Source organism: Glaesserella parasuis (genome assembly GCF_017352235.1).
GTDB classification, from domain to species: Bacteria; Pseudomonadota; Gammaproteobacteria; order Enterobacterales; family Pasteurellaceae; genus Glaesserella; species Glaesserella parasuis.
In genome coordinates, this window is record NZ_CP071487.1 from 2,135,687 (window position 1) to 2,193,357 (window position 57,671).

The 57,671-nt window shown below is 40.6% G+C and carries 53 protein-coding genes and 11 pseudogenes (2 of these 64 running past the window's edge); 30 read left to right on the top strand and 34 right to left on the bottom strand.

Features of this window, described 5'->3' with window-relative positions; translation table 11 throughout:
* From J1G47_RS10745 to J1G47_RS10760, 4 genes and pseudogenes are all read left to right on the top strand, one after another.
* Positions 1 to 592 carry the 3' end of a sugar ABC transporter ATP-binding protein gene (locus J1G47_RS10745; protein WP_075592348.1) on the top strand. The gene continues 944 nt to the left of window position 1, outside the view, so the window shows 592 of its 1,536 coding nt (coding positions 945-1,536); its start codon lies off the left edge, out of view; it ends in the stop codon at positions 590 to 592.
* Positions 593 to 603: 11 nt separating this feature from the next.
* The gene (locus J1G47_RS10750) at positions 604 to 1,602 is read left to right on the top strand and encodes an ABC transporter permease (protein WP_010786549.1); all 999 of its coding nucleotides are present in this window, start codon (positions 604 to 606) and stop codon (positions 1,600 to 1,602) included.
* Between the two features lie 20 nt (positions 1,603 to 1,622).
* Positions 1,623 to 2,570 (top strand): ABC transporter substrate-binding protein, encoded by a 948-nt coding sequence (locus J1G47_RS10755; protein WP_207326632.1) that lies wholly within the window; start codon positions 1,623 to 1,625, stop codon positions 2,568 to 2,570.
* 182 nt (positions 2,571 to 2,752) lie between these two features.
* Positions 2,753 to 3,420 (top strand): annotated as a pseudogene (locus J1G47_RS10760) (iron-containing alcohol dehydrogenase); the annotation flags it as partial.
* Between the two features lie 36 nt (positions 3,421 to 3,456).
* On the opposite strand, the gene J1G47_RS10765 reads toward J1G47_RS10760, so the two are convergent.
* Entirely contained in the window at positions 3,457 to 3,708 is a 252-nt protein-coding gene (locus tag J1G47_RS10765; RefSeq protein ID WP_005714101.1) for a hypothetical protein, read from the bottom strand.
* Positions 3,709 to 3,852: 144 nt separating this feature from the next.
* Here J1G47_RS10765 and J1G47_RS10770 point away from each other — a divergent pair, with 144 nt between their 5' ends.
* Entirely contained in the window at positions 3,853 to 4,218 is a 366-nt protein-coding gene (locus tag J1G47_RS10770) for a winged helix-turn-helix transcriptional regulator (RefSeq protein WP_010786547.1), read from the top strand.
* A 241-nt stretch (positions 4,219 to 4,459) separates the two neighbouring features.
* Here J1G47_RS10770 and J1G47_RS11950 read toward each other — a convergent pair.
* Positions 4,460 to 4,729: pseudogene (locus tag J1G47_RS11950) on the bottom strand (macro domain-containing protein); the annotation flags it as partial.
* 29 nt (positions 4,730 to 4,758) lie between these two features.
* On the opposite strand from J1G47_RS11950, the gene J1G47_RS10780 reads away from it, so the two are divergent.
* The 6 genes from J1G47_RS10780 to J1G47_RS10805 all read left to right on the top strand — a co-directional run bounded on the left by J1G47_RS10780 (position 4,759) and on the right by J1G47_RS10805 (position 12,771).
* Entirely contained in the window at positions 4,759 to 4,974 is a 216-nt protein-coding gene (locus J1G47_RS10780) for a hypothetical protein (RefSeq protein ID WP_021110233.1), read from the top strand.
* Between the two features lie 309 nt (positions 4,975 to 5,283).
* On the top strand, positions 5,284 to 8,385 hold the full coding sequence (locus J1G47_RS10785) for a type I restriction endonuclease subunit R (RefSeq protein WP_234924160.1): 3,102 nt from the start codon (positions 5,284 to 5,286) through the stop codon (positions 8,383 to 8,385).
* Positions 8,386 to 8,405: 20 nt separating this feature from the next.
* The gene (locus tag J1G47_RS10790) at positions 8,406 to 8,843 is read left to right on the top strand and encodes a DUF6978 family protein (protein ID WP_207326633.1); all 438 of its coding nucleotides are present in this window, start codon (positions 8,406 to 8,408) and stop codon (positions 8,841 to 8,843) included.
* Positions 8,840 to 9,604, top strand: a complete 765-nt coding sequence (locus J1G47_RS10795; RefSeq protein ID WP_044009361.1) for a DUF1829 domain-containing protein — start codon at positions 8,840 to 8,842, stop codon at positions 9,602 to 9,604. Before J1G47_RS10790 ends, J1G47_RS10795 begins: the two co-directional genes overlap by 4 nt.
* Positions 9,605 to 9,633: 29 nt before the next feature.
* Complete coding sequence (locus J1G47_RS10800) at positions 9,634 to 10,899, top strand: restriction endonuclease subunit S (RefSeq protein ID WP_207326634.1); 1,266 nt, start codon at positions 9,634 to 9,636, stop codon at positions 10,897 to 10,899.
* Between the two features lie 258 nt (positions 10,900 to 11,157).
* Positions 11,158 to 12,771 carry a type I restriction-modification system subunit M gene (locus J1G47_RS10805; protein ID WP_160416288.1) on the top strand — a complete coding sequence of 538 codons (1,614 nt, stop codon included), beginning with the start codon at positions 11,158 to 11,160 and terminating at the stop codon, positions 12,769 to 12,771.
* Between the two features lie 965 nt (positions 12,772 to 13,736).
* Here the strand turns inward: J1G47_RS10805 and J1G47_RS10810 are convergent.
* A pseudogene (locus J1G47_RS10810) lies at positions 13,737 to 13,993 on the bottom strand (spermidine/putrescine ABC transporter substrate-binding protein); the annotation flags it as partial.
* 289 nt (positions 13,994 to 14,282) lie between these two features.
* On the opposite strand from J1G47_RS10810, the gene J1G47_RS11955 reads away from it, so the two are divergent.
* Positions 14,283 to 14,552, top strand: coding sequence for an Abi family protein (locus J1G47_RS11955; protein WP_234924161.1), 270 nt, complete (start codon positions 14,283 to 14,285; stop codon positions 14,550 to 14,552).
* A 715-nt stretch (positions 14,553 to 15,267) separates the two neighbouring features.
* Here the strand turns inward: J1G47_RS11955 and J1G47_RS10820 are convergent.
* Positions 15,268 to 15,684 (bottom strand): DoxX family protein, encoded by a 417-nt coding sequence (locus J1G47_RS10820; RefSeq protein ID WP_160403224.1) that lies wholly within the window; start codon positions 15,682 to 15,684, stop codon positions 15,268 to 15,270.
* Between the two features lie 142 nt (positions 15,685 to 15,826).
* Between J1G47_RS10820 and J1G47_RS10825 the strand changes: the two are divergent.
* Positions 15,827 to 16,718: pseudogene (locus J1G47_RS10825) on the top strand (LysR family transcriptional regulator).
* 62 nt (positions 16,719 to 16,780) lie between these two features.
* On the opposite strand, the gene rplA reads toward J1G47_RS10825, so the two are convergent.
* The 5 genes and pseudogenes from rplA to nfo all read right to left on the bottom strand — a co-directional run bounded on the left by rplA (position 16,781) and on the right by nfo (position 19,691).
* Complete coding sequence (gene rplA / locus J1G47_RS10830; RefSeq protein WP_160435299.1) at positions 16,781 to 17,470, bottom strand: 50S ribosomal protein L1; 690 nt, start codon at positions 17,468 to 17,470, stop codon at positions 16,781 to 16,783.
* Between the two features lie 4 nt (positions 17,471 to 17,474).
* Complete coding sequence (gene rplK / locus J1G47_RS10835; protein ID WP_005714356.1) at positions 17,475 to 17,903, bottom strand: 50S ribosomal protein L11; 429 nt, start codon at positions 17,901 to 17,903, stop codon at positions 17,475 to 17,477.
* A gap of 295 nt (positions 17,904 to 18,198) precedes the next feature.
* Positions 18,199 to 18,543: pseudogene (locus J1G47_RS10840) on the bottom strand (NlpC/P60 family protein); the annotation flags it as partial.
* A gap of 5 nt (positions 18,544 to 18,548) precedes the next feature.
* Positions 18,549 to 18,728: a hypothetical protein gene (locus J1G47_RS12245; RefSeq protein ID WP_407926566.1), complete on the bottom strand. Its 180-nt coding sequence runs from the start codon at positions 18,726 to 18,728 to the stop codon at positions 18,549 to 18,551.
* Positions 18,729 to 18,845: 117 nt separating this feature from the next.
* Positions 18,846 to 19,691 carry a deoxyribonuclease IV gene (gene nfo / locus J1G47_RS10845; protein ID WP_015939885.1) on the bottom strand — a complete coding sequence of 282 codons (846 nt, stop codon included), beginning with the start codon at positions 19,689 to 19,691 and terminating at the stop codon, positions 18,846 to 18,848.
* A 59-nt stretch (positions 19,692 to 19,750) separates the two neighbouring features.
* Between nfo and J1G47_RS10850 the strand changes: the two genes are divergently transcribed.
* Together J1G47_RS10850 and J1G47_RS10855 are read left to right on the top strand one after the other, a co-directional pair.
* On the top strand, positions 19,751 to 20,311 hold the full coding sequence (locus J1G47_RS10850; protein ID WP_112063167.1) for a TorD/DmsD family molecular chaperone: 561 nt from the start codon (positions 19,751 to 19,753) through the stop codon (positions 20,309 to 20,311).
* Between the two features lie 93 nt (positions 20,312 to 20,404).
* Positions 20,405 to 20,707, top strand: coding sequence for a hypothetical protein (locus J1G47_RS10855; RefSeq protein ID WP_234885608.1), 303 nt, complete (start codon positions 20,405 to 20,407; stop codon positions 20,705 to 20,707).
* Between the two features lie 161 nt (positions 20,708 to 20,868).
* On the opposite strand, the pseudogene J1G47_RS10860 reads toward J1G47_RS10855, so the two are convergent.
* From J1G47_RS10860 to J1G47_RS11975, 4 genes and pseudogenes are all read right to left on the bottom strand, one after another.
* Positions 20,869 to 21,569: pseudogene (locus J1G47_RS10860) on the bottom strand (Gfo/Idh/MocA family oxidoreductase).
* 59 nt (positions 21,570 to 21,628) lie between these two features.
* A complete protein-coding gene (locus J1G47_RS10865; protein ID WP_234799232.1) occupies positions 21,629 to 22,189 on the bottom strand; it encodes a carbohydrate ABC transporter permease in 561 nt (186 codons plus the stop codon).
* Positions 22,190 to 22,463: 274 nt separating this feature from the next.
* Positions 22,464 to 22,943, bottom strand: a complete 480-nt coding sequence (locus tag J1G47_RS11970) for a carbohydrate ABC transporter permease (protein WP_234885610.1) — start codon at positions 22,941 to 22,943, stop codon at positions 22,464 to 22,466.
* 39 nt (positions 22,944 to 22,982) lie between these two features.
* Positions 22,983 to 23,318 carry a carbohydrate ABC transporter permease gene (locus J1G47_RS11975; RefSeq protein WP_234924162.1) on the bottom strand — a complete coding sequence of 112 codons (336 nt, stop codon included), beginning with the start codon at positions 23,316 to 23,318 and terminating at the stop codon, positions 22,983 to 22,985.
* Positions 23,319 to 23,434: 116 nt separating this feature from the next.
* Between J1G47_RS11975 and J1G47_RS10875 the strand changes: the two are divergent.
* Both J1G47_RS10875 and J1G47_RS10880 read left to right on the top strand, forming a co-directional pair.
* A pseudogene (locus J1G47_RS10875) lies at positions 23,435 to 23,581 on the top strand (IS256 family transposase); the annotation flags it as partial.
* Between the two features lie 2 nt (positions 23,582 to 23,583).
* Positions 23,584 to 24,054, top strand: a pseudogene (locus J1G47_RS10880) (IS256 family transposase); the annotation flags it as partial.
* Positions 24,055 to 24,270: 216 nt separating this feature from the next.
* Here the strand turns inward: J1G47_RS10880 and aspS are convergent.
* Positions 24,271 to 26,043 (bottom strand): aspartate--tRNA ligase, encoded by a 1,773-nt coding sequence (aspS, locus tag J1G47_RS10885; protein ID WP_075592456.1) that lies wholly within the window; start codon positions 26,041 to 26,043, stop codon positions 24,271 to 24,273.
* 179 nt (positions 26,044 to 26,222) lie between these two features.
* On the opposite strand from aspS, the gene grpE reads away from it, so the two are divergent.
* The 5 genes from grpE to tyrS all read left to right on the top strand — a co-directional run bounded on the left by grpE (position 26,223) and on the right by tyrS (position 33,087).
* On the top strand, positions 26,223 to 26,822 hold the full coding sequence (grpE, locus tag J1G47_RS10890) for a nucleotide exchange factor GrpE (protein ID WP_005712850.1): 600 nt from the start codon (positions 26,223 to 26,225) through the stop codon (positions 26,820 to 26,822).
* A gap of 95 nt (positions 26,823 to 26,917) precedes the next feature.
* Positions 26,918 to 27,220 carry a CCDC90 family protein gene (locus J1G47_RS10895; protein WP_010786493.1) on the top strand — a complete coding sequence of 101 codons (303 nt, stop codon included), beginning with the start codon at positions 26,918 to 26,920 and terminating at the stop codon, positions 27,218 to 27,220.
* A 63-nt stretch (positions 27,221 to 27,283) separates the two neighbouring features.
* Positions 27,284 to 27,736, top strand: a complete 453-nt coding sequence (locus J1G47_RS10900) for a DUF441 domain-containing protein (protein WP_005712846.1) — start codon at positions 27,284 to 27,286, stop codon at positions 27,734 to 27,736.
* Between the two features lie 14 nt (positions 27,737 to 27,750).
* A complete protein-coding gene (gene hrpA, locus J1G47_RS10905; RefSeq protein WP_207326635.1) occupies positions 27,751 to 31,689 on the top strand; it encodes an ATP-dependent RNA helicase HrpA in 3,939 nt (1,312 codons plus the stop codon).
* Between the two features lie 207 nt (positions 31,690 to 31,896).
* Positions 31,897 to 33,087 carry a tyrosine--tRNA ligase gene (gene tyrS, locus J1G47_RS10910; protein ID WP_207326636.1) on the top strand — a complete coding sequence of 397 codons (1,191 nt, stop codon included), beginning with the start codon at positions 31,897 to 31,899 and terminating at the stop codon, positions 33,085 to 33,087.
* An 89-nt stretch (positions 33,088 to 33,176) separates the two neighbouring features.
* On the opposite strand, the gene alr is transcribed toward tyrS, so the two are convergent.
* Positions 33,177 to 34,313 carry an alanine racemase gene (alr, locus tag J1G47_RS10915; protein WP_015939873.1) on the bottom strand — a complete coding sequence of 379 codons (1,137 nt, stop codon included), beginning with the start codon at positions 34,311 to 34,313 and terminating at the stop codon, positions 33,177 to 33,179.
* Between the two features lie 123 nt (positions 34,314 to 34,436).
* Between alr and J1G47_RS10920 the strand changes: the two genes are divergently transcribed.
* Positions 34,437 to 35,351 (top strand): SPFH domain-containing protein, encoded by a 915-nt coding sequence (locus tag J1G47_RS10920; protein WP_149351314.1) that lies wholly within the window; start codon positions 34,437 to 34,439, stop codon positions 35,349 to 35,351.
* A gap of 9 nt (positions 35,352 to 35,360) precedes the next feature.
* A complete protein-coding gene (locus J1G47_RS10925; RefSeq protein ID WP_160416321.1) occupies positions 35,361 to 35,801 on the top strand; it encodes an NfeD family protein in 441 nt (146 codons plus the stop codon).
* A gap of 74 nt (positions 35,802 to 35,875) precedes the next feature.
* Here the strand turns inward: J1G47_RS10925 and J1G47_RS10930 are convergent, their stop codons facing one another.
* The 3 genes and pseudogenes from J1G47_RS10930 to J1G47_RS10940 form a co-directional block, all read right to left on the bottom strand.
* Entirely contained in the window at positions 35,876 to 37,102 is a 1,227-nt protein-coding gene (locus J1G47_RS10930) for a uracil-xanthine permease family protein (RefSeq protein WP_021110364.1), read from the bottom strand.
* Between the two features lie 194 nt (positions 37,103 to 37,296).
* The gene (locus J1G47_RS10935) at positions 37,297 to 38,592 is read right to left on the bottom strand and encodes an NCS2 family permease (protein ID WP_021114391.1); all 1,296 of its coding nucleotides are present in this window, start codon (positions 38,590 to 38,592) and stop codon (positions 37,297 to 37,299) included.
* A gap of 186 nt (positions 38,593 to 38,778) precedes the next feature.
* A pseudogene (locus tag J1G47_RS10940) lies at positions 38,779 to 38,943 on the bottom strand (glutathionylspermidine synthase family protein); the annotation flags it as partial.
* A gap of 53 nt (positions 38,944 to 38,996) precedes the next feature.
* Here J1G47_RS10940 and J1G47_RS10945 point away from each other — a divergent pair.
* Positions 38,997 to 39,307: pseudogene (locus tag J1G47_RS10945) on the top strand (IS1595 family transposase); the annotation flags it as partial.
* 24 nt (positions 39,308 to 39,331) lie between these two features.
* Here the strand turns inward: J1G47_RS10945 and J1G47_RS10950 are convergent.
* Together J1G47_RS10950 and can are read right to left on the bottom strand one after the other, a co-directional pair.
* Positions 39,332 to 40,081, bottom strand: a complete 750-nt coding sequence (locus J1G47_RS10950; protein ID WP_010786500.1) for an SDR family oxidoreductase — start codon at positions 40,079 to 40,081, stop codon at positions 39,332 to 39,334.
* Positions 40,082 to 40,134: 53 nt separating this feature from the next.
* A complete protein-coding gene (gene can / locus J1G47_RS10955; protein WP_005712827.1) occupies positions 40,135 to 40,797 on the bottom strand; it encodes a carbonate dehydratase in 663 nt (220 codons plus the stop codon).
* 356 nt (positions 40,798 to 41,153) lie between these two features.
* On the opposite strand from can, the gene lolD reads away from it, so the two are divergent.
* Together lolD and lolE are read left to right on the top strand one after the other, a co-directional pair.
* Positions 41,154 to 41,840, top strand: coding sequence for a lipoprotein-releasing ABC transporter ATP-binding protein LolD (gene lolD, locus J1G47_RS10960; protein WP_021114396.1), 687 nt, complete (start codon positions 41,154 to 41,156; stop codon positions 41,838 to 41,840).
* A complete protein-coding gene (gene lolE / locus J1G47_RS10965; RefSeq protein ID WP_160403275.1) occupies positions 41,840 to 43,090 on the top strand; it encodes a lipoprotein-releasing ABC transporter permease subunit LolE in 1,251 nt (416 codons plus the stop codon). The genes lolD and lolE overlap by 1 nt, the downstream gene beginning before the upstream one ends.
* A gap of 33 nt (positions 43,091 to 43,123) precedes the next feature.
* Here lolE and J1G47_RS10970 read toward each other — a convergent pair whose 3' ends face one another.
* From J1G47_RS10970 to rsxA, 14 genes are all read right to left on the bottom strand, one after another.
* Complete coding sequence (locus J1G47_RS10970) at positions 43,124 to 44,110, bottom strand: amidohydrolase family protein (protein ID WP_010786502.1); 987 nt, start codon at positions 44,108 to 44,110, stop codon at positions 43,124 to 43,126.
* A 241-nt stretch (positions 44,111 to 44,351) separates the two neighbouring features.
* Positions 44,352 to 45,125 carry a tRNA cyclic N6-threonylcarbamoyladenosine(37) synthase TcdA gene (tcdA, locus tag J1G47_RS10975; RefSeq protein WP_160416322.1) on the bottom strand — a complete coding sequence of 258 codons (774 nt, stop codon included), beginning with the start codon at positions 45,123 to 45,125 and terminating at the stop codon, positions 44,352 to 44,354.
* A gap of 45 nt (positions 45,126 to 45,170) precedes the next feature.
* Positions 45,171 to 46,454, bottom strand: a complete 1,284-nt coding sequence (locus tag J1G47_RS10980) for an NAD(P)/FAD-dependent oxidoreductase (protein ID WP_160416754.1) — start codon at positions 46,452 to 46,454, stop codon at positions 45,171 to 45,173.
* 338 nt (positions 46,455 to 46,792) lie between these two features.
* Complete coding sequence (locus J1G47_RS10985) at positions 46,793 to 47,542, bottom strand: class I SAM-dependent methyltransferase (protein WP_026916397.1); 750 nt, start codon at positions 47,540 to 47,542, stop codon at positions 46,793 to 46,795.
* Between the two features lie 20 nt (positions 47,543 to 47,562).
* On the bottom strand, positions 47,563 to 48,513 hold the full coding sequence (gene lpxM, locus J1G47_RS10990; RefSeq protein ID WP_010786506.1) for a lauroyl-Kdo(2)-lipid IV(A) myristoyltransferase: 951 nt from the start codon (positions 48,511 to 48,513) through the stop codon (positions 47,563 to 47,565).
* 9 nt (positions 48,514 to 48,522) lie between these two features.
* Complete coding sequence (locus J1G47_RS10995; RefSeq protein WP_010786507.1) at positions 48,523 to 49,215, bottom strand: electron transport complex subunit E; 693 nt, start codon at positions 49,213 to 49,215, stop codon at positions 48,523 to 48,525.
* Positions 49,216 to 49,219: 4 nt separating this feature from the next.
* Positions 49,220 to 49,819: a sugar O-acetyltransferase gene (locus J1G47_RS11000; RefSeq protein ID WP_010786508.1), complete on the bottom strand. Its 600-nt coding sequence runs from the start codon at positions 49,817 to 49,819 to the stop codon at positions 49,220 to 49,222.
* The gene (rsxG, locus tag J1G47_RS11005; RefSeq protein WP_207326637.1) at positions 49,819 to 50,451 is read right to left on the bottom strand and encodes an electron transport complex subunit RsxG; all 633 of its coding nucleotides are present in this window, start codon (positions 50,449 to 50,451) and stop codon (positions 49,819 to 49,821) included. Before rsxG ends, J1G47_RS11000 begins: the two co-directional genes overlap by 1 nt.
* Positions 50,448 to 51,515 (bottom strand): electron transport complex subunit RsxD, encoded by a 1,068-nt coding sequence (gene rsxD, locus J1G47_RS11010; RefSeq protein ID WP_207326638.1) that lies wholly within the window; start codon positions 51,513 to 51,515, stop codon positions 50,448 to 50,450. Before rsxD ends, rsxG begins: the two co-directional genes overlap by 4 nt.
* 30 nt (positions 51,516 to 51,545) lie before the next feature.
* On the bottom strand, positions 51,546 to 52,178 hold the full coding sequence (locus J1G47_RS11015; protein WP_005712807.1) for a trimeric intracellular cation channel family protein: 633 nt from the start codon (positions 52,176 to 52,178) through the stop codon (positions 51,546 to 51,548).
* 89 nt (positions 52,179 to 52,267) lie between these two features.
* Positions 52,268 to 53,239, bottom strand: coding sequence for an IS110 family transposase (locus J1G47_RS11020; protein ID WP_012621529.1), 972 nt, complete (start codon positions 53,237 to 53,239; stop codon positions 52,268 to 52,270).
* 240 nt (positions 53,240 to 53,479) lie between these two features.
* Positions 53,480 to 55,369, bottom strand: coding sequence for an electron transport complex subunit RsxC (rsxC, locus tag J1G47_RS11025; RefSeq protein ID WP_160429066.1), 1,890 nt, complete (start codon positions 55,367 to 55,369; stop codon positions 53,480 to 53,482).
* On the bottom strand, positions 55,369 to 55,968 hold the full coding sequence (rsxB, locus tag J1G47_RS11030; protein ID WP_160429065.1) for an electron transport complex subunit RsxB: 600 nt from the start codon (positions 55,966 to 55,968) through the stop codon (positions 55,369 to 55,371). The genes rsxC and rsxB overlap by 1 nt, the downstream gene beginning before the upstream one ends.
* Positions 55,968 to 56,549, bottom strand: coding sequence for an electron transport complex subunit RsxA (gene rsxA / locus J1G47_RS11035; protein ID WP_207326639.1), 582 nt, complete (start codon positions 56,547 to 56,549; stop codon positions 55,968 to 55,970). Before rsxA ends, rsxB begins: the two co-directional genes overlap by 1 nt.
* 35 nt (positions 56,550 to 56,584) lie before the next feature.
* Between rsxA and J1G47_RS11040 the strand changes: the two genes are divergently transcribed.
* From J1G47_RS11040 to pdxY, 3 genes and pseudogenes are all read left to right on the top strand, one after another.
* Positions 56,585 to 56,737 carry a hypothetical protein gene (locus J1G47_RS11040; protein WP_015939880.1) on the top strand — a complete coding sequence of 51 codons (153 nt, stop codon included), beginning with the start codon at positions 56,585 to 56,587 and terminating at the stop codon, positions 56,735 to 56,737.
* Between the two features lie 15 nt (positions 56,738 to 56,752).
* A pseudogene (locus J1G47_RS11045) lies at positions 56,753 to 57,061 on the top strand (acetyl-CoA carboxylase carboxyl transferase subunit alpha); the annotation flags it as partial.
* A gap of 110 nt (positions 57,062 to 57,171) precedes the next feature.
* Positions 57,172 to 57,671, top strand: the 5' portion of a protein-coding gene (gene pdxY, locus J1G47_RS11050) for a pyridoxal kinase PdxY (protein ID WP_005713507.1). Its footprint extends 361 nt past the window's final position; 500 of the gene's 861 nt are visible here — the first part of the coding sequence; the start codon lies at positions 57,172 to 57,174; its stop codon lies beyond the right edge, outside the window.

Genomic DNA, 57,671 nt, shown 5'->3' on the forward strand with positions numbered 1-57,671 from the left:
AATTTATGTTCGGAATAAGAAAGTGGTTATTCGTGACCCAAGCGACTCAATTAAAGCAGGTATTGCTTATCTGTCGGAAGACCGCAAGCTAAATGGGGTGGCAGTGAGAATGTCTATTCGTGAGAACATCACAATGGCTTCAATGGATAAAGTATGCGATCAGTTAGGCATTATTTCACATAATGAGGAGCTGAAAGCGAGCGATACCTTTATTAAGAAAATGGAAATTAAAACGCCAACACCAGAGCAGTTAGTGAATAATCTAAGTGGTGGTAACCAGCAAAAAGTGGTTATCGGCAAATGGTTATTCCGTGATGCGAATGTGATGATTTTCGATGAACCTACTCGAGGCATTGACGTTGGGGCGAAATATGCGATTTATCAGTTAATTGATGAACTTGCCGCCAATGGTGTCGGTGTGATTGTGATTTCTTCTGAATTACCTGAGATTTTAGGGATTACCGACCGTGTTATCGTAATGCGTGAGGGCAGAATGACAGGTATGTTGGAAACCAAGAAAACCAACCAAGAAGAGATTATGCAATATGCCACTGACGTGAGAAATATGTTCAAAAACGAATATAAAAACTAAGGAGCTTTAAAATGAGTGATAAATATAAAGATCTGCTTCGCAAAATGGCGGCATTGGCAGGGTTAATCCTCTTAGTCATTTTCTTTAGTGTAACCAACGACTATTTCTTTACCTCTAACAACATTATGACTGTTGGTCTGCAAACATCGACCATTGCATTAATCGGTATCGGTGCAACTTGCGTTATCTTAACGGGCGGTATCGACTTAAGTACAGGGTCTGTGGTTGCCCTTTCAGGGGTTGCTGCTGCAATGATTGTAAACGCAGGCGTACCGGTGCCGTTAGGTATGGTGTTGGGTATCTTAGTTGGCGGTATCTGTGGTTTAGTCAATGGTATTTTAGTCACCCAAATGAAATTACCGCCATTTATCGCCACACTCGGTATGATGATGGTTGCTCGTGGTTTAGCACTCTATGTCACTAACGCTGCACCGGTTTCAGGTATGCCGGAAAGTTTTGCAGTCTTAGGTAACGGCGCCTTATTCAAAATCGTGGAAGAAGGTCCAAATGGTTTACCGAAAGTCGTGTTTGCCGGCATTCCATACCCAGTGATTATTATGCTCTTCATTACTGTTCTCTTTACCTTCGCTTTAACGAAATTGAAAGTTGGTCGCTACATCTATGCTATCGGTTCAAATGAAGAAGCAGCTCGCTTATCTGGTATCAAAACCAATGTTGTCAAAATTTATGCCTATGTTGCCAGTGGCTTACTCTCTGGCTTAACAGGCGTAATCCTTGCTTCTCGCTTAGTAACAGCACAGCCAAACGGCGGTGTGGCTTACGAGCTAGACGCAATTGCAAGTGCAGTAGTCGGGGGAACATCGTTGATGGGCGGTGTCGGTACCATCCCTGGCACATTAATCGGGTCATTCATTATCGGTGTACTCCGTAATGGTTTGAATATGAATGGCGTATCATCGTTTGTGCAAATGATTGTTATCGGTTTGGTGATTATCGTAGCCGTGTCTTTAGACCAGCTCCGTCAATCTAAAAAACTTGGTAAGAAATAAACTCTAGAGGAGATTTAACTATGAAAAAATTAGCAATCGTAACCACAACTGTATTAGGTTTATCTACCCTTTTTGCAGGCTCAGCGTGGGCAAAATCAGACGAAATTGCAGTCATCGTAAAATCCGCTAACTCAACTTTCTGGCAAAACGTGCGTAAAGGTGCGGAAACTGCAGGCACAGATTTAGGTGGAAAATATAAAGTGACCTTCCAAGGCCCTGAATCAGAAACTGCGATTGACGCACAAGTCAATATGGTGGATAACGCTGTAAACCGTGGTGCTGCAGGTATCGTGCTTGCGGCTTCTGACCCAGTGGCTCTTGTGCCAGCAGTGAGAAAAGCCTATGAAAGCGGTATTCCAGTGGTATTAATCGACTCAGGCTTAAACAGCGATGGTAAATACTATCAATCATTCCTTGCAACCGATAACCGTGCAGCTGGTAAATTAGCCGCTGAAAAATTATTAGCTAAAGTGAAAGGCGGTAAAGTGGCAGTGATGTCATTCACTCAAGGTGCAGCTTCTGCGATTGAACGTACAGGCGGCTTCATTGATGAAGTGAAATCTAAAGCAGATTACAAAATTGTCGGTCCATACTACTCAAATTCAGAAATGGTTACCGCATTGAACCAAACTGAAGACGTGTTAGGTTCTAACCCTGATATTGCGGCGATCTTCGGCGCAAACGAACCGACCGCAGTCGGTATGGCTCGTGCGGTGAAACAAAAAGGCTTCGCAGGTAAAATCGTTGCCGTTGGTTTTGATGGTAACTCAGACCTCCAAAACTTCGTCCGTGATGGAACTTTAGACGGTATCGTGGTGCAATCTTCATACCAAATGGGTTACAAAGGTGTTGATACTATCGGCAAACTCATTAAAGGTGAAAAAGTCGAAAAAGTTATTGATACTGGTGTAGTTTATGTAACGAAAGAAAACATCGACTCTCCAGAAGCGAAAGCGGTACTTTACTAATAAAAATCTCCCCCTAACCCCCTCTTTTTCAAAGAGGGGGAATATCAAACTTCCCCCTTTGGAAAAGGGGGAATGAGGGGGATTTCGAGAGGGATCAAGCGGTCTGTTTTCTTCTGAATTTTACGCTTACGCCCTCTCCCTTGTGCGTATTTGAACTTGTAAATTTTAAGAGGAAAAACATTATGGCAAATCGTCTTATCCTTAACGAAACCAGCTATCACGGCAAAGGTGCAATTCGACACATTATTCACGAAGTAAAAAGCCGTAGTTTTACCAAAGCTTTAATCGTCGCCGACAAAGATCTTGTGCGTTATCAAGTCGTAGCAAAAGTGACTAACTTACTTGACGAAGCAGGCTTACCTTATGAAATTTTTGAAGAAGTGAAAGCAAACCCAGCTGTTTGTGTCATCAAAAAAGGGGTAGAAAAATTCAAAGCCTCTGGTGCTGACTATATGATTGCAATCGGTGGTGGTTCACCTATCGACAGTGCAAAAGGTATCGGTATCATCATCAACAACCCAGAATTTAGCGATGTCCTTTCCCTTGAAGGCGTTGCACCAACCCACCAAAATGCGTGCCAATCATTGCCGTACCAACCACCGCAGGTACAGCAGCAGAAGTGACAATCAACTATGTAATTACCGACGAAGAGAAAAAACGTAAATTCGTCTGCGTAGATGTTCACGATGTGCCAGCCGTTGCCGTTGTCGATCCGGATATGATGTCATCAATGCCGAAAGGATTAACGGCAGCAACAGGTATGGACGCATTGACCCACGCTATCGAAGGCTACATTACCAAAGCGGCTTGGGAATTAACCGACGCACTTCACCTAAAAGCGATTGCATTGTGATACCCTGTTTGCCCATTGCCTCAAGTGCAGCGGTTAAGCCTGATACGCCGTCTGCGATTTGGCTATTGTGTTGAATGTAGTTTGGTGCAAGCAAGCTGCAAGCTTTGGCACTGTCGCCCGATACAAAATATTGATTAACGCTTGTGCATTGCGGATATTGTTTGTTTGAACTTGGGCTGTCATTGTCGTGTTTCCTTTTGTTGATACAGTTGATTGTGGATTTTGGGCATAAGCTGCGGTTGCCATTGCTAATGCTGAAACGAAAAGTGCGGTTGATTTTTTCATTGCTTTTTCCTTTGTTAAGTTAATGCGATTTGCCAAACTGGCTGATGTGGCGTATTATAGATTAAAACTTACTTTTGAGAAGTACTTACAAAAATGTAAGAAATGAAGATATTTTGTAATCTATTGAAATATAAGGAAATAAAAATGGAAAAATTTTCAAATTCAATCGAACGGGGTTATGTATTATCCGCTCAATGCCCTTCTCGTGAGATTTTGCAACATCTGACTAACCGTTGGGGCGTGTTGGTGATGATTGTGTTGATGAAAGGCACAAAACGGTTTAGCGAAATCCGCCGTGAGATTGACGACGTGAGCGAACGTATGCTGACCCAAACGCTACAACAGTTGGAACAAGATGGTATGCTCAATCGTAAATCCTACAACACCGTTCCGCCACACGTTGAATATTCGCTGACGGATTTTGGCTTACAGGCTGGCAGTCGCCTTGTGGATTTGGTGGACTGGTTGGAAGAGAATTTGAATGGGATTTTGAAAAGCCAAAAGAAATAGCTAAGCAAGCGGTGGGATTTCTTATGGATTTTGCAATTGTAAAAATTTGTGGAAATTTGACCGCACTTTTTATCAACTCCCCCAACAACCCCCGATAAATCTCCCAATCCACATCTTTAAACACATTAAACACCACCTTCATTTGTGAGTTATCGGCTAAAAAGTCTTTGACAGTTTGCACGGCGATTTCTGCTGCCTCTTGATTAGGGAAACGAAATTCGCCCGTGCTGATGCAACAAAAGGCGACACTCTCAATACTGTGTTGCTTGGCGAGTTCTAGGCAAGAGCGGTAGCAACTGGCGAGCAGTTCGCAATCTTTTGCCGATAACGCACCACTGATAATCGGCCCCACAGTGTGCAAAACGTAGGCAGACGGCAAGTTAAATGCTGGGGTGATTTTTGCTTGCCCTGTGGGTTCCAAATGCCCTTGTTTTTCCATCAATTCAGCACAAGCAAGGCGAAGTTGCACGCCTGCTTGCGAGTGAATGGCGTTGTCGATACAGGCGTGCAAAGGGTGAAAGCAGCCGAGCAGTTGGCTGTTTGCCCCTGTACATTAAACCTGCCACCGCACCAGTTTCATCGTGCAGTCGTCAAACCGCAGCACCACCGAATAAAAATCAAAAAAATCGTACTCCGTTTCCTGCACCTTGCCATAATTTTGCAAGGCTGGAGCAAGCTGAAAATAACCGTGAATGGCTTGCTGCCGATTGTCAAACGCCACTTCTTCAAGATAAAAACGGTGTTGATTATGGGTAATCGTTTTGGCAAAACGGAATGTACCGAAATGCAGTAAGCGTGTTTTTTTTGCGAATAGCGAAAATAAAAATTAAGCTAAAAATAAATAATAAGATAAACAGCATTTTTACTTCCTAAAAGTAAGTAAATTGAGGGCAGTATAGATGTTTAACTTATTTTATGGAAGTACTTACAAAAATGTAAGATTTTGGATTTATATTTAACTTATTGATTTAAAAGAAGTTAAATTTTAGATTTTTTAGGAAATAGGTAAGGATAGATAAAATAAGCAGTGGCGTTTGGTGTCGATTTTCCATAATTCCAGTAAATATGACAACCTTACAATACACTATACGCATTAACAGAAATAACACCCGAAAACCGTTGCTAAGGAAACACTCAAATGGATTTAATAGATTTACTGTTTGTGTTAAGATTCTCAAAATTTCGCTTGAACTGATAGAGCTTATGATGAACTATGCTGAATCCATTATCGAAAATAAACTAATAAAGAAATTACAAGATTTAAAGTATATTTTTCGAGAAGATATTTGTGACAGACAATCACTGGAGGAAAATTTTCGTGAGAAATTTGAACAGTTAAACCGCGTTCGTTTAACCGATAGCGAATTTGAGCGCTTAAAGCTTGAAATTATCACACCGGATGTCTTTGCCGCTGCTAAGAGACTGCGTGAAACTAGCACCTTTATCCGCGAAGATGACACACCGCTCAATTATACGCTGGTAAATATCAAAGATTGGTGCAAAAACGACTACGAAGTGATCAGCCAGTTGCGTATCAACACGGAAAACAGCCATCACCGCTACGATGTGATTTTATTGATTAACGGTATACCTGTTGTTCAAATTGAGCTGAAAACCCTGCAAATTCCACCCCAAAAAGCCATTGAGCAAATCATCGATTATAAAAATGACACAGGCAACGGCTACGGCAACAGTTTACTGTGTTTTATGCAATTGTTTATTGTGAGCAATGAGAGTAGTACCTATTACTTTGCCAACAATCAAAACAAACATTTCGCTTTTCATGCAGACGAACGTTTTTTACCGGTATACCGTCTTGCCGATGAAGCAAACAATAAAATTAATTACTTGTATGATTTTGCCGATAAATTTTTGGAAAAATGCACGTTAGGCAAAATGATCAGCCATTATATGGTGTTGGTAGCAAGCGAACAAAAGCTTTTGATGATGAGACCGTATCAGATCTATGCCGTCAAAGCGATTGTGGACTGTATTCACCAAAACCGAGGTAACGGCTATATTTGGCATACCACAGGTTCAGGCAAAACACTCACTTCATTCAAAGCCTCCACATTGCTCAAAAATAATCCCGATATTGATAAATGCTTGTTTGTAGTAGATAGAAAAGACCTAGACCGTCAAACACGTGAAGAATTTAACCGCTTTCAAGAAGGTTCAGTAGAAGAAAATACCAATACTTCTACTTTAGTCAACCGCCTGCTTTCAGATGATTACGCCGATAAAGTTATCGTAACTACCATTCAAAAGCTGGGGTTGGTACTCAAAGAAAATAGTACCCACCATAGACAATTAAGCGCGCTCAAAGGTAAACGTATGGTTTTTATTTTTGACGAATGCCATCGCTCCCAATTTGGAGAAAATCATCAGGCAATCAAGAAATTTTTCCCAAAAGCACAATTATTTGGTTTTACCGGTACGCCGATTTTTGAAGAAAATGCTAGTTACAAACGCATTGACGGCACGGACGCATCTTATCAAACCACAGAAGATATTTTTGAACAGCAATTACACGCTTACACCATTACCAATGCCATTGACGACGGTAATGTATTGAAATTCCATATTGATTATTACAAGGCGGATGGAGGTAAGCCCGTATCTGCCAATCATCCCGTTACCAAGCAGGCGATTGTTGATTCCATTTTAAACAAGCACGATGCCGCCACTTCCGAGCGTCGTTTCAATGCTATTTTTGCTACTGCATCCATTAATGATGCGATTGACTATTATCATATTTTTAAAGATGCACAAGCCAAGTTACAGGCAGATAATCCCGACTTCGCACCGCTTAATATCGCCTGCGTGTTTTCCCCACCCGCCGAAGGCAATCAAGACATTGCCCAAATCCAAGCCGATTTGCCTCAGGAGGAACAAGACAATAAAGATGATCCAAACGGCAAAAAAGTCGCCTTAAAAGCTATTATTGATGACTACAATGTGCAGTACCACACCAATTATAGTATCAATGAATTTGATCTATATTACCAAGATGTGCAAAAACGAATTAAAGACCACCAATACTCCGATAAAGATTATCCACACAGCAACAAAATTGATATCACTATTGTTGTCGATATGTTACTTACGGGATTTGACAGCAAATATTTAAATACCCTTTATGTAGACAAAAATCTGAAATATCACGGGTTAATTCAAGCTTTTTCCCGCACCAACCGCGTATTAAATTCTGCCAAACCCTACGGCAATATTTTGGATTTTCGTGGACAGCAGACTCAAGTAGATGAAGCCATCAAGCGTTTTTCAGGTCAAGATCAAGACCGAGCCAAAGAAATCTGGATTGTTGACCCAGCGGAAATCGTCATAACCAAACTGCAAAACGCCATGACGCAACTGGAAGATTTCATGTCATCGCAGGGATTGACCTGTACGCCGTCTGAAGCACATAACCTGAAAGGAGACAACGCCCGAGCCGGATTTATCAATCTATTTAAAGAAGTGCAGCGTTACAAAACCCAGTTGGGGCAATATACCGATTTAAGCGAAGAGCAAAAGCAGGCAATTGAAAATATTTTGCCAAGCGATACCCAGCGCGCTTTTAAGGGCGTGTATCTGGATATGGCGCAACAAATCAAAGAACAAGCGTTATATGGAAAAACGCCACCATCGCCGGAGCTTGAGCAATTAGACTTTGAATTTGTGTTGTTTTCATCCGTAACCATTGATTACGACTACATCATGAAACTAATTGCTGAAAACTCATCCAAACCGAAAAAACAGCAGATGAGCCGCACGCAATTAGTAGAGCTAGTTGCCGCCAGCAGCGATTTGATGGATGAAAAAGATGATATCATTGCCTATATAGACAGCCTAAAAGCCGGTGAAGCACTCAACGAGCAAGAAGTTAAAGCCGGCTATCAGGCATTCAGAAACGCAAAAACAAACGCAAAACTGACCGCTCTTGCACAAAAACACGGTATTACAACCGATACTTTGAGAGGCTTTATCGAAGAAATCCTAAACCGTATGATTTTTGACGGTGAAAAGCTCACCGACTTACTCGAACCTTTGGAATTAAGCTGGAAAGAACGCCGCATTAAAGAATTAGCCTTAATGGAAGACCTCGTTCCCTTGCTGAAAAATATGGCAAAAGGAAAAGAAATTTCAGGCTTGAAGGCGTATGAATAAACGATCTAAGGATAAATAACATGCTGGCACAGCAAGAGGCAAATGCATTATTGACATTGGAAAAATATGATTTCAGCAATGGAGAATACAAATTTCCCTATATGGGCGGTTCATTACGCTTATCGTTACAGTCAATGGATAAAAAAGAAACTTTTAACTTGGATGTAACCAGAGGATATATCGCATTGGAAAAAATCACCTTCCAAACCAGAGCCAGAAAAGCCGTTGTATTGGTTCGCCTGGATATTGAAGGCCCGCCGCACCGCAATCCTGATGGTGAAGAAATTACTTGCCCGCATATTCACCTCTACAGGGAAGGCTACGGCGACAAATGGGCTTATCCGCTGCCTGATGAACTCAAATTAGTGTTAGACAGCCCTTATGATCTACTGGATAGATTTATGGATTATTGTCATATTATCGGCAAGCCCATGATTCAAAGAGAATTATTTATATGATTGACGAAATACAAAGCCTGATGGAGCAATACCTCCAATGGCTGAAAGACAAAACGGCTTTAAAACAAATCGATAAAGATTGGGTGCAGGTTACCACTCCGCATTTGGATCGTCATAACGACTGTTTGCAATTTTATATCCGCAAAGAAGCCAACGGTTTTTTGCTCAGTGATGATGGCTATATCATTCACGATTTAATCAGCTCCGGCTGTTCTTTGGATAGCGAAAAACGCAAAGCATTATTGAAAATGACTTTGGCAGGATTCGGTGTCCAGCTCGACGGCGAAACCTTGATACTCAAAGCCAGCGCCGAAAATTTCGCCTTGAAAAAACATAATTTCCTGCAAGCTATGCTGGCGGTTAACGACCTGTTTTATTTGGCTTCGCCCTACGTTGCCAACCTGTTTTATGAAGATGTGGTGCAATGGCTGGATCACTCGGATATACGCTATACCCCCAATATCAAATTTACCGGCAAAAGCGGCTTTGACCATATGTTTGACTTTGTCATCCCCAAATCGCGCAAACAACCCGAACGTATCTTGCAAACGCTCGGCAACCCGAAAAAAAATGCCATCGAAGCAACGGTTTTCAAATGGACGGATAGTCGTGAAAACCGTGCGGCCAATTCCGAATTATTTGTTTTGCTCAATAACGAAACGGAAGTCGCGGCTTCGGCGATTGACGCACTTAAAAATTACGATATCGAACCGATTTTATGGACAGAACGCAGCCAAGTTGTAGAACGGCTGGTTGCCTAAGCAATATACAAATCTAAGAGTATAAAAAAATGAATGCTTCAGAACAGAATAAGCCAAACCAGCAAGAAAGAGTGATCCCAAAACTTCGTTTTCCTGAGTTTCAGACGGCATTGGGGTGGAGTTGGAAAACTTTAGATCAAGTTTGTACCATTACGAATGGTAAATCGAATGCCCAAGACCATATTGAAAATGGCAAATATCCCTTATTTGACCGTTCTGAAATTATAAAAGCGTCAAATGACTACTTATTTGATTGTGAGGTTGTGATTATTCCAGGAGAAGGAATGAAATTTATTCCTAAATACTACAAAGGAAAATTCAATCTTCACCAAAGAGCATACGCATTAAAAGATTTTATTATTAATGGAAAATTTGTTTATTACTCTATGCTCAATAATACTACTCTCTTATCCAAGAAGGCTGTTCAATCAACAGTACTCTCTCTTAGGCTGCCAATTTTAAAAAATTTTCCAATAATTAAACCTGAAACTGAAGAACAACAAAAAATTGCCGATTGTCTTTCTTCGCTTGATGAATTAATCGAGTTGCAGGAACAAAAACTTGTCGCTTTAAAACAACATAAAAAAGGCTTGATGCAGCAATTATTCCCAAGCCATAATGATTTGCAAGCAAGCAAGCAAGCAAGCAAGCAAGCAAGCAAGCAAGCAAGCAAGATAGTTTATCCGAAACTTAGATTTCCGCAATTTAAAAATTGTGAGGGGTGGGAGGTTGTTGAATTAAAAGTGTTAGCTAATAGAGTTACGGTTAAAAATAAAGATAACGCTATTATTCGTGTTCTAACTAATTCTGCAAATGATGGTGTAATTGATCAAGGGGATTATTTTGATAGAGATATAGCCAATAAGAATAATCTCGATGGGTATTACATTATTGAATTTGGAGATTATGTTTATAATCCAAGGATTTCAAATTTAGCTCCTGTGGGTCCTATTTCTAAAAATAAAGTTGGTATTGGTGTAATGTCACCACTTTATACAGTTTTTAGATTTAAAAATGAACAAAACGATTTTTATGAGTATTTTTTTAAAACCAATACTTGGCACAAGTATTTACAGCAAAATTCAAATAGTGGGGCTAGATACGATCGTATGAATATTACAAATAATGATTTCATGTCTATGCCTTTACCAATGCTAATACCTAAAGAACAACAAGCCATCGCAGATTGCCTGTCTTCACTGGATAATCTAATTAACGAACAAAACGAACGGATAGGCCGTCTGAAAACCCATAAGAAAGGCTTGATGCAGCAGTTATTTCCAACGATACAGTAAATAAGTAATCCGTTATTTCTACCGTATTACAAAGCGATGAGAACAGTGAGAGCAACAATAATAGAGAAACCAAATATGCCTCGAAATAATCAACAAAATAATGATTCATTTGAAAATTTAACTGACCTACAGGATCTGGCAAGGCGGCTGCGAACACAAAACAGCAAATGCCAGTTAATTTTTGCCCATAACGGTACGGGGAAAAACCTATCCATTTCACGCAGATTTATACCCTGATTCATTTAAAGAGACACAACCATGACCCAAGAGCAACTCAACCAACTGGGCAAAACCTTATGGGGTATTGCCGACCAATTACGCGGGGCGATGAATGCCGACGATTTTCGTGATTACATGCTATCGTTCTTGTTTTTACGCTATTTATCAGATAATTACGAACTCGCTGCACAAAAAGAGCTGGGTAGGGATTATCCGCAATTAAGCAATGATGATAAGCGCACGCCTTTGGCGGTATGGTATCAAGAAAATGCTGACTTTACCGCCGATTTTGAAAAGCAAATGCGACGCAAAGTGCATTATGTGATTAAGCCTGAATATTTGTGGGGCAGTATTGCCGAATTGGCAAGAGTGCAGAGCACTGAGTTGTTAAGCATCTTACAACAGGGTTTTAAATATATCGAAAACGAATCTTTTGAGAGCACGTTTGGCGGGCTGTTTTCCGAAATCAATCTGAATTCGGAAAAGTTGGGAAAAAGCTATACGGAGCGCAACAACAAATTGGCTGAAATTGTCAAACGTATTGCTGAAGGTATCAGTGAATTTTCTGCCGACAGCGATGCTTTGGGTGATGCCTATGAATATCTGATTGCCCAATTTGCTTCTGGTTCAGGTAAAAAAGCAGGCGAATTTTATACGCCGCAACAAGTTTCCACTATTTTATCGCAAATCGTAACGCTGGATAGCCAAAACCCCGCCAGCGGTAAGAAGAAAAAACTGGATAGCGTGCTGGATTTTGCCTGCGGTTCTGGTTCATTGCTGCTCAATGTGCGTCATCAAATGGCGGAAAACGGCGGACATATCGGCAAAATCTACGGGCAGGAAAAAAATATCACCACTTACAACTTGGCTAGAATGAATATGCTGTTACACGGGGTGAAGGATACGGAATTTGCCATTCATCATGGTGATTCTTTAATCAATGATTGGGATATTCTGAATGAAATGAATCCTGCAAAAAAACTGGAATTCGATGCCGTTGTCGCCAATCCGCCGTTCAGCTACCGCTGGGATCCCAAAGAAGATTTGGCCAATGATTTCCGCTTCAACGGCTATGGGCTTGCTCCCAAATCAGCTGCAGATTTTGCCTTTTTATTGCACGGATTCCACTTTTTAAGTGATAACGGCACAATGGCTATTATTTTGCCGCATGGTGTATTGTTCCGTGGAGGGGCGGAGGAAAAAATCCGTAAGAAATTGCTGAACGATGGAAATATAGACGCGGTTATCGGATTGCCGGCCAATTTGTTTTATTCTACAGGGATTCCCGTCTGTATTTTGGTGTTGAAAAAATGCAAAAAAGAAGACGATATTTTATTTATCAACGCAGCTGATGCCTTTGAAAAAGGCAAACGTCAAAACCGTTTGACTGACGAGCATATCGCAAAAATTATCGAACATTATCAATATCGCAAAGAAACACAAGGCTATGCCAAACGCATTTCCGTGCAGGAAATTGAAGATAACGACTACAACCTAAACATCGCCCGCTATGTTAATAATACCGCTGTTGAAGAAGAAATTGATTTAGCCGCCAATCATCAGGTATTGATGGATTTGGATGCAAAAATCAAAGTTGCAACAGCTAAACATAATGTATTTTTGAAAGAATTGGGGCTAGCGTTGTTACCTTAAATTCATTTTAATACATCTCCACACGAATTTAGGTGCTGATGTAAGTTAGCCCTAAATTTCAGGCATAGCGACCATTTTTACTATGTCAGTTTTAATGCATATGCTATCTCATATAGTTGCGATTGATGCTTTTTTCTTAATTTTCGCATCATAATCTCCACCATATGAAATTGACACATCTGTGCTGGCGTATTAAATAAATCTTTCATCAAACCACTCCAACCATCGAAGGTAATTGATTGAATTATATAGCCTTTTTCTCTTACTCAATTTTTCCGGGCTTTAGCAAAATGGACAATTTTTCATTCACATATCAAAAAGGAGACCTAAATCCTTGTGCTATAAGGCTTCAAATCACTTTTTAGCAACTATTTTGTCTACTATACCGATTAAATTTAACTTGCAAAGTTTTTATAGAAATAAAGCGCTTGTGATACATTAATCCCATATCTTAGATATTTTATTCTGGTTATTCATATAATTCACCTTAAATACCTTTAATAGCAGAGTACCAAAATAAACCGCATTCATCAGCATAAAAAACTCTCGAATACCGTTAAATACTTTCACATAAATATCATCCTGAATTGGCATAATTTCTTTATAAATACAAAACAAAAGAAAAATAAGAAAGCAGAATATGGTGATCTTTTCTCGATGTTTATGCGAAAGAAATCTTGATAAAGAATAGCTATAGGTTAATGCAGCTCCCATTAATAACCATGATAAAAAAGAAATTATAGCGTCAAAAAACCAAAACAAGGAAATATTGTTTATTGCCAGAAAAAGATAAAAAATCCAAATCATTAATGAAGCACTTAAATAAGTATAAATAAAATAAAGTTTATTCATCTTTGAAAGTTTATTAAACTTGATCTTCTCCTAATAATTTATGAAATAACATTACCTATTTAAAGTATAAAAAGTGGCATAAATTTTCATTTATGCCATCCGTTCAATTAATGAGCCATTTTTGAAACGAAATAACTTGTAGGTGCAATCACATCATACCCATTGTTTTTAGCTTAGCATACATTGTTTCGATTGATTCAAGGCTAGAAACGATCACCTTAAGCCCTGTTTGCTTGGTAAAATCATCAAGCAAACCTTCAGGTACGTATTCAGACCAAGTATAGAGATAGGCGGTATCGCCTTTTGCTACTGCTTGATGGCTTGCAAATGCCAATGTGACCGCCGATAAAACCATTGCCCATTTTTTCATATTTTTGTTCTCCAAATATAGAGAGAAATCGTCCTTTTATATAGACCAAAGTCGCATAAAAACTTAGCCATTCAGGCGATGTGGATTGTAGGCTAATTAGGGGGGAATGCAAGAAAATTTAGTGGTAATAAGGATAAATTACAAGCGGTGGGATTTGGGAAAATTTTGCAAAATACACAAGAGGTGGGGAAAAAGATAGTGTAAGTATGGGCATTTGTGCTATCTGGATAAAAGGTTAATTCGTACCATGTTCTTCAAATTTTATCGTTTGTTACATAAAACTAGAGTTGTGAAATCTTTAGTTTGTTCTACCATGCTCAAAAATATATCTGCTATATCTATGAATAAGTTTCTTAGTTACGCACAACCTTGCAGTTTTTTATGCGGAAGATGGAGTATAAATCAATTCAACAAACCTGCAAAATCAAACAGAGAACTTTTACAACAATGGAAAGAAATCCCTGATGAAGCTTGTTCAAAGCGCTATTTAGAACATATCAGCTATTATCATTTTTCAGCTTATACTATTCCTTTCCAACAATTAAATATCCAATTTTAGTTGCTACCCAAGCCTTGCTTTATACCATCAGACTAGATTCAAAAAGAATATATGGATATCCCACAAAATTGGAAATTAGATAGTTTTTGGGATAGAATGCTAAGATAAAAGGCATAGTAGACAAAATGGTTGCTAATGAATATTTTTAATTATTCTTAGCAACTCTTTTTATTTAAAAAATCCTTTATAAACATGATCTTATGTCTTTTCATTAATCCTGTATGATGCGATAATTTTTCCTTTGGTTGCCCAAATAAGTTTTCAAGCCTATTTGTCGTTTTTCGATATTTAAATCGCCATGCTTTTCATAGGTAAATAGATAATCCATATAACGTTTAAAACTATGATAAGCACTTCTTACATTCCGATGTTTATAGGGATGATAGCCCTTTTCATTCGGTTTATCTGACCATTCTTCTAAAAATGCTTTATATTTTAAATGCCAATAATGTAATCGTAAATAGACGTCTTTTTTAGAACTCTGTTTAAGTGTCAATGCAATAATTTTTTAATTCTTTTCCTGCCATAGACTGATGCTTTCTTCTTAATTTTCGCATCACTATCGCTACCATATAAAATTGACACATTTGTACTGGTGTATTAAATAAATCTTTCATCAAGCCACGTCTACCATCACAGGCAATTGATTGAATTTGGGGCTGTCCTAGATAACGACTAAAAGCTCTATTTTAGTCGTTATCTAGGACAGCCCCTATTATTTTCCTAATTTCGCATCAAGAGATAATTTACCTGCACCACTATGCCACAATAATAAGAATGCCATACTAAATAATGCAGCAGCTTCACCTTTGTTACTAATTGGATCCAAAATCGCCCCTGAAGCAGCGTGGAATATAAAATAGGCTACTGCCATTTGTCCTGCTAGAATAAATGCTGTTGCACGGGTAAATAAACCTAAAATCAACAAGATACCGCCAACAATCTCTAATACACCTGCTACACCAAACAGAGAAAAGAGTGGTACCGCACCATTGCCGCCTGTCATTGAAATCGGTAACTCAAAGAATTTTGCGGTGCCATGAAGTAAAAACATATAACCGACTAATACACGAGTGATTAATAGGATATATGGACTGAAAGTTTGTGCTAATTTTTCAAAGAAGTTGTTCATTATGTTTTCCTCTAATAAAGTAAAAATATGTTAATCGTCAAACTGATTAAATTGGATTTGTCATTATATTGAAATAAAACATTAGAAAAATAGCATTTTATGAATTATAGTGTTTCTTATTAAGAAATAAATGGAAACAAATATGGACAAACTCACCGCTATTAAGGTCTTTCTGACCGTTGCCGAAACAGGCAGTTTTACCGCCACTGCAGAACGGTTAGAGATTTCCAAACCGATGATCAGTCGTTATGTTGCTTTAATGGAGGAATGGCTAAATGCCCGACTTTTTTCAGCGTTCCACCCGTAAAGTCGCCCTAACAGATGCAGGCGAACAAGCGGTGCTTTTTTGCCAAAGAATTGCAAACTTAACCGCAGAGATGGAACAAGAAATGATGGCACAGCAGGGTGAATTGCGTGGTGCGTTGCGTGTCACCAGTAGCCAAACTTTCGGGGCGTATCATTTGGTGCAAATGGTCAATCGCTTTTTGCAGTTACACCCGAAGTTGAATATTCAGCTGTTGCTTAACGATCAGACGATGGATTTAATCAGCGAGCGGATCGATCTTGCCATTCGGATTACCAACACGCCCGACCCGAATTTTATCGCCCGAAAACTTGCTGATTGCCATTCATTGTTGGTGGCAACGCCTGAATATTTGACAAAGTTCGGTACGCCAACGCAGCCTGAAGATTTGTATCAACATCACTATTTGTCGCACCATAACATCAACCGCAAAGCGTGGAAATGTACGCAAGGGGAACAGGAAGTGTTGCTCGACCTAAACAGCCGTTTCACCACCAACGACACCCAAGCCCTGCTCAACTCCGTGCTGGACAGCAACGGCATTGCGATGTTACCGAAATATATGCTAGAAACTGAACTGAAAAGGGGCAAACTGCAAGCCGTTTTAACTGACTGGCAACTGCCGACATTCAGCATTTATGCGATGTATCCTTCGAGGGATAAACTACCGCTTGCTGTCAGAAAATTGATTGATTTTTTGGTGGAGGGTTTTGAGGGAAAAGCGTGGTAAGCAAAAATTAAAAGCCGCATAAAGCATGAACTTTAAGCGGCTTTTAATCTATCTATAAGAAATTATAGTGAAGCTTGATCCACAGCTACACCAGCACCCATAGTGGTAGAGATGCTTACTTTCTTAATAAAGATACCTTTCGCTGTTGTCGGTTTAGCTTTCACTAATGCCGCTAATAACGCTTGAAGGTTCTCTTTTAATTGCTCTGGAGAGAAGTCTGCTTTACCGATTGTAGTATGGATAATACCATTTTTGTCGTTACGGTAACGGATCTGACCAGATTTAGCATTTTTAACTGCTTCTGCTACGTTTGGAGTTACTGTACCAACTTTCGGGTTTGGCATTAAGCCGCGTGGACCTAATACTTGACCTAATTGACCTACAACACGCATTGCATCTGGAGAAGCGATAACAACATCAAAGTTCATTTCGCCTTTCTTGATTTGCTCTGCAAGATCTTCCATACCCACTAAGTCTGCACCCGCTGCTTTTGCTGCTTCTGCGTTTGCACCTTGAGTAAATACTGCTACGCGAGCTGTACGACCTGTACCGTGTGGTAATACTGTTGCACCACGCACGTTTTGGTCTGATTTACGAGGGTCGATACCTAAGTTTACCGCAACATCCACGCTCTCAACGAATTTAGCTGTCGCGAATTGTTTTAACACTGCGATTGCTTCGTTGATCTCATAAGCTTTAGTAGAATCTACACCAGCTTTAATTGCTTTCATTTTTTTAGTCAATTTAGCCATTGTATTATTCCTCTACGATTAAGCCCATTGAACGAGCTGTACCAGCGATTGATTTCATTTTGGTTTCGATAGTAGCACCAGTCATATCTGCTGCTTTAGTTTCAGCGATTTGACGTAATTGTGCTTGAGTTACTGTACCCACTTTATCTTTGTTTGGTTTGCTTGAACCAGATTTTAAGCCAAGTGCTTTTTTCAATAACACTGCAGCTGGTGGAGTTTTAGTTACGAAAGTGAATGAACGGTCTGCGTAAACTGTGATAACAACCGGAATTGGTAAACCTTTTTCTAAGCTCTCAGTACGAGCGTTGAATGCTTTACAGAATTCCATAATGTTAACACCTTGTTGACCTAATGCTGGACCAACTGGTGGTGATGGGTTAGCCATACCCGCTGCAACTTGCAGTTTAACGTAGGCTTGGACTTTTTTTGCCATTTTTAAAGTTTCCTCTTGTGTGGGTAATAACGCCGAAAATGGCTCCCCTTGTTTTTAATAAATGAAAGCACTAAATTAGGTTTATACAGCTAACTAAAAAGTGCACCTCCATTATTGAATAAATTTCATTATTTATCAAGTAAATTTATAGTAGACTTTGATTTGTATTGACATACTATACCCATGATGAAATGGACTTGTTACTTTTATTTCAATCTGGTTATTTAAGTGGCCATTGCTCAAAAGGTATACCGATAAGAAATAGCATTTCAGCTAAAAACATACAGGATGGAATCTAAAACACTCGACGAGATTGGGTATAGCTTTTAGCCCAATATCTCTCGGACATAGAACTTGTGGTTACACCTTGGCTTGAACTTGCGTGAACGAATTTTCCATTACCGATATAAACACCAACGTGATTATTTTTACGGAAAAAGACTAAATCACCTGGACGTAATTCTGATTTAGAGATGGATTTCCCCATATATCGCTGTTCTGCCGTTGAACGTGGGAAGTGTTGGTTAAAGGCAGAACCCATAATGGCTTGTACAAAAGCAGAACAATCAATACCTGCTTTGCTTTCACCGCCTAAACGGTAGCGAGTTCCAGCCCATTGACGATAGACATTCATTACTTTCTGTGTCACATCTTGTTTTTTTTTGCTGAGGCAAATTTTGCCGTTGTTTTTGCTTTATTTAACTGCGTTGGGGTTGCAGGTTTGGTACTCAAACTTGCAACAGCGTTTGAACTATACCCAATAGACAACGCGATGGTCAGAGAAAAAAGAACGGTTTTGGTTAAATAAAATAATGATTTTTGCATAATAAATTTGTCTCGCCAGAACTAGAAAAGCGAATTACCTCAACTAAAAATTACAAGAATTTGTATAAAACAAAGGTTTTGTTCTGCACAAAACCTATCACATCAGACCAGTATAACTTAATTTTGTTCCAAAGAACGTAGAAAATTTATCTCTTCAGCCCAAATTTCAGGTTCGATTGTTTCTAAAATGAGCGGAATATTGTCAAAATGAGCATTATTCATAATAAATTTAAAGACATCTGTCCCAATTGTGCCTTCTCTTAACGTGTGATGGCGATCTACTCGGCTTGCAAGCAGTGTTTTGGAGCCATTTAAGTGCATACCTCGCAAAAATTCAAAACCGACCACTTTATCGAAATCAGCAAAAGTTTGTTCACAAGAGGCTAATGAACTGATGTCGTAACCAGCCGAAAATAAGTGGCAAGTGTCTAGGCAAACGCCAACACGCTGTTTATTTTCAACTTGCTCAATGATTTCAGCTAAATGTTCAAACCGCCACCCTAAATTTGAACCTTGCCCAGCCGTATTTTCAATCACTGCCACCACATTAGGCACGCTATCAACTGCAATGTTAATAGATTCGGCAATACGCGCTAAACAATCCTGTTCCGATATTTTATTGAGATGGCTACCTGGGTGGAAATTTAACAAAGTGAGCCCTAATTGGTCGCAACGTCGCATTTCATCAATAAAGGCTTCACGTGATTTTGCCAAATTTTCCGCTTCGGGATTGCCTAAATTAATCAAATAGCTATCGTGCGGAAGAATTTGTGCTGGCGAAAAATGGTGGACTTGGCAAAAACGTTTAAATTTTTCGATGGTATCTTCTTTTAATGGCGGTGCTTGCCATTGACGTTGATTTTTCGTAAACAAAGCAAAGGCATTCGCTCCAATTTCGACTGAGCGTAATACAGCATTTTCAACACCACCGGAAGCACTAACGTGAGCACCAATATATTTCATCTTATTTTCTCCAAATAATTCGTGTAACATACCGCTTTCATTTTACGGAAACTGATCTTATGAACCAAACAACAATCAACGACTTTTCTCTACTATGCCGTTTATTCGGCAATCTCTTTTATCGCAGTCCAACGGATCCTATTTTAGCAGGGACTTTTGCGTGGTTAAAACAGGGTAATCTTCGTCAAACTTGGGTATTGGCAACTGATGAACAGAGTGAACTTGCCCTAACAATCGTAGAAAAAAATGCTAACCCTACGGAACAAGCGGACAGTTATCAAGCTCTTTTTGCGGAAAATGGAGCTATTGCTACAACAATTTCTGCCTATGGATTATCCGTTGCCGACTTTGTAGCCTTCCGCCAACAAAGAGGTATGCCTGAATTAGCCAATCCCGATCACGTTGCATTACTACTGCTAACAGCCTCTTGGATTGAAGATAACCTTAATTCTACCGAGGCTCAACGTGATTTCTTTGAACATTTTGTTTTACCTTGTTTAAGCAAGTTCTTAGGCAAAGTAGAAGCCTTTGATACTGGTTTTTATAAGGCATTAGCCCAACTTACTCGAGATGCATTAAGTGCAATGGCGGATGAGTTGGAAGAGTTAGAGAATATGTAGTTTTGTTGGTATTATCATGTAGCTGCTAGATAGTACAGAAATTACTTTTGCTAACAGCTACATGGTATTAATTTATTCAAGGAATGTCAGTGCTTGCTTGACAACTTCTATTTTAAACGTGCCGAACCCTTGGCTTTCAAACTACCAAGCATACCAACTATTCAATGGGTAGGTATCAATAGCTACGGTTCTTGGGACTGCGCCAGCCCTCGTCAAATTCCTGTTTGGAAAGATAAAGGGCAACGCTATTGTACAGGTGGCGGTTCTGTGGTTGAAGCAAAACCAAGTGTATGGGACGCATTGTCACTAGGCAAAGACACGCCTCAAACCCAACCAAATAAAGCCGACGAAGCAGAAGGGCAAGCTCCGATTGAGGAAGTGGCTCCGGTTGAATAGGAGCGGTGTTTCACTACTCTTTGGAAGTACAAACAAGCTATTCTCCCAAAACACACTAAATAAAAGTGTTCATAAGCAAGTATAATTTTACTGTTATACCACAACTTATGAACACTTTACGACACTATTATTTTTCAAAATGAGATACTAATTCCCACTATTTAATGAATAATTTCACTTAACTCAACCCGACGTTTTTCCCTTACAGAAAGCGTACAGGCGTCTGCGGTTGCAATTGCAGCTCTTGCGGCTTCACCTGTGAGTAGTTTTATAAACTCTTCATTTGGTTGCATACCGTGTAAAATATCATTCAGATATTTCATCTCTTTTTTCATAATGGAACTTAGCCACATTGGGGTGCGTTTTCCTGGTTTACCGTATTGGATTGCACTGTCCATTTCAGTACTGGTATAAATACGCGTTCTATCATCATCTTCTTCTTGGCTTTCGTGGACTAAGAAATAACTCTCTTTGCCATCAAGGCGTAATATGCCTTTGCAATGATACATATCCAGCTTGATTGCCCCTTTGGTGCCTTGAATTAGCACATAATGTTCGCCCCAACGGAAGGCTGATCCCCATTCCAATACAGCAAAGCGGTTATCATCAAATTCCAAATTGACAAATAACATATCGTCTTCATCACCAAACTCAGGGGCGTTGCGACAATGACACAATCTACATCATTACGCATTACCAATTCTTCCAAACTGTTTGCTGCATCACATTTCAATTCTTCTGCGATGGTTTGTCCGTTTTCTGGGTCGTAAACCGCCGTAATTTGTGCATTATCAAATTCATTCATAAAGGGCGCGAGATCTGCACCAAAATAGCCCACGCCAACAACACCATATCTAATCATTTTTTGTCTCCTAAATTAATTAAAATACAGAATTTACCTTTACCGATAGCGATGAAACTTTATTTAACTGAGCCTTCAGATAATCCTCCTGCGATTTTATTTTGAATAAAACAAAAGAATAATACTGATGGAATGGCCACAATAACCGAAGCCGCCATCATATCGCCCCAATCTAGGATCTCTGCACCATTTAGAGATCGTAATGCAACGGCAACTGTCATTTTGCTAGTATCATTGACGAGAATAAGGGCATATAAGAACTCATTCCACGCATTGATAAAGGTGTAAATGGCAGTTGCAACAATACCTGGTGCAACAAGCGGTAATACAACTTTGAAGAAAATAGTGAATTTCCCTGCTCCGTCAATTTTGGCGGCTTCTTCAATTTCAATCGGTACCGTCTGGAAAAATCCGACTAGCAACCAAACTGCATAAGGTACGCTGAAGGAAAGATAGACGATGATCAGACCGCTTGTTGTATTGGTTAGCCCTGCTTTTGCCATTGCAATAGAGTATGGAATAGCAAGCAAAATCGGTGGGAAAATATAGGTTGTGACCAACAGTCTTGACATTATCGAGCCTAATTTCGGGAAGAAACGAACAATACCGTATGCTGCCATTGCCGAAATGGTGATAGCGATAATGGTCGTAACTAGCGAGATAAATAGGCTGTTTTTAATATTTACAATGAAATTGAGATCGTTAATAACGTGTTCAAAGTAATCTAGTGTGAATATCTTTGGTCAAAACCGAGTTGGTTCACTGGTGAGTTCCCCTTTACTTTTTACGGACGAAATGAATATCCATACCAAAGGAAAGATAGCAATGACCGTTGAAGTAGCTAAGAAAAGATGGGAAACGATGTCGCCAAGTAATGAAGATTTCTTTTTCATTTTATTTACTCTCCTTTTCCCAACGGTTAATAATTTTGAAGTAGATGAAACAAACTGACAGTAAGAAGATAAAGAGCCATACAGTCACTGCAGAAGAACGCCCTAATAATTTACTTCCCCACCCCATATCATAGGCATAGATTGGTAATGTCATCGTTGCATCAGCAGGACCGCCACCTGTAATAAGATAAATAATATCGAAGTTATTAAATACCCAGATGGTACGCAATACGACTAGTAATCCAACAACGACTTTAATATGCGGTAGGGTGATATAACGGAACACTTGCCACATATTTGCTCCATCAATTTTGGCTGCTTCATATTGATCGGACGGAATAGTCTGTAATGCGGACAGAATATTGACCATTATTAAAGGGGCACCAAACCAAATGTTGATAAAGACTAGACAAACGAATGCCCAAGTGCGATCAGCGAGAAAATTAGGGGCAATATCCATCAGCCCTAACTGCACCAACATATTCGGTAAATAGCCATAAACACCGTTTAAAATCCATTGCTAAGAAAATGCGATAACAATCATCGGGAATGCCCAAGGTACAATTAACAGGATTTTATAAAGCCATTTAAAACGTTCCACCCGATTTAAAGCCAATGCAAGTAAGAAACCGACTAACACCTGACCTATCAGAGATAAGGCTGTCCACATTAATGAATGACCAAATGACATCCAAAAGCGAGGATCTGACAACACCGTTTTATAGTTGGCTAATCCTACAAAGCTATATGTCGGCATAATCAAGTTTTTATTGGTAAACTGTAAAAGATACTTGAGAGAAACGGATATACAAAGAGTACCGAAACGATCAACAACGCAGGTAATACGAATATCCATCTAGTATAGTTATTGCGACGGTAATACATAAGGAAAGCTCCTTATCAGGAGCCTCTCCCACAATTTGTGTAAATACCTGTTTCTGAGATAATACATTCAGACACAGGTATTTTATTATGAACGAAAAACAACTTCACGCCTTGGAAGCGGAATTTGCCAAAAACCTAAAAACACCGGAAGACCTCAATCAATTTTCACGGATGCTCAAGAAAATCACCGTCGAGGCTGCGTTAAATGGTGAACTGACCGACCATCTTGGTTATCTAAAACGAAGATTCAGCTTTGCATTGTGCATTTAGTGCGTAACAGCTTGAAATTCGTTTCGTGGAAAGATTACAAAGCCGTCACCGCAGATTTAAAGCAGGTTTATCAAGCCCCGACGGAAGCACAGGCTCGCGAAAATCTGACCGCACTTTCGCAAAAATGGCAGGCAAAATACCCGCTTGTGGCGAAAGGCTGGGAAGATAACTGGGCAAATATTGCCACATTTTTTGATTATCCGGCTGATATTCGTAAAGCGATTTATACCACGAATGCCGTGGAATCGCTTAATAGCGTAATTCGTCGCGTGATTAAAAAACGAAATGTATTCCCGACGGATGATTCAGTTTTCAAAGTGATTTGGCTTGCGATTAAAGATGCATCAAAAAAATGGACAATGCCGATTCAGAACTGGAAACTGGCGATGAATCGATTTATGATTGATTTTGGTGATCGCTTAGACGATCACCGTTAAGTTGAAATGGGTGTTTACACAGAATTTGGGATAGGGTCCTTACGTAGGCAAAAATACAATCCTGTAAAAGAAGATTATCCTAAGTAATTTAAATATCATCACAACACTCAATAAAGAATACTTTAATTGAACAAAAAGCTGACTCTGGCTCTAACCCATTGTCAGCCCTTAATAATTAAATAGTGCAAAAATCCACACTCTCAAATCGGGTACAGCTTACGATTCTTTTTCCACCGTTGTCTGAATCGCCAACTCTGCTAACGCTTTCGGATTACCGAAACTTGGTGCATCGGTCATCAAGCAAGCTGCCGCCGTTGTTTTCGGGAAGGCAATCACATCACGGATATTTTCTGTGCCAGTAATTAACATCGTTAAACGGTCTAAACCGAACGCCAAGCCTGCGTGTGGTGGTGTACCGAATTTTAACGCATCAAGTAAGAAGCCGAATTTCTCTTTTTGTTCTTCTTCGTTAATGCCTAAAATACCGAATACCGTTTGTTGCATTTTCGGATCGAAAATACGCACAGAACCGCCGCCCACTTCATAGCCGTTAATCACCATATCGTAAGCATTCGCCACAGCACCTTTTGGATTTTGAACTAGCTCTTCAGGGCTTAAATCTTTTGGTGCGGTGAACGGGTGGTGCATTGCTGACCAGTTACCTTCGTCATCTTTTTCAAACATTGGGAAATCGACAACCCAAAGTGGTTTCCAAGCGGTGAGATCTGTTAAACCTAAATCACGTCCCACTTTCAAACGTAACGCACCCATCGCATCTGTAACCACTTTTTCACTGTCCGCACCAAAGAAGATAATATCGCCATTTTGTGCATTGACACGCGCTAATAATGCTTTAACCACATCATCAGTTAAGAACTTAGCAATCGGGCTTTGCAAACCTTCTAAGCCTGCGTTTACATCATTCACTTTTGCCCACGCTAAGCCTTTTGCACCATAGTTCCCAACAAATTGAGTATATTCATCAATCTGTTTACGGGTAATTTCCGCACCATTCGGCACACGAATGACCGCAACACGCCCTTCAGGATCGTTTGCTGGACCACTGAATACTTTAAATTCAACATCTTTTAGAATATCCGCCACATCAACTAATTCTAACGGGTTACGCAGATCGGGTTTGTCTGAACCATAACGACGCATTGCTTCTGCAAAAGTCATTTGTGGGAACTCGCCTAAATCAACATTTAAACGATCTAACCACAAGCCGCGGATCATTTTTTCCATCATCGCACGCACTTCAGGGGCGGTCATAAAGGTGGTTTCCACATCGATTTGGGTAAATTCAGGCTGACGATCTGCACGCAAATCTTCATCACGGAAACATTTGACTATTTGGTAATAGCGGTCAAAACCTGACATCATCAGCAACTGTTTAAATAATTGCGGTGATTGTGGTAACGCATAGAATTTGCCCTTATGCACACGGCTTGGCACTAAATAGTCACGCGCACCTTCAGGGGTTGCTTTGGTGAGCATTGGAGTTTCAATGTCCAGAAAACCGTTGTCGTCCATATAGCGACGCACAAAACTGGTAATTTTTGCACGGGTTTTCAAACGTTCCGCCATTTCAGGACGGCGTAAATCTAAATAACGGTATTTTAAACGCTGTTCTTCGGTGTTGTTCTGATTGAAATCGAGCGGTAATACGTCTGAATTGTTATATACCACAAGTTCTTTGACCAACACTTCAATTTCACCTGTTGCCATCTCTTTATTAATTTGAGATGTATCACGAGCAATCACTTCACCTTTAATTTGCACGCAGGCTTCCGCACGCAATGTAGAGGCTTGTTTGAATAAGGCTTCATCTTTCTCATCAAAGAAAACCTGCACGATCCCTTCACGGTCACGAATTTGCATAAAAATAAAACGACCAAGGTTACGGACACGGTGTACCCAACCGCTTAATGTTACTTGCTCACCAACGTGAGTACGGTTTAACACACCGCAATAATGAGAACGCATCATATCTAGTTATCCTTCTTATAAAATTTGGAAAAAATTGTGGCGATTATAGCGAAAACAGACCAAAGAAAACAGATAACAATGGAAAATAATCATTTAAGCCTTGAAATCCCGTAATTTGTCGCTATATTAGCGGTCGTTTTAGTGCAAAAATTTGCGAAGTCAAAATTTGAGGATACACAATGACAAACCAAACTGAAAAAGAACAAGTAGAACAAGACGTTAGCCAAGCAACTGAATTAGCACAAGAGGCTCAGGAAGCTCAAACACAAGATGTTGAACCTGAGTTGCAACAAAATAATGAAATCGATCCGCTTGAAGAAGCTATTGCTCGTGTACAAGAGCTAGAAGCCTATATTGCTGAAGCGGATAAGCGTGAACAAGATATTCAACTGCGTGCAAGAGCGGAAGTCGAAAATATTCGCCGCCGTGCAGAGCAAGATGTAGAAAAAGCCCATAAATTTGCCTTAGAAAAATTCTCTAAAGAGATGCTGACTGTTGTCGATAACCTAGAGCGTGGTTTACAGGCTCTTGAAGGGGTTGATGAAAGCGTAAAATCAGGCGTAGAATTAACCCATAAAGGCTTAGTTTCAACCTTAAATAACTTTGGTGTTGAAGCAGTCGGCGTGGTGGGTGAAGCATTTAACCCAGAGCTACACCAAGCAATTTCAATGCAACCAGCTGAGGGCATTGAAGCCAACCATATTAGTGTAGTCTTACAAAAAGGTTACACGCTACACGGACGTGTTATCCGTCCAGCAATGGTAATGGTCGCTAGTTAATTTTCTGTTTTTCGACGGCGATCACAAAATTAGCCCCAAATACCTGCGTGATTTATGTTATTTTTTGATAACACTAATCACAAAGGGAATAAAAAATGGACGCAACTATGAGTATTCGATTTGATAAACTTCGCTTTGTAAAAAAGCTACAAGAAGCTAATCAACCACCTGAGGTTGCTGAGGCGTTTGCAACAGCGTTAGATGAAGCACTTGAGCAAAGTCAAAGTGGATTAGTCAATAAGTCAGATTTAAAAGAGAGTGTTAACGAACTAAAATCTGAATTAAAGCAAGAAATTGCTCAGCTTGAAGTACGTTTGACAACATCAATGTATAAAATGGCTGGATTTATGTTTGCTGGTCTTGGTGTATTAATGGGACTAATGCGATTTATCAACTAACTAAAGCAAAACACAATCCCTTATTTGTTTATCAAGTAAGGGATTTTCACCTTAAATAAACCTATGTCACTACAATTTAATTCTGTTGCCCTACTGCTTGTTGCACTTATCTTACTCGGTATTTTCAGTCAAAATAGTGCTGTAACCATTTCTGCTGCTGTATTATTGATTATGCAACAAACGTTATTATCAAAATATGTGCCTTATTTAGAACAATATGGTATCAAAATCGGCATTATCATTCTGACTATCGGCGTACTTGCCCCTCTTGTATCAGGGCGAATTGCCTTGCCTGAACTTGTTCAACCGATTAATTGGAAAATGATCGTTGCTATTATTGCTGGCATAGTAGTTGCTTGGCTTGGCGGACGTGGCGTAACCCTAATGGGCAACCAACCTGTGCTAGTCACAGGGTTATTAATCGGCACTATTATCGGTGTTGCTTTCTTAAAAGGCGTACCTGTTGGTCCGTTAATTGCTGCTGGGATTTTGTCGCTCATCATAGGAAAATCGTAATTTACCATTGAAATATGCAAAAAAACCATAAAAACCAACCGCTTACAGCAGAACAAAAAAACTTACTTAACCAACTGCAAGATACCACTTTAATTGATGCTCGCCGTTTAGCCAGGCGTATTCGTGGGTTGGCGAATATCAAAAATGAAAACGCTAAACAAGCCATCATTGCAGAAATTGAGGTGGATTTGACCGCTTGTAAAAGTCGCTATCTCACGCGTAAACAACAAGCCGAACAACTGAAAATTGAGTACCCTGATCTGCCTGTTTCCGCTCGCCGTGACGAGATCTTAAAACTGATTGCCGAACATCAAGTGGTGGTGATTGCTGGGGAAACGGGGTCGGGTAAAACTACGCAGTTGCCAAAAATGTGTTTGGAACTAGGGCGTGGGGTGAAAGGACTAATCGGGCATACGCAACCTAGACGTATCGCGGCTCGCTCGGTGGCGACACGCATTGCAGAAGAATTGAAGTCAGAACTTGGTTCAACCATCGGTTATAAAATCCGCTTTAACGATCAGATTAGCGATAACACCCTCGTCAAATTGATGACGGACGGTATTCTGCTTGCCGAAATCCAAAACGACCGCTATCTCAATCAATACGATACGCTAATTATTGACGAAGCCCACGAACGTTCGCTTAACAATGATTTTATTCTCGGCTATCTCAAACAAATTTTAGCAAAACACCCTGATTTGAAGGTGATCATCACATCGGCAACCATTGATGTGGAACGTTTTTCTAAACATTTCAACAACGCACCAATTATTGAAGTATCAGGCAGAACTTATCCTGTGGAAGTGCGTTATCGCCCGATTGTGGAAGAAGATGATCAAGACCAACTGCAAGGCATTCTCAATGCGGTGGACGAACTGCAAGCAGAAGGTCGGGGCGATATTTTGATTTTTATGAACGGCGAGCGAGAAATTCGTGATACTGCCGAAGCCTTGCAGAAGCAGGAACTTCGCCATACGGAAATTTTACCGTTATATGCCCGTTTATCTGCCGCAGAACAGCAACGCATTTTTAATCCAAGTAATCTAAACCGCATTATTCTCGCGACTAACGTGGCGGAAACCTCGCTGACTATCCCAAATATCAAATATGTGATTGATACAGGAACGGCTCGCATTTCCCGTTATAGCTATCGTACCAAAGTTCAGCGTTTGCCGATTGAGCCGATTTCTCAAGCCTCCGCCAACCAGCGTAAAGGGCGTTGCGGGCGTATTTCGGAAGGGATATGTATCCGCTTGTATTCGGAAGAGGATTTTAACGCCCGTCCGCAGTTTACCGATCCTGAAATTTTGCGGACAAATTTGGCTTCGGTTATCTTGCAGATGACGGCGTTGGGTTTGACGGATATTGCTTCGTTTCCGTTTGTAGATGCGCCAGATCAACGGCATATTCAAGATGGTATTCGTCTTTTAGAAGAATTAGGTGCTTTGGGTAGGGACACACTGCGTGTGTCCGCGGACGCACGCAGTGCGTCCCTACAGAAATTAACAAACATCGGTCGCCAACTCGCCCAACTGCCTATCGATCCCCGTCTGGGTCGTATGGTGATCGAAGCGGCTAAAAACGGCAGTTTGCACGAAGTGATGATGATCGTATCGGCGTTGTCTATTCAAGATCCTCGTGAGCGTCCGCAGGAAAAACAGCAATCGTCAGATGATAAACATCGCCGTTTTGCCGACAAAGAGAGCGATTTTTTAGCCTTTGTGAACCTGTGGCATTTTATTCAAGAGCAACAAAAGGAACTCACCAAAAATCAGTTCCGTAAGCTCTGCCAAAAAGATTATCTCAACTATCTGCGAGTGCGTGAGTGGCAGGATATTTATCATCAGCTTCGCCTTGCGGTGCGTGAAATGGGCTTGCCGATTAACAGTGAACCTGCAAATTATCAGCAAATTCACACCGCTTTATTATCGGGCTTATTGTCTCATATCGGCTTGAAAGACAACGAAAAAATGCACTATTTAGGGGCAAGAAATGCACATTTTTATCTGTTCCCTAATTCCGTGCTTTTCAAAAAACAGCCGAAATGGGTAATGGCGGCAGAATTGGTTGAAACCACTAAATTGTGGGGGCGAATGGTGGCTCGGATTGAGCCTGAATGGGTTGAACCGCTTGCCAAACACTTAACCAAATCCAGCTACAGCGAACCACGTTGGGCGAAATCAAAAGGGGCGGTGGTTGCCGATGAAAAAGTCTCGCTCTACGGTATTCCGATTATCGCCTGCCGTCCTGTGATGTATGGGGCAATCGATCCTGTTGTCAGCCGTGAAATTTTTATCCGCTCAGCGTTGGTGGAAGGTGAATGGCACAATAATTACAAATTTTTCAAAGAAAATAACCGCTTGATCAAAGAGATCGAAGAGTTGGAACATAAATCTCGCCGTCGAGATATTTTAGTGGACGAGCAAGTGCTGCTTGAATTTTACGATCAGCGGATCGGCACAGATGTCGTTTCCAGCAAACATTTTGACAGCTGGTGGAAAAAAGCGTCACAGAAAGATCCTGAACTGCTGAACTTTGAAAAATCGTTCTTGATGAATGATAATGCAAACAAAGTCAGCGAATTAGACTTCCCAAATTTCTGGTATCAAGGTTCGCTTAAGTTGAAGCTGATCTATCAATTTGAAATCGGCTCGCAAGCGGACGGCGTGACGGTACATATTCCGTTACCGTTGCTGAACCAAGTGGATACGCACGGCTTTGATTGGCACGTTCCAGGACTACGTCAAGAGCTTATCATTGCATTGATTAAATCGCTACCGAAAGCTATTCGCCGTAGTTTTGTACCCGCACCAAACTATGCGGAAGCGTTTTTATCTCGTGCAGAGCCGTTTAAAAAACCATTGTTGGAAAGTTTGAGTTATGAACTTCGCCGAATGACAGGGGTTTTAGTTGAGCCTGAACAGTGGGATTTAAACCAACTGCCACCGCATTTGCGGATCAGCTTCCGTGTGATTGATGAAAAAGGTAAAAGCCTTGCGGAAAGTGAAAATCTTGATGAGCTAAAATTTAACTTGAAAGACGAAGTGCAAAATACCCTGTCTAACATTGCCGATGACGGCATTGAGCAAAGCGGTGTGCATTTGTGGAATTTTGCAGATTTGCCACAATTTTACGAACAGAAAAAACAGCATTTTAGCGTGAAAGCCTATCCTGCGATTGTCGATGAAAAAGATGCCGTTGGGATCAAGCTGTTTGAAACGGAATTTGAGCAAGCCAAAGCAATGCAAGCAGGCTTACGCCGATTATTATTGTTGAACGTGCCGTCGCCGATTAAATATCTGCACGAAAAATTGCCGAATAAAGCTAAACTCGGTTTATATTTTGCTCCGTTCGGCAAGGTGTTAGAGCTAATTGACGACTGTATCGCCTGTGCGGTGGATAAGTTGATGGAGGAGTTTGGTGGCTTTGTGTGGTCGGAAGAAAAATTTAACGCCCTGCACGACTACGTTAGGGCGAATTTAAACGACACCACGGTCGAAATTGCTAAACAGGTTGAGAAAAATCTTACCCTTGCCTATGAAATCAACAAACGTCTAAAAGGTAAGTTGGATTTCACGGTGGCATTTGCCCTGTCAGACATTAAAGCACAAATTGACGGTTTGATTTACCCCGATTTTGTCACCAAAACGGGCTACAAACGCCTTGCAGATTTACACCGCTATCTCACCGCTATCGACAAGCGGTTAGATAAGTTGGTGGTGGATAGCAATGCTGACCGATCCAAAATGTTGCGAGTGGAACAGGTGCAAAACGCCTATCAACAACTGTTGGCGAAACTGCCAAAATCCAAACCGATTTCCGATGAAGTCTTAGAAATTCGTTATATGATTGAAGAGTTGCGTGTCAGCCTGTTTGCCCAACAGCTTGGCACCAAATATCCGATTTCGGATAAGCGGATTTTGAATAGTATTCACCAAATAATAAAATTTTGAAAAAACACTTAAATTTGTAAAATTATGTAAACAAACTTGTCTACCTTTATGATAATTATTATCATCTAGCCACTTCCAAAAATAATAGGTAATCACTCCAACTCTTACGCCTCATTCCCCCACAAAATGGGGCGTTTTTTTTCGCCTTTTTTCCTCGTTCTCCGCTATAATAGCCAGTATTTTTCGCATATAGTAAAAGGAATAATGATGGCACAATCTATTGAAACCATTCTCGCTGAACTTAAACGTGGCGTAGAAGATGTTTATTCAGAAGCAGATTTAATTGAGAAATTAAAAGAAAATCGTCCGTTACGCGTAAAACTTGGGGCAGATCCGACCGCTCCAGATATTCACTTAGGGCATACGGTCGTATTAAATAAACTTCGTCAATTCCAAAATTTTGGTCACGAGGTGATTTTCTTAATTGGCGACTTTACAGCAACAGTGGGCGATCCATCAGGTAAAAATACAACTCGTCCGCCACTTTCTCGTGAAGATGTACTACGCAACGCTGAAACTTATAAAGAGCAGATCTATAAAATTCTAGATCCACAAAAAACCCGTATCGTGTTCAACTCAGATTGGTTAGGTGAATTAGGTACGGTTGGTATGATCCGCCTAGCGTCAAACTACACTGTAGCTCGTATGTTAGAGCGTGATGACTTCAAAAAACGTTTTGCTAACAACCAATCTATCGCTATTCACGAATTTATCTACCCATTATTGCAAGGTCACGACTCTGTGGCATTAGAAGCGGATATTGAGCTTGGCGGTACAGACCAAACCTTTAACTTATTGATCGGTCGTGAGTTACAAAAAGCGGCAGGGCAGAAACCACAGGTCGCAATGACATTACCACTGCTTGTCGGTTTAGACGGCGAGAAAAAAATGTCGAAATCCCTTGGTAACTACATCGGCGTTACCGAAGTACCAAACGAAATGTTCGGCAAAATTATGTCGATTTCTGATGAATTAATGTGGGATTGGTACAACTTACTTTCATTCCGTCCATTAACTGAAATTGCACAGTTAAAAGCCGATGTGGAAGCAGGTAAAAACCCACGTGATGTGAAAATTTTATTGGCGAAAGAGATTATCGCTCGTTTCCATTCTGAAGCAGATGCAGATGCGGCGGAACAAGAGTTTATCAACCGCTTCCAAAAAGGTGCAATGCCGGACGAAATGCCTGAATTTACCTTTGAAGGCGAAATCGGTTTAGCGACATTATTAAAAGAAGCAGGCTTAGTGCCTTCAACTTCTGAAGCAATCCGTTCCGCACAGCAAGGTGGCGTGAAAATTGACGGTGAAAAAGTCGATGATGTGAAACAAAATGCACAGAAAGGGACTTTTGTTTACCAAGTCGGTAAACGTAAGTTTGCGAGAGTGACTGTTAACTAATCCTCAAAATCGTACTACCTAAAGTCTTTATTGCAAACTATTCAATTCAGCAGAAGAGCTTAGTTTAAATTCAAGCTAAGCTCTTTATGTTATATAGCATTACTCTCTTTATATTCAGTAATCACCCTTGGTGTTAATTTTGTGATTAATTCATAGTTAATTGAACCTATCGCTTCGGCAACCTCTTCAATAAGCAAACGCTCCCCCCAAAGCTCAACCTCATCGCCCACTTTATCTTGGCTATCAATCCCAAGATCAACAGTCATCATATCCATCGAAACTCGTCCAACAATCGGAACCTTACGCCCATTAACAAAAACAGGCGTACCTTCAGGAGCATTTCGAGGGTAGCCATCGCCATAACCAATAGCAACCACACCAATTTTTGTGTCTTTATCACTTACCCAAGATCCGCCATAGCCCACAGGCTCACCTGCTTTGTGACTGCGAACCGCAATTAGAGAAGAAGATAATGTCATTACGGGTTTAAAACCTAAATCAACAATTGGCGTTGAGTGTGGAGAAATGCCGTACATAATAATGCCTGGGCGTACCCAATCATAATGAGCTTGTTTCCAATAAAGAATACCGCTTGAAGCAGAAATACTACGCTCAACCTTGTACTCTTGACTGACCGTTTCAAAAGTAGCGATCTGCTTTTCGGTATAATCACAATCAAGCTCATCCGCTCGACTAAAATGGCTGACAAAGTGAATACATTCTACGAGAGGACAAGCGGTTAAACGTTGATAAAATTCTGCAACTTGTTCGGGGTGAATACCTAAACGATGCATACCTGTATCAATCTTAAGCCAAACAGTAATCGGGAAATAAATTTTGGTTTTACGCTGCCAAAAACCTTTCTGCTTTTCCGCTTGCCACTCTTGAGCCACATTTTCTAGCAGTTCAAGTTGCTCAAGGCAATGAATAACTGTATCGAAACGACGGGAAAGGGTTTTTAATAATTCTTCACGATCAAAAAAACCTTCAAGCAATAAAATTTTACCGGCATAGCCACTTTCTTGAATAGTCAATGCTTCTTTAATGCGAGCAACACCAAAAGCCTCTACCTGATCTTCTAAATTCTTAATCACGGCTCGAATACCTTGCCCGTAAGCATTGGCTTTGACTACCGCACAGATTTTACTGTGAGGAGCCAAAGATTTAATTAAACGCATATTATGTCGTAAGGCACTACCGTTGATCGTCGCTGTTGCTGGTTTCATCGTTTTAAAGTATCTATTTGAAAATACTTAAAATTATACGCTGAAATTGTAAAAATCCCTAGAAATTCAGGAAAAATAGACTAATATATAGGCAATTGTTTAACCTATATTAAGGAGAATATGATGTTATCTGAATTGATAATTTTACCCTTCGTCTTTGTCATTTTGACCATTGCCATTTTACTATCGTCAATTAAAACCGTGCCGCAGGGATTTCATTGGACTATTGAACGTTTTGGGCGTTATACCAAAACATTAACCCCAGGGTTGAATATTGTTATTCCTTTTATTGATAGGGTTGGACGTAAAATCAATATGATGGAACAAGTGCTAGATATTCCATCACAAGAAGTGATTTCCAAAGATAATGCGAGTGTGGCAATTGATGCCGTTTGCTTTGTTCAGGTGATCGATGCTCGTCGTGCTGCTTATGAAGTTAATCATTTAGAGCAGGCAATCATCAATTTAACGATGACCAATATGCGTACGGTACTCGGTTCTATGGATTTAGATGATATGCTTTCACAACGAGATTTGATTAATGGTAGATTATTAGCCATTGTCGATGAAGCCGCAAATATTTGGGGTGTCAAAGTAACGCGTATTGAAATTAGAGATGTGCGTCCGCCCAAAGAGCTAGTTGAAGCAATGAATGCACAAATGAAAGCGGAGCGTAATAAACGTGCCGATATTTTAGAAGCAGAAGGGATCCGTCAAGCAGAAATTTTGCGTGCAGAAGGGGAAAAACAAGCTCGCATTCTAAAAGCAGAAGGTGAACGACAAGAGGCATTCTTACAAGCAGAGGCTCGTGAACGTGCGGCAGAAGCGGAAGCAAAAGCAACACAAATGGTGTCTGAAGCGATTACAAGCGGTGACACTAAAGCAATTAATTACTTTATTGCACAAAAATACACTGAAGCACTGCGTGAAATTGGTGCTGCCAGCAATAGTAAAGTTGTTTTAATGCCACTAGAGGCAGGCAATTTAATCGGATCTGTGGCTGGCATTGCTGAATTACTTAAAGGCGATAAGAAATAAGGGGGAAATATGGAATGGCTTTCGGGCTGGACTGCTTGGCTGATTTTTGGTTTTATTTTGCTTATTCTAGAAACTCTCATTGCAGGGATCTTTATAATGTGGTGGGGATTTGCAGCGATTGTTGTTGCAATACTACTCATATTATTCCCTAATATCGAATTGGGCTGGCAAGCCACTATTTTTGCGGTCTTAGCTATTCTGTTTAGCCTCGCTTGGTGGAAATATCAGCACAGTAAAGATCAGAAAGAAGATCAACAAGCCGATTTAAATGCCCGAGATCACGCAATGATCGGCTTACAGGGGACTGTCGTTGAAGTTCTCGACAGCGGTGTTGCAAGAGGAAAATTTGGCGACACGACTTGGCGAGTGATTGGCAACGCATTACAAGTTGGCGATAACATTCAAGTAGAAAAGGTTGATGGCATTACCTTGTTTGTTCGTGTTGTATAGAAAAATTCTGACAATAAAAAACCGCTTGTTTTACAAAACAAGCGGTTTGATTTTTCTAAATTTTACCAATGAATTTATTCTGCTTTTTCAGTTTTCTCTTTTGGTAATACTAAATTTAAGATAATTGCCACAATCGCACAGAGGCTAATACCTTTTAACGAGAACTCGCCTACGTTAATTAGCATTCCGCCGATACCAAATGTCATTACTACAGACACGATACAGAGATTGCGAGCTTCGCTCATATCTACTTTCGCACGAATTAAGGTACTCATACCTACTGCTGCGATAGAACCAAATACTAACATCATAATACCGCCCATCACGACAGCTGGAATGGTTTGTAGCAATGCCCCTACTTTTCCGCAGAAAGAGATTGCAATAGCCCAACATGCCGCCCAAGTCATCACTTTTGGATTGAAGTTTTTGGTGAGCATTACCGCCCCAGTTACTTCCGCATAGGTTGTATTTGGTGGGCCGCCTAGCATTGCAGCAGCAGATGTTGCCACGCCATCACCTAAAAGTGTACGGTGTAAACCTGGTTTGCTTAGGAAGTTTTTCCCTGTAACAGAGCTAATCGCCATAATACCACCAACGTGTTCTACTGCTGGTGCAAGTGCGATTGGAAGTAAGTAGAGGATTGCTTCAAGTTTAAATTCAGGTGTTGTTAATTTTGGCAGGCTGAACCACGCCGCATCATAAACAGGTTGGAAATTCACTAAACCAAAGAAGAGTGACACAATATAGCCGACCACAATTGCGAACATAATCGGCACAAGTTTCATCATACCTTTGGTAAATACAGCCACAATTAGTGTGGTAATTAGGGTAATCATTGAAACAGTAACTGCCGTTGCATAAGGAATATCAGTGCCTTTACCGATAGCCATATCTACACCGACGGGTGCTAAGCCTAAACCGATAATGATGATTACTGGACCAACTACAACAGGTGGAAATAACTTATCTAAAATTGCCACACCTTTAAATTTAACTAATGCGGAAAGGACAAAATAAATTAAACCAGAGAAAACAATTCCCCCCATTGTGACAGGGATTCCCCACTGCTGAACGCCATATTGAATGGGTGCAATAAACGCAAAAGAAGAAGCAAGGAAAATAGGAACTTGTCCTTTAGTGCAGATTTGGAAGATTAAAGTACCGATACCGGCAGTAAGAAGTGCTGTGTTAGGATCTAAGCCTGTAATCAATGGCATTAGAACCAATGCTCCAAATGCAACGAAAAGCATTTGTAAGCCAACGAACGCCTGTTTAGGCGTACTGATATTTTCTGTTGTCATTTTTCAACTCTCTAATAATGTTTGATAGTCGCCAAGCTACAAGACATAGCTCAGGCGGACATTATATAGAAAAATGCAAACGTTTGCAGATTTTTTTGTCAAAAAAATTAATTAGATAGGCAAATTTTGTAAAGGCAGAAAGTGATATTGCATAGAGATAATGTGAGCACACAACGTGTGCCCACAGGACGAAATTATCCAACCCAAACAAATTTGGCAATAAAGAGCAGTGAAACTACCGCAACAGCAGGGTTAATCTCTTTTACTCGACCTGTACAGAGTTTCATAATGCAATAACTAATGAAACCAAAAGCAATCCCTTCCGTAATCGAATAGGTAAATGGCATCATTGCAGTAGTAATAAATGCAGGTGTCGCTTCGGTTAAGTCGTCCCATTTAACTTCAATTAAACTTGAAGCCATTAAAATGCCAACAAACACTAAGGCACCAGCTGTTGCATAAGCAGGAACAACAGCTGCAAGCGGTGAGAAGAAGATCGTTAATAGGAAAAGCACACCCACAACAACAGCGGTTAAACCTGTACGCCCGCCAACAGAAACCCCTGAGCCACTTTCAATATAGGTACTGATTGCTGATGTTCCCATATAAGAGCCTGCCATAGCACTCACACTATCGACATAAAGTGCTTGTTTCATTTTTGGGAAACGACCTTGTTCATCTGCAATTCCAGCTTTGTTCGTAACTGCAATTAATGTACCTGATGAGTCAAATAAATTAACCAACATAAAGGAAAAGATAATTCCTAGCAGTGCGGTATCTAATGCCCCTGCGACATCAACTTGTCCAACGACAGCTTCAAGGCTTGGTGGAGTTGAAATCACACCTGAGAATTTGACATCAGGATCAAAGATTAACGCTAATGCCGTCACAACAACGATTGAAATTAACACACCTGAATGAATGCCTTTTGCAGCCAGTACCACGATAATAAAGAAGCCTAAAATGCCCATTAAGACTTTTGGATCGTGCAATTCACCTAAAGCCACTAAGGTCGCAGGGTTTGCGACAACGAGCCCCATATTTTTAAAGCCGATTAACGCAATAAATAAGCCGATACCTGCACCAATACCCACGCGTAAACCAAGTGGAATGGCTGACATAAACCAGTAGCGAACTTGCAATATCGTGAGGATAAATAAACCGACAGAACCCCAGAAGATTGCTCCCATTCCTGTTTGCCAGCTATAACCAAGTTTTTGTACGACAACAAAAGCAAAGAATGCATTCAATCCCATTGCAGGGGCGAGTGCGATAGGAAGGTTACTGAACAACCCCATTGCAATAGTTCCGAATGCTGCGATTAAGCAGGTGGTAACAAAGACAACTTGGGTATCCATACCAGCCACACCTAAAATAGATGGGTTGACGAAAACGATATAAACCATCGTGAAGAATGTGGTAATCCCTGCCACAATTTCAGTTTTGACATTACTGCCTTTTTCTTTCAATTGAAACAAACGTTCAAGCATAGTGCCTCTTAATAAAATAAAGAATTTCAGGAAATAAGATGGAAATGAAATTGACGAAGGCAACCGATAGTGCTAAATGCACAAGAAGATAGGAAGTCTTGGCTATTTCGTTCAGAGTGTAGCCAAAATCTTAGGATTACTCAAGGGATAGAATGTAAAATACGTAATCGTTTGCTTATTTAAGCATTATTCTACAAAATAATGTGGTACAAAGTGGTTATCATTCCCTGTAATTGCGGTAAAATCTTCTCGAATACCTATACCACAAGCAGTATCCCCAACAATCCAAGAGCCTATAACTGGATACATTCCATCAAAGCAAGGGATTGCATATTTTTGTTGAAATACATAGGGGGCTGTCCTAGATAACGACTAAAAGCTCTATTTTAAGTTAAAATAACCAAATGAGAAAAAGTCGTTTAAGTCAGCATAAACAAAATAAACTCATTGAGCTGTTTGTGGCAGGTGTCACTGCTCGAACAGAGCGGTTGAGTTGGTAAATATAAATAAAACGACAGCAGCCTATTACTTCTATCGTCTGCGATTGCTTATCTATCAAAACAGCCCACATATGGAGATGTTTGAAGGTGAAATTGAAGCCGATGAAAGCTATTTTGGCGGCACTCGCAAAGGTAAACGAGGTCGTGGAGCTGTGGGTAAAACCGCTGTATTCGGGCTTTTAAAGCGTGATAGTAAGGTGTATACCGTCGTTATCATTTTTCAACTCTCTATAATTGAACTAGGATTTATGTACCATGAGTGATGAAAAACTTTGTGATACAGGCATGATTTCAATGCTATTTACATTCACATGATTAGGTTGTTGATTCAGCCACAATACTATTTCTGCAATATCTTCGGGTTTTAAATACTCTACATTTTCATAAAGTTTAGATACCTTTTCCTTATCACCTTTAAAGCGGACATACGAAAACTCAGTATCACCACATAACCCCGGTTCGACATTACTCACACGTATTGCTGTCCCAATTAGATCCGCTCTTAAATTTAAACTAAATTGTTTCAAAAAAGCCTTCGTCCCCCCATAAACGTTACCTCCTGGATAAGCATATGTGCCAGCTATTGATCCCAAATTAATAATATGCCCAGTATTTCTTTCTACCATTCCTGGTAAAATCAAATGGGTTATAGTAACCGCCCCTTTGATATTGGTATCAATCATTTGGTACCAATCATCTAAATCTGCTTCATATGCAGCATCTAAACCTAATGCCAAACCAGCATTATTCACTAATAAATCGACATGTTTCCAACAATCTGGTCGATTATTTAGAGCATGAATCGTTTCATCTGCATTACGAATATCAAAAGCAAGCGGAAAAAAATGATCTGGGAATTCATCTTTTAACATCTTTAACCGTTCAATGCGTCTCCCTGTACCAATAACTCTATAACCTGCCTGAATCAACGTTCGACAAATAGCTAAACCGAATCCAGAAGTTACTCCTGTTACCAATGCTGTTTTCATAATTCCCCTCCCTAAATACCATAGGTAAAAAAATATTGAAGGATAAAAATTGACTATGAGTTATTGTCACCCTCTCTCAATAGTTTTGCGATTGCATTACGATAAGTGATCTCTAAGCTCTCTCGACTTGTCGCCATAACACCTTGATCATTTAAGAACCCATCATTAACATCATAGACCCAACCATGAATAGAGAGTTTTTTTCCCCTCTCCCAAGCTGATTTAACAATAGTTGAACGTCCCAAATTATAAACCTGTTCCGCTACATTCAAACGAACTAACATATCCCCCCTATGTTCGGGAGATATTTTTCCAAGAAGATGGCTATGTTTAAACCATAGATCTCGAATATGCAGTAGCCAATTGCTAATTAAACCATGATCTTCCATTCCAATTGCAGCCTTAATACCGCCACAGTTGGTATGCCCACAAATAATAATATGTTCGATATCCAGCACATCCACAGCATATTGTACAACTGAAAGACAATTTAAATCGGTGTGAATGACAAGATTCCCCACATTTCTATGAACGAATAGTTCTCCTGGCTCTAATCCCGTCAACTTCTCCGCAGGAACTCGACTATCTGAACATCCAATCCATAAAAAACTAGGTTTCTGATGTTCTGCTAGCTGTTTAAAATAATCTGAATGCTCATCTTTCATTTGAGTTGCCCAAGCATGATTATTTGCAAACAGACGTTCAATTTTTTTCATAAATTCCCATTTAGTATAAAAAAACAAACCCCAAATTTTAAATTGGGAAAGAACAATTCTTATTCAAAGATTAATGAATAAAAAGGTTTTCATCTTATTATGAGTACTCATATCCGTCAAATTTAATCAATAATTAAACTCAACGAGCAGAGAGATCCCCATAAATGGATAGAACATTATATAGTAAGTTTTATCCCTCCAATAAATCCAATATGCTATAGCAAAATAGCGGGGAAGCTCCTACAAGTCTAATCTGATCACATAAGTATGATTGAATTTTACTGCTTTCATGTAGCATCTACCACGTTTTTTGTTTAAGATGAAACACAATAATTTCTTTCAACAAGTAAAACATAATGTCATCAAATGAACTTCTTCGCTGTGAAAATATCAGCAAATTTTACCAAGAGGGCGAAAATGCTACTCAGGTGCTTAAAAACGTATCCTTTTCAATGAATGCAGGCGAACTTGTGGCGATTGTTGGTAGCTCTGGCTCAGGCAAAAGTACCTTGTTACACACTCTTGGCGGTTTAGATCAACCTAGTGACGGCGAGGTGTTTATCAAAGGGCAATCATTGCAAAAGCTCAGTAGCAATGCCCTTGCAAAACTACGCAATCAACATCTAGGCTTTGTCTATCAATTTCATCACTTAATGGCGGATTTTTCTGCGTTGGAAAATGTGATGATGCCAATGTTAATCGGACAACAAAATAAAACGGAAGCCAAAGATCGTGCCGAAAAGATGTTACAAGCGGTAGGATTGGCTCACCGAATTACCCATCGACCTTCGGCGTTATCGGGCGGTGAACGCCAGCGTGTCGCGATTGCTCGTGCGTTGGTGAATAACCCTGCGTTAGTCCTTGCTGATGAACCGACCGGTAATCTCGACCAAAAAACAACCGAGAGTATTTTTGAGCTAATTCAGCGTTTAAATCAAGAACAGCAGATTGCTTTCCTGTTAGTGACCCACGACTTGAATTTAGCCCACAAACTAAACCGCCGTTTAATTATGCAAGACGGCGTATTGCGTGAGGATAACTAATGAGTACCCCATTTTTTATCAGTTGGCGTTATCAGCGTGACAAACAGAAAAATCGCTTGGTGTCATTGATTTCGCTCTTTTCTAGTGTCGGCATTGCGTTGGGCGTTGCGGTGCTGATTATCGGCTTAAGTGCGATGAACGGCTTTGAACGAGAGCTAAATCAACGAGTGCTTTCCGTTGTTCCTCACGCTGAAATTATGGCGTATAACGAAAGTAAATCAGCGACCATTGCACAAGGTGATCGCCTTGAGCATATCGTAAAAGATAACCCAAATGTGACCGCTTTATCGCCGTTTGTCAGCTTTACTGGCTTGATTGAAAATGGTAGCCAGCTAAAGATTGCACAGGTTCGGGGAATAGATCCAACCAAACAAGAACAAGTGAGCCAGCTCACCCAATTTATTCCGCAAGATCAATGGCAAGCGTTCAAGCAAGAGGGCGGTTTAGTTTTAGGGGCTGGAATTGCTCGTTCTCTGGACATCAACGTTGGCGATGAAGTCACTCTGTTATTGCCACAGCCAACCGACGACGGCAAATTGGCCCAACCTTTGCGTTTTAGCTTAACGGTGACGGGTATTTTGCGTTTAGACGGACAACTTGATCACAGTTACGCACTGCTTCCGATTGCAAAAGCCCAAGAACTGTTAGAACTGAAACCAAGCCAATATACAGGCATTGAATTAGCGGTGAAACAGCCGTTTCAAGTCAGAGAGATTACCTTCCCTGAATTAGCGAATTACCCACAGCAACTATATATGCAAACGTGGATTGATAAATTTGGCTATATGTACAACGATATTCAACTGATCCGCACGGTGATGTACATTGCGATGGTGCTTGTGATTGGCGTGGCGTGCTTTAATATCATTTCAACTTTAGTAATGGCGGTCAAAGACAAACAGGGCGATATTGCCATTCAGCGAACCTTAGGGGCAAACAACCGCTTTATTCAACATATTTTCCTTTGGTACGGTTTAATTTCAGGTATGAAAGGGGCGTTATCTGGCGTGGTGTTAGGCGTGATTGTGTCAATGAATTTAACTGCAATTATTAAATGGTTTGAAAGTGTAATCGGAATGAAATTGCTCTCAGACGGGGTCTATTTTATTGACTTCTTACCGAGCGAAATTCATTGGCTAGACATTGTTTGGGTACTTCTCGCCACCCTAATTTTAAGCCTAATTGCAAGCCTTTATCCTGCAATTAGAGCGTCTAAATTAGAACCAGCGAAGGTGTTGAGTGGGTATTAAATACTTTTAGAGTATGACTATTTAGAACGGAAGTTATATCAATCCCAACACCTTCCGCCCATTCACACTTGCTATGTTCGCCATCTCTTCGAGGTTGGTAAAACGGCAGCCGGCGGAAAGTAGGCTAAGTTCTTGCCACATATCCCCCTCACAAAGAGGAACCATATAGTCACAGATATTATCTGTACCAATTGCTACAGTAATTCCCTCTGGGATCATCTCATCAGCAGGCGTTAAAGCATTATGGAATGGTAAAACTTCATCTTTACGAGGGCTATCAATCCACGCCATCGGACAAGCAATCATCATCATATCAACGGCTTTCATTTTCTTATAAAGCATCTGACGATACTCTCTCGGGTGAGCGCCGATTGAAATCCCGTGAATAGCCACCACACGCCCTTGCATTCCGTGTTCCACCGCTTTATCACACAGTTGCTCTGTTTCTTTCTCTTTAGGATTGTTAAATTGATCGACGTGAACGTGCAGCATTTTACCTTGTGATTTTGCGGTATCCATTAAAATATCCATCGCTTCTAAGCCTTTTCCGTAGTCCAATTCATCACGATAAGGTAAACCGCCAATCATATCTACCATTTCTGAACCAATATCAAACCACTTGCGAGCATTAGGTTCGATTACACCTTTTAAAGTTTGATTTGCAAAACGTAGAATAATATCGTTTTTATACACTTCGCGTGCTTTATGTGCTGCCAAAATCGCACGGTCTTCGCAGACTTGGTCAATATCAACGAAAGTCCCAAAGGCAGTTACCCCTTGTGAAATCATCAACTCAATCGCTTGGCTAAAACGGCGGTAATAATCTTCTACGCTTGAATTTCGTTTGACTTCATCAACTAAATCCCATTTCTGTTGTAAATTGGCATTTTGATAAATTTTGATTTTCTCAGGTGTCATAGTGAATGCTCTATCTGCGTGCGCGTGGGAATTAACCCAGCCCCCTTTTTTAATCACTTCATCACGAATATGGCTTTTTAAAGTACGAATTAACTGGCTCATTGCTTATCCTCTAAAAATATGGGCAAAAAAAAATCTCAAAACGAGATCTTCTAGAAATGGAAAAATAATGCGATAAAAAAACAGCCAAACTTCGTTGGATAGCGAAGTTCAGCTGAAAAAGTGTGTTGGATACTGTTATATGATTTGGTTGCATTTCTAGTTCCTTTCTTGGCACTAGGACTACATTTTATCTTGTTTTTCTTCTCAATGCAAACGTTTGCTTTAAATAAAGTATCAAATTTTAAGCGGTCGGTTCTCTTAATAATTTTTCAATTACTCGAGAAACGGCAAAAAAGCCAAAAGTGGCAGTAACCATAGTCGCTGCACCAAAACCATTGGCACAATTCATTGTTGCAGACACTTCACAGCCCTCTCTCATTTTAGGGAAAATCAATGGCTGAGTAGAGAATACACAATCAATACCAAATTTACGTTTAGGGTTTTGGCTGAAATTATACTCTTTTCGCAATAGGCTACGCACCTTAGACGCTAGAGGATCTTGAATAGTTTTACTTAAATCCGTGATCTGAATTTGCGTTGGATCAGTTTGCCCACCTGCACCGCCTGTGGTGATTATCTTGATTTTATTACGCTTACAAAATGCAATTAACGCTGCTTTCACCTTAACGCTATCAATCGCATCAATCACATAATCATAATCTCTTAACAAATAATCAGTTAAATTATCCAGTGTAAGAAAATCATCAATGATCGTCACTTCACATTCAGAATTGATTTTAGCGATCCGCTCTTGCATCACTTCCGTTTTCAATTTACCGATCTCGCCCGACATTGCGTGGATTTGGCGATTAATGTTGGTGACACAAATATCGTCCATATCAATTAAGGTTAATTTACCAATACCTGAACGAGCCAACGCTTCCACCGCCCAAGATCCGACACCGCCAATCCCAATCACACAAATGTGCGATTGACGTAATTTGGCTAATCCTTCAGCTGTATAAAGGCGACCAATTCCGCCAAAACGTTGTTCGTAGTTGTCTATTCTTGCCATGTTAATCCTTTAGCTCTACATAAACTACTTCGAATTTGTTGAGGGTTAATGCAACTTCATCGTTGGTCTTAAAAAACGATTAATTCTGCCTACCAACATAATCAACCCTGTTTTGACACAGCCATGTAGAGCCACTTGGTGCATACGATAGAGTGAAAGGTATGCCATACGGGCGATCTTCCCTTCAATAAACATTGAGCCTTTAGTTAAATTCCCCATTAGACTACCTACTGTACCAAAACGAGAGAAAGAAATTAGCGAACCTTTATCATCAAATATAAAAGCCTTTAAAGGTTTGTTTTCTAATTGTGCTAAGATATTTTTACCACAAACCGTTGCCATTTGATGTGCAGCTTGCGCTCTTGGCGGAACAGGCTTACCATCTGCTTGTAGCAAAAAGGCACAGTCACCAATCACATAGACGTTCTCATCAGTTAATGTCTGTAAAGTATCTTTGATTGCAATTTGGTTAATACGATTAGTTTCAAAGCCAAATGTTTTTGTTATTTCAGGGGCTTTAACACCTGCCGCCCAAACCATCAGATCTGCTTTAAAGTTTTCATCATATTTAGTAACTAATCCCTCCGCAGTTGCACGAATAACAGGAGTATTGGTTAACACATCTACACCCAATGCACGTAACTCTTTAATTGCAGATGCCGATACCCTTTCTGGTAACGCAGGCAACAAGCGTTCTCCTGCTTCTAATAATGTCACCTTCAAGCTAGTATTATCTAACTTACCATATCCATAAGAATTTAAATGTTTAACCGCATTATACAGTTCTGCGGATAACTCAATACCTGTAGCCCCGCCACCAACAACAGCGATATGAACTTCTTTTTCATTATTATTTGAAAATTTCAAAAACAATTCCATCATACGTTTATGGAATACTTTTGCTTGCTCTGAACTGTCTAAGAAAATACAGTGTTCTGCAACACCAGGCGTATTAAAATCATTTGAGCGACTTCCGATTGCAAGAACCAATTTATCATAGACAATGGTACGTTCCGCTACTAATAATTCCCCCGCCTCATCATAGATTGGGGCTAATACAATGATTTTTTCTGCTGGTTTAACTTGAGTTAATGTGCCTTGACGAAATTCAAAGTGATGATTTTTCGCATGAGCACGATAACTTAAAGCATCAGTACCATCATCTAAAGAGCCTGCTGCAACTTCATGAAGTAACGGTTTCCATAAATGGCTAATATTTTTATCCACCAAAATAATATTTGCCTTTTTCTTTTTACCTAATTTGTTACCTAAATAAGTTGCAAGCTCTAATCCACCTGCACCGCCGCCAACGATAACGATCGTTTCCATTGTTTGCTCCGAAATGAATAAATATTAAAACTAAAGGCATTCTAAACCTTAGCTACTGAATGATCTAGGTAGATTTACAAATTATTTCAGTGGAATAAATAAATAGATATTTGATAAGTTTTGCACAGGCAAATGATGTCAAGTCAAAAAAGGTGAAAAAATCTTGATTTTTTTACATTTTGCCTCTAGTCAAAATGTAACATATTGATTTTAAAAGAAAAGTTATTTTATGTACAATCGTAAACCCGCATCAAAAACCCTATGAATTATCAAGGGTTTGGCGTGTTTTAAAAAAGTAATCCACAAAGTTATCCACAGGCTTTGTGGATAGAAAAGCCTTATTTTTTCACTGATTTTATGAACAGTAATGAGGGGCGATGTTGAAGATCTTTAAATTCATTGTGCCATTCAACTTGATCGGCAAGCATAGGCTCTTCCACTTGCTCAATGGTGAAATTGCTTTGAATAAGGGTATTTAAAATAGTGGCGGTAGTGCGGTGGTAAGTTTTAAAAGATTGCTGAAACCAATTACGATCACGCTCACCTTCATCACGGTAATAATTTAGGCGGTATGCGACTTGTTGCTTATTGATTTTTTCCCAACGCTCACCTTCTTTAAAACAAGTTACAATCGGGTGTTCTTGCGAAAAAATCAGTTGCCCTTGTGGTTTTAATTTGGCAGAAATCTGCGTTAATAAGGCAGATAAATCTTTTATATAATGAAAAGCAAAAGAGCTTGTCACCAGATCAAAATCGCTTTCTGCTATGGTGGATAAGACTTCCATCGGTAAGCAATAAAAGCGGTAAGCGGTCGGATCAACCCCGTTTTTTGCAAAATCTTTTTCAGCTTGTTCAAGCATAGATTGAGATAAATCTAAGCCTACAACCTGTTTCGCCCCCATTGCCATATAATGCAGCAAATGCCCACCAGCCCCGCAACCTAAATCCAGCACTTTTTTTCCGTTCAGATCAGGTAAAAGCGAAAACATCGTAGGCTTTTCCACCACTTCATTTAGGCTTATCGGATTTTCACGCAGTTTAAGATAGCGTCCAAAGAAAATCGGGTTGTCGTAGATGCTGGTTTTCATTTGCAAAAATCTCTCAAATCCTACCGCTTGTAAATATCTTCACCATCACGGCGAGTTTTCAAGATACGCAAGATCCAGACATATTGCTCTGGATTTTTTGGCACAAAGTACTCAATCACTTCATTCATTTGCCGTGCCGACTGTTGCTCATCACCTGCAAATTCAAGCGGTGGCAAAATTTCAATTTGATACACGCCTTTTTCCGCATTGTAAATCGGGAACATTGGGATCACCACTGCATTTGCCACACGAGCCATTTTCGCTAGCCCTGGCAATGTTGCTTTTTCAGTCGCAAAAAATGGCACATACACACTCAAGGCTTCACCGAAGTCTTCATCGGGCAAAAAATAACCCAAACACCCTTTACGCACATCATTTAAAAAGGGTTTAATCCCATTTTGACGGGTATGCATTTTACCGCCAAAACGTTCGCGAGTGCGATTCCAAAGCCAATCGACAAGGGGATTATGATGTGGGTTATACATTGAAACCATTGGCATTCCATAGGTATGCATAATAATCCCCGACGCATCAATCGACCAAGTGTGTGGCACGAGTAAAATCACGTTTTTCCCATTTGCTCTCGCTTCTCTTACGATCTCTAAACCCGAAAACTCACTACGTTTTTGAATATGTTCAACAGAACGCAACGCAATTTCACCAATTCCTAACATCGTTTGAGCGACAGTAATAAACATTTTTTCAATCACATCTGACCGCTTCTCTTCCGACCAATCAGGAAAACAGTAGCGTAAATTGCTATCCGCTCGATGATATTGCTTTTTCCCTTTCAGCTTTTTAGCAACGATTTTTCCGCCCCAGGTCGCCAGCTTATCACGCCAACGAAATGGTACATAAGCCAAGATCACTAGTCCCAACATTCCTAGCCAAATTCCCCAATATTTCGGGTGTAAAAAGGCTTTTTGAAACTGATGTTGATAACCTACTCGATATGTTTCACGTTCTGACATTCTTTTGCCCTATTTCTTACGGTCGATAATATTTTTCACCGCCAAAATCAATCCCAAACCAATAAATGCCCCAGGTGGTAAAATGGCTAATAGCAAGCCTGAATCTAAATGTAGCAGATCCATTCTTAAGGCTTTTGCCCAACTGCCTAGCAATAAATCCAAGCCGTCAAACAATGTACCGTTACCGATAATTTCTCGTATCGCCCCAAGCACCACAAGGCTTAACGTCATCCCCAACCCCATCGCAAAGCCATCAAAAGCTGAATGGGCGACACTATTTTTGGAGGCAAAGGCTTCCGCCCGACCAATAACAATACAGTTTGTCACAATCAACGGCACGAAAATCCCCAAGGATTGATATACAGGAAAGGCAAAGGCATTCATTAACAACTGAATAGTCGTCACCGCAGTTGCAATAATCATCACATAAATCGGAATACGGATATCGTGCGGAATAACCTTACGGAACAAGGAAATGATCGTATTTGTAATCGTCAAAACCAGTAAGGTGGCTAATCCTAACCCCAAAGCATTTGTGACATTATTCGACACCGCCAACAACGGACACAATCCAAGTAGCTGAACTAAAGTCGAGTTATTTGTCCACACACCTTGCGTAAATAAATTTTTCCAAACAGACGGCTCAACCGCTTTTGGTGTTTCATCTATTTGAGTAATAGGGATTTGGGTTTCTGTTGTCATAAATTTACTCGAACCGTTTTCCTTTAAAATAATAAATCTTATCTTGCTCGCTAATTTCTCGTAATACACGGCAAGGATTACCCACTGCAATGCAATTATCAGGAATATCTTTAGTCACAACACTACCTGCCCCAATCACCACATTATTACCAATAGTCACATTTGGCATTACCACCGAATTACCACCAATCCACACATTATTTCCAATGGTAATCGGCATTGCAAATTCAATGCCACTATTGCGTTTTTCCGCATCAATCGGGTGAGTTGCCGTGAATAATGAAACATTAGGGGCAAACATCACATTATCGCCAATGGTAATCTTGGCACAATCCAACATCGTACAGTTATAATTCGCATAGAAATGCTTTCCTAACGAAATGTTGTAACCATAATCACAACGGAAAGGCATCTCAATATGAAAATCGTCCTGCTCACAACGAAATAACCGTTTTAACAGCAATGTCCGTTCTGCAAGCCTACTTGGTTTAAGTTGAGCTAACTCAAAACATAAATCCTGTGCAGTTATTCTATCTTGTTTCAATTTTGGGTCAGTAGGATCATAAAGTTGTCCGCTAATCATTTTTTGATATTCACTTTGCATTATCGACAACTCTCAAATTGTTCAACCATCTCTGGCTTTTGCTTTAACTGAGTAATCACCCATTTTGCACTTTGGCGAACATTATTCACCACCGCTCTAGGCGTAATGGTCGCACCGGTAAACTGATCAAAGGTACCGCCGTCTTTTTTTACCGCCCATTCGCCTTCATTCTCCAAGCTAAATTTGCGGTTGGTAAAGCTGTAAATCCAATCATCAATTCGGGTTTCGATCTTATCCCCCAGCCCAGGGGTTTCTTTATGGGCAAGGGTTCGCACGCCTAATACCGTGCCGTCAGGCTGAATACCCATCAACAGCACAATATTGCCCGAATAGCCGTCTGGAGCGGTAGCTTGAATAGCGTAAGCGGTTAGATCCGAGCCTTTTTTTGCCATATAGATTTTATTTAAAAATGGGGCTTCAGGAAGTTTAACCACTTTGCAGGTTGCCAATAAATCATTATCAAAATGCACTTGTGGCACAACTTCTACCAATAATTGCCGTTGCTGTTCTGCCGTAACCACATCAATTCGACTTTTAGTCAGCAGATAAACGCCCGTTGAAACCGCCGTACATAGTAAGGCTATCGCTCCTAAAATCAGAGCGTAACGTGTGGTAATCACTGATGTTTTCATTGTCTCCGTCCTAATTTTGTACCGTATAAACGGGGTTGAGTATAGTGGTCGATTAACGGCACACAGATATTTGCCAACAAGACCGCAAACGCCACGCCGTCAGGATAATTGCCATAATAACGGATTAAATAAACCAACAAACCGACCAACGCCCCGAAAATCAGTTTACCTTTTGGTGTGATTGAAGCGGTGACAGGATCGGTTGCAATAAAGAATGCCCCGAACATCATCGCTCCACTAAATAACTGAGCTTGAGCCGTCCAGCGAGCCGTTTCCGACACAAAATCTGTCGCAAAGCTCAACAAGGCAAAAGTCCCCAACATCGCAACAGGAATTTGCCAATGAATAATTCGCTTATAAATCAATAATAAACCACCAAGCAAAAAGGCTAAATTCACTTGCCCCCAACCGCCGACCAACACATCTGCAAAAAGTTTGTCTAACTGAATACCTAAGGTCACATTATCTTTAATGCTACTCATCGCCTGTTTTGAGCCGTCTAACACTGTGGCAGACGATACGCCATCGACACTTTGAATAAGTTGATGAACGCTAAAGCCGTCCGTGGTGACATTCGCAAAAATCAGCGAAAAACTATCCGCTAACGTTGGCGGTTCGTTCAACAACGCCAACGGTGGCAACCACTCCGTCATCTGCACAGGGAATGACACCAACAACAACGCATAGCCAATCATTGCAGGGTTAAATAAATTCTGCCCCAAACCGCCATAAACGTGCTTTGCCAGCAACAACGCCACAATCACGCCAATCACAATCACCCAATAAGGTGCATAGGGCGGAATAGCCATCGCCAAAATTAATGCGGTCAAAATCCCCGACAAATCCGCCAAATAGAAAGCGGTCGCTTTACCACGCAATTTTGCAACGGCAATTTCAATTACCACCGCCAAGCCAATCGCCAAGCTCGCCTGAATGAATATCCCGTAACCAAAAAAATACCACTGCACAACCAACGCAGGCAACATCGCCCCAATCACCCACAGCATAAAATTTGCCGTCAGGTTGTTGGAATGCGTATGGGGGGAACTGATCATTTTAAACATCAAATGTTTCCTTTATATCGTCTAAATTTGCTAAATCTTCGGCAAATGCATATTAAATTTAATCGTGAGCATTCGGATTGCAATTACCGTCGTTACCGTTGCCACATCAATCCAATTACTTTCAAACCCAGCATCACGGAACAAAATAAAAATAATACCACCAACAAGACTTGCGGTCACATACACTTCTTTTTGTAAAATGATCGGCACTTCGTTGCGTAAAATATCTCGAATAAGCCCACCAAAACAGCCTGTTACACCGCCTAATGCAACACAAATTAACGGGTGCAAGCCAAAATCCAGCCCTTTTTGCACACCAATTACAGTAAACACCCCTAACCCAATCGCATCAAAAATCAACAAGCCTTTTTTCCAATAATCACGGTCGATCTGATTTTTCAAAATTGCCACAATCACCACCGCCACTGAAATCATCAGCACATAAATCGGCTGTTTCATCCAAAACACAGGGGTGCTGCCAATCATCACATCTCGCAAGGTTCCACCGCCCACGCCTGTCACAAAAGCTAACACAAACATACCGAAAATATCCATTTTGTGCTGGCGTGCCGCAATCGCCCCTGAAATCGCAAAAACAATAGTACCAATCAAGTCTTGAATAAACAAAAACGACCACGGAAATGGGGGAAATAATTCGTTCATTTGTGTTCCTTAATTATTAGTTCATTTACTTGTGTCACTTTCATAACAATAATATATGTAGCAACTGTGTTTACACACAAAAAAGTTATTCAATTTTGACCCACAGATTCTGTGGATAAGTAGCGTGTAGCGTCCCATTTTTCATTGCGTCTAACCAACGCATTCATAATGGTTAGCAGTTTACGCATACACGCCATAATAGCGACTTTCTTCGCTTTGCCTTTTGCAACCAATCGGGTGTAAAAGGCTTTAAAAACAGGTTCAAAGCGAATTGCCGATAGTGCTGCCATATATAAGGCATTACGAACAATCGCTCGACCACCATAGCAAAAGGATTTTCCTTTCCATTGACCGCTTTCCTGTGGATGCGGAATAACGCCAACGAGTGAGGCAATTCTTTTGCTGCTTAGCTTGCCTAATTCCGGCAGGCTTGACATCATCACGGCGACGCAATTTTTGCCAACGCCTTTGATGTCTGAGATAAGGTCAGCTTTATCACTAAAATGCTTACTTTGGTCGTCGATATCTTTATCAAGTTCGGCGATTAATTTATCAAGCATTTCAATGTGTTGTTGGATATTGTCCAACTGGGTTTCGTGGCTTTGTTGCAAACGATTTAGCTCTGCTACTCGCATATCGACAAGCTGACGACGGCGAACCACAAGGGCTTCCAGCTGTTCTTCTTGCTCAGAAAGCGGAACATACAACTGATGCTCTACTTCGCCTTTAAGCTCACAAGTGAGCCCATAGAAAGCGAGATTAACCGCATCTTTTGCATCGGTTTTGGCTCTCGTTTGAGATTTTGCAAACTCACTGGCTTTCAGTGGATTAGCAATAAATACACGATAACCTGCTCGAGCAAGGGCTTTTGCCACGGGGATTTCTAATCCACCCGTTGCTTCAAGCGTTATCAGAGCCACATTAAACTGGCTTAAATAGTCCAAGGTATGTTGAATACCTTTGGCGTTATTGGTTTCGGTTTTGGTCTTTTTCTGATGGGAAAAACCAATCACGAAATTGCGTTTAGCAACATCAATACCACAATAAATCGGAGCGTTCATCGGTAACCTGCCTTGTATTCGGGTTTATATTTCAACTGTTCGGTTTTGCTGATGAAGTTATCCACGCCTACGCTACAGAACGAGTTTTAGCTCTAGGGACACCCAAGCTGTGGATAACGTTATGGTTTATGTTGCTAGTTTACTATAATTTTAATATACAAGGGACACACTGCGTGTGTCCGAAAATCAACGTTGTGGGGGTTTAACTAATACGGACACACGCAGTGTATCCCTACTATGCTATTTCTGAGCCTCTTTTTTCGCTTTCGCTCTTGCAATCGCTGCCGCAACTGCTGCTTTTCTTGGATCTTCCGCAACTTCAGCTTTTGCAACATTTTCATCAGAAACCACCGCTTGCTGTGCTTCTTTCTTCGCTTTTGCTCTGGCTAAAGCTGCCGCAACTGCCGCTTTGCGTGGATCATTCCCCTCGCCCGCTTGCGGGAGAGGGACAGATTCAAGCGACGTAATGTCGCGAGAATCAGGGAGAGGGCTAACTTCCACCTGCTTCGCCAACCGTCTTGCCTTACGTTGTGCCATCAATTCGCTGTTATCTGGCTCACCGTTGGCTTTGGTTTGAACTGGGGTAGCCGTTTCTGCTTTTTTCGCTTTTAAGCGTTCAAGTGCTGCTTTAACCGGGTCTTCACCTTGGCTATTTGCCACTTCTTCACGACGTTTTTCAGCAGCTTGTTGAATACGCGCCGTGCGAGCTTCTTTCTCTTTATTTAAACGGGCTTCACAAGCTTCAAAACGGATCTTCGCTTCTTCCGCTTGTTTGGCTTTTTGATCGACTTCTTGGATCTTGGCTTTTTCTTGGCGGAAATACTGAATAAGCGGAATGTAACTAGGGCAAACGTAGGCACAAACACCGCACTCTATACAAGCATCTAAATGGTATTCCTTTGATTTATCGTGATCTTCTGCACGGGCAAACCAGTAAAGTTGTTGCGGTAACAATCCCACAGGACAAGCATCAGAACAGCTTGAACAACGAATACAATTTCGCTCTGGTTCTGGCGGTGCATATTCAAAGTGATCAGGGGCGATAATACAGTTTGCTGTTTTGGTAACCGGTGATTGTAGTGACGGCAAAATAAAGCCCATCATCGGTCCACCTAAAAAGACAGGAAAACGTTCATCCGCTTGATAATCCACTTGTTCAAGCAAATGCAAAATCGGCGTGCCGAGCCTTGCCCAAACGTTGCCTTTATTGCGGATTTTATCGCCCGTCAGCGTCACCACTCGCTCAATTAACGGCTCATCGTCCATTACCGCACGTTTTACTGCAAATGCCGTTCCGACATTGTGCATCACAATGCCCATCTCAATGGTTCGTTTACCTTGCGGAATTTCTAGCCCTGTCAGTACTTGCACCAACTGATCGCTTGCCCCCGACGGATATTTAGTCGGGATCACTCGCACGCTAATATCATTTGCACCTTTTAATGCCTTTTCGACCGCTTGTATCGCTTTCGGTTTATTATCTTCAATAGCAATCACCACGTCTTCAGGGCGAAGCACATAGCGTAAAATCCGCACACCTTCGATCATCTCATCGGCATAATCTTGCATTAAACGATCATCACAAGTGATATAAGGTTCGCATTCTGCACCGTTAATAATCAACAACTTACAGCGTTTATCGGCAACATGTAATTTGTGTGATGTTGGGAAGACCGCACCGCCTAAGCCTGCGATCCCAGCTTGGTAAACTTTTTGAATAATCTGACCGCTTGTTAGGCTTAAAAAATCATCAATCGGCTGACGTTCGATCCACTTATCTTCGCCGTCCGTTTCAATCACAATGGTTAATTCGGGTAAGCCAGACGGGTGTGATGAAACGTGGGGCTGAATAGCGACCACTTTTCCTGAAGTCGGACTGTGAACAGGTAGTTGGCGATAATTATCCCCTTTTGTTAAGGCTTGCCCTTTCAGCACCAAATCCCCTTGCTGAACAATCACGTCCCCAGCCGTTCCCGAATGTTGCAACACAGGCACATAGAAAAATTTCGGCAGATGTAACGAACGGATCGGCTTTTGGTTCGACTGTTTTTTCATTTCAGGCGGGTGGATACCGCCAGGGAAATCCCATAACTTTCCTTCACGAATACGGCTTAATACATCAGCTTGCATTACTTCCCCCCAACCACAATTTTCTTTTCAACTTCAGTGGTATTCACAATCGGGATCACCAAATTCGCATCAAATTTCCAGTTCCAGTTTTGTGTCGTTTGTTTCACTTTTATCATTTCAATACAATCAGTCGGGCAAGGGGCAACACAGAGTTCACACCCTGTACAAAAATCGGCAATCACCGTATGCATCGCTTTGTTTGTCCCGACAATCGCATCAACAGGGCAAGCTGCAATGCATTTGGTACAGCCGATACACAGTTCTTCGTGAATATACGCCACCTTTGCCACGGGCTCTTCGCCTGATGTTTCAGGTACATCAACCCCAAGCAATTCAGCGATTTTCACCACCGTTGCTTGCCCACCCGGGATACATTTCGTAATGTCATCGCCATTTGCCACCGCTTCCGCATAGGGCTTACAACCAGGGTAGCCACATTGCCCGCATTGACTTTGTGGTAGCAAAGCATCGATCTGTTCAACAATTGGATCGGCTTCAACTTTCAGCTTAACCGATGAATAGCCCAGCATCGCCCCAAAAACCAAGGCAATCGCTGCAATCGCAAGTAAAATATAGAGAATAATGGAATGATCGAACATTAGATTTTTACCAAACCTGTAAAGCCCATAAAGGCTAATGACATCAACCCTGCGGTAATTAACGCAATGGACGCACCTTGAAAGGCTCTAGGCACATCTGCCGCGACTAACCGCTCACGCAAAGCTGAAAAAAGCACTAAAACTAATGAAAACCCTGCCGCTGCACCGAAGCCGTAAAGCACAGACTGCACAAGATTATTAGATAAATTCACGTTCAACAACGCCACCCCTAATACCGCACAGTTAGTAGTAATTAATGGCAAATAGATACCCAGTAAACGATAGAGAGCAGAGCTGGTTTTGTGTACGATCATTTCAGTTAATTGCACAATCACCGCAATCACCAAAATAAAGACCAAGGTGCGTAAAAACTGAGCTTCAAGGGGAATAAGCAGACAGGTTTCGACCAAATAAGCAGAAAGCGAAGCGACCGTCAAAACGAAGGTTGTCGCCATACCCATACCGATAGCCGTTTCAACCTTTTTCGACACGCCCATAAACGGACAAAGCCCCAAGAATTTCACAAGCACGAAGTTATTGATTAACGCCGTACTGATAATTAACAGAATATACTCAACCATTTAACCCACGAATTTATCATCAGAAAATCTAAAAAATGTCGTGTATTATCGGCTTTTTTGCTGTAATGAACAACCTATTTACATCAACTCACTTACAAGCGGTCAGGGCAAGATCGCATACAATGCATTTCAATTTGCACCTTGCCGAAAATCTTGCTAAAGTGCGGTACAATTTGGTGCGAATTTAATATTAGGAAGAACAAATGAGCCAAGAATACTTAGATTTTGAATTACCTATTGCAGAATTGGAAGCCAAAATTGAATCGCTACGTTCTGTCGCCGAACAAGACGATAAAATTAATCTTGATGATGAAATTGCACGCTTGCAAAAGAAAAGTGTGGAATTAACACAAAAAACCTTTGCAAATTTAGACGCTTGGCAAGTTTCCCGCATGGCGCGTCATCCAAACCGCCCTTACACCTTGGATTACATTGAACACATTTTTACCGATTTTGAAGAACTTGCCGGTGATCGAGCCTTTGCTGATGATAAAGCGATTATCGGCGGCTTGTTTGATGAGCTACGGTTATTGTTAATCAAATGATTTGTTAAAAAGAGAGGTTATTTTGACCGCTCTTTTAACGTTATAAAAAAGATATTTATTATTAAAAAGGAGTTCATATGAAAAACCTGATTTCTATTCAATCTCACGTCGTGTATGGTTATGCGGGTAATAAATCCGCAACCTTTCCAATGCAACTGCTCGGAGTGGATGTATGGGCTTTGAATACCGTCCAATTCTCCAACCATACGCAATATGCCAAATGGACTGGTATGGTGCTACCCAAAGAACAAATCGGCGAAATCGTGCGTGGTATTGATGAAATTGGCGAATTACATCGCTGCGATGCGATCATTTCTGGCTATATCGGTTCAGCTGATCAAGTCGAAGAAATTGTTAATGCGGTTAACTATGTTAAACAACGCAATCCAAATGCGGTTTACCTCTGTGATCCAGTTATGGGACATCCAGATAAGGGTTGTATCGTAGCAGATGGTGTAAAAGAAGGTTTGGTTAAAATTGCCATGAAAGCGGCAGATATTATTACACCAAATTTAGTTGAATTACGTGAATTAAGTGGTTTAACTGTTGATAATTTTTCCCAAGCAATTGAAGCAGT

Bases quoted from the DNA above. Each gene is read 5' to 3' on its own strand.
- J1G47_RS10750 (WP_010786549.1), top strand. From the start codon at position 604: ATGAGTGATAAATATAAAGATCTGCTTCGCAAAATGGCGGCATTGGCA.
- J1G47_RS10755 (WP_207326632.1), top strand. From the start codon at position 1,623: ATGAAAAAATTAGCAATCGTAACCACAACTGTATTAGGTTTATCTACC.
- J1G47_RS10765 (WP_005714101.1), bottom strand. From the start codon at position 3,708: ATGAAAAAATCAACCGCACTTTTCGTTTCAGCATTAGCAATGGCAACC.
- J1G47_RS10770 (WP_010786547.1), top strand. From the start codon at position 3,853: ATGGAAAAATTTTCAAATTCAATCGAACGGGGTTATGTATTATCCGCT.
- J1G47_RS10785 (WP_234924160.1), top strand. From the start codon at position 5,284: ATGACAACCTTACAATACACTATACGCATTAACAGAAATAACACCCGA.
- J1G47_RS10790 (WP_207326633.1), top strand. From the start codon at position 8,406: ATGCTGGCACAGCAAGAGGCAAATGCATTATTGACATTGGAAAAATAT.
- J1G47_RS10795 (WP_044009361.1), top strand. From the start codon at position 8,840: ATGATTGACGAAATACAAAGCCTGATGGAGCAATACCTCCAATGGCTG.
- J1G47_RS10800 (WP_207326634.1), top strand. From the start codon at position 9,634: ATGAATGCTTCAGAACAGAATAAGCCAAACCAGCAAGAAAGAGTGATC.
- J1G47_RS10805 (WP_160416288.1), top strand. From the start codon at position 11,158: ATGACCCAAGAGCAACTCAACCAACTGGGCAAAACCTTATGGGGTATT.
- J1G47_RS10820 (WP_160403224.1), bottom strand. From the start codon at position 15,684: ATGAACAACTTCTTTGAAAAATTAGCACAAACTTTCAGTCCATATATC.
- rplA (WP_160435299.1), bottom strand. From the start codon at position 17,470: ATGGCTAAATTGACTAAAAAAATGAAAGCAATTAAAGCTGGTGTAGAT.
- rplK (WP_005714356.1), bottom strand. From the start codon at position 17,903: ATGGCAAAAAAAGTCCAAGCCTACGTTAAACTGCAAGTTGCAGCGGGT.
- J1G47_RS12245 (WP_407926566.1), bottom strand. From the start codon at position 18,728: ATGCAAAAATCATTATTTTATTTAACCAAAACCGTTCTTTTTTCTCTG.
- nfo (WP_015939885.1), bottom strand. From the start codon at position 19,691: ATGAAATATATTGGTGCTCACGTTAGTGCTTCCGGTGGTGTTGAAAAT.
- J1G47_RS10850 (WP_112063167.1), top strand. From the start codon at position 19,751: ATGAACCAAACAACAATCAACGACTTTTCTCTACTATGCCGTTTATTC.
- J1G47_RS10865 (WP_234799232.1), bottom strand. From the start codon at position 22,189: ATGGCAGCATACGGTATTGTTCGTTTCTTCCCGAAATTAGGCTCGATA.
- J1G47_RS11970 (WP_234885610.1), bottom strand. From the start codon at position 22,943: ATGTTGGTGCAGTTAGGGCTGATGGATATTGCCCCTAATTTTCTCGCT.
- J1G47_RS11975 (WP_234924162.1), bottom strand. From the start codon at position 23,318: ATGGATATTCGTATTACCTGCGTTGTTGATCGTTTCGGTACTCTTTGT.
- aspS (WP_075592456.1), bottom strand. From the start codon at position 26,043: ATGATGCGTTCTCATTATTGCGGTGTGTTAAACCGTACTCACGTTGGT.
- grpE (WP_005712850.1), top strand. From the start codon at position 26,223: ATGACAAACCAAACTGAAAAAGAACAAGTAGAACAAGACGTTAGCCAA.
- J1G47_RS10895 (WP_010786493.1), top strand. From the start codon at position 26,918: ATGGACGCAACTATGAGTATTCGATTTGATAAACTTCGCTTTGTAAAA.
- J1G47_RS10900 (WP_005712846.1), top strand. From the start codon at position 27,284: ATGTCACTACAATTTAATTCTGTTGCCCTACTGCTTGTTGCACTTATC.
- hrpA (WP_207326635.1), top strand. From the start codon at position 27,751: ATGCAAAAAAACCATAAAAACCAACCGCTTACAGCAGAACAAAAAAAC.
- tyrS (WP_207326636.1), top strand. From the start codon at position 31,897: ATGGCACAATCTATTGAAACCATTCTCGCTGAACTTAAACGTGGCGTA.
- alr (WP_015939873.1), bottom strand. From the start codon at position 34,313: ATGAAACCAGCAACAGCGACGATCAACGGTAGTGCCTTACGACATAAT.
- J1G47_RS10920 (WP_149351314.1), top strand. From the start codon at position 34,437: ATGTTATCTGAATTGATAATTTTACCCTTCGTCTTTGTCATTTTGACC.
- J1G47_RS10925 (WP_160416321.1), top strand. From the start codon at position 35,361: ATGGAATGGCTTTCGGGCTGGACTGCTTGGCTGATTTTTGGTTTTATT.
- J1G47_RS10930 (WP_021110364.1), bottom strand. From the start codon at position 37,102: ATGACAACAGAAAATATCAGTACGCCTAAACAGGCGTTCGTTGGCTTA.
- J1G47_RS10935 (WP_021114391.1), bottom strand. From the start codon at position 38,592: ATGCTTGAACGTTTGTTTCAATTGAAAGAAAAAGGCAGTAATGTCAAA.
- J1G47_RS10950 (WP_010786500.1), bottom strand. From the start codon at position 40,081: ATGAAAACAGCATTGGTAACAGGAGTAACTTCTGGATTCGGTTTAGCT.
- can (WP_005712827.1), bottom strand. From the start codon at position 40,797: ATGAAAAAAATTGAACGTCTGTTTGCAAATAATCATGCTTGGGCAACT.
- lolD (WP_021114396.1), top strand. From the start codon at position 41,154: ATGTCATCAAATGAACTTCTTCGCTGTGAAAATATCAGCAAATTTTAC.
- lolE (WP_160403275.1), top strand. From the start codon at position 41,840: ATGAGTACCCCATTTTTTATCAGTTGGCGTTATCAGCGTGACAAACAG.
- J1G47_RS10970 (WP_010786502.1), bottom strand. From the start codon at position 44,110: ATGAGCCAGTTAATTCGTACTTTAAAAAGCCATATTCGTGATGAAGTG.
- tcdA (WP_160416322.1), bottom strand. From the start codon at position 45,125: ATGGCAAGAATAGACAACTACGAACAACGTTTTGGCGGAATTGGTCGC.
- J1G47_RS10980 (WP_160416754.1), bottom strand. From the start codon at position 46,454: ATGGAAACGATCGTTATCGTTGGCGGCGGTGCAGGTGGATTAGAGCTT.
- J1G47_RS10985 (WP_026916397.1), bottom strand. From the start codon at position 47,542: ATGAAAACCAGCATCTACGACAACCCGATTTTCTTTGGACGCTATCTT.
- lpxM (WP_010786506.1), bottom strand. From the start codon at position 48,513: ATGTCAGAACGTGAAACATATCGAGTAGGTTATCAACATCAGTTTCAA.
- J1G47_RS10995 (WP_010786507.1), bottom strand. From the start codon at position 49,215: ATGACAACAGAAACCCAAATCCCTATTACTCAAATAGATGAAACACCA.
- J1G47_RS11000 (WP_010786508.1), bottom strand. From the start codon at position 49,819: ATGCAAAGTGAATATCAAAAAATGATTAGCGGACAACTTTATGATCCT.
- rsxG (WP_207326637.1), bottom strand. From the start codon at position 50,451: ATGAAAACATCAGTGATTACCACACGTTACGCTCTGATTTTAGGAGCG.
- rsxD (WP_207326638.1), bottom strand. From the start codon at position 51,515: ATGTTTAAAATGATCAGTTCCCCCCATACGCATTCCAACAACCTGACG.
- J1G47_RS11015 (WP_005712807.1), bottom strand. From the start codon at position 52,178: ATGAACGAATTATTTCCCCCATTTCCGTGGTCGTTTTTGTTTATTCAA.
- J1G47_RS11020 (WP_012621529.1), bottom strand. From the start codon at position 53,239: ATGAACGCTCCGATTTATTGTGGTATTGATGTTGCTAAACGCAATTTC.
- rsxC (WP_160429066.1), bottom strand. From the start codon at position 55,369: ATGCAAGCTGATGTATTAAGCCGTATTCGTGAAGGAAAGTTATGGGAT.
- rsxB (WP_160429065.1), bottom strand. From the start codon at position 55,968: ATGTTCGATCATTCCATTATTCTCTATATTTTACTTGCGATTGCAGCG.
- rsxA (WP_207326639.1), bottom strand. From the start codon at position 56,549: ATGGTTGAGTATATTCTGTTAATTATCAGTACGGCGTTAATCAATAAC.
- J1G47_RS11040 (WP_015939880.1), top strand. From the start codon at position 56,585: ATGTCGTGTATTATCGGCTTTTTTGCTGTAATGAACAACCTATTTACA.